Here is a 55679-nt window from a genome sequence, read left to right as displayed (position 1 = left end):
ACCTCGCCTTCAGAATATGATAGCCCGCGGCACCCCGAGAAGGGATTCTGCGCTCTCAAACCAGCATCGACTGCTGGGCGGAGATCCCAGCCGTCGCGCCGTGCGATATTGCCAGGGTGACCGATGGCGGCGTGAGGGGGTTGGCGAGGTCGCCCGCGGCGTAGATGCCGGGCATGCTGGTTTCGCGGCGCTCGTCGACCTTGAGGATTACGCCGAGGGGCGTATCGACCGTGGCGAGGCCCAGTGATTCGTGCAGGCTTGCGGACGGCTTGTTGCGCGGATGCGCGAACAGGATGTCGACCGCGACATTGGGGCCGGTATCGAGCTTGACGGTGGCGTTGTGCCCCCCGTGATGGGCGATCTCGCTGATCCGGCCGTCGACGACAGGTATGTTGCGGCGCGCCAGACCGGCCCGGATATCGGGCGGAATGTCGTGACCATCAGCGAAGACCGTCAACCTGTCGGTCCAATCGTGGAACAGCCTGACCTGATTCATCGACTGTGGGCCGGACCAGACGAGGCCCCAATGCTGGCCGGCGACTTCAAAGCCGTCGCAATAGGGGCAGGGCACGATGGACGTGCCCCAACCTTCGGCAAAGCCCGGAACATCAGGCATCTGGTCGGCGACGCCATAGCTCAGGATCAGGCGGCGCGCGCCGAGGCTTCCGCCATCGCCAGTGAGGACGGAGAAATCGTCGATGGCCCCGGAGAGACTGTCGGCCCGGGCATTGACCAGCTTGATCGTGGGATAGCGCGCCAGCTGCCGCCGCGCCTCGGCCAGGATGTCCAGCGGTGGCTTGTGATCGTGGCCGAGCAGGCCATGCGAGTGGCCGGCGAAGCGGTTGCGCGGCAGGCCGGTATCGAGAACGGTGACCTTACGGCGGGCACGGCCGAGTTGCAGGGCACCGGCGAGACCGGCAAAGCTGCCGCCGATGATGATGACGTCATCCATGATGGGCTCCGTGTTGTGGATGAGGGGCTGGTTGGACCAAACCTACCCATCGGCTTGCGCATTTCAGAAACTACATGGTATCGTAATCCAAGAATTAGGATACTGTCAAGGACTGGAATTGTCGTGACCGAAAATAGCCAGGGCCGGCGCGGCCGACCCGCCAACGAGGCGCTTGGGCAAACGATACTCGACGCTGCGGCCGAACTCTTTGTGGAATCGGGTTTTCAAGCGACCACATTGGACAAGGTCGCCCAGCGGGCGAAGATATCCAAACTCAGCATCTATCGGCACTTCGAGAACAAGGAGGCGCTGTTCAGCGCGGCCATCGCGTCCGGCTGCCATCAGTTGTTTGCACCACAGGCCCTTCTTGAAGGCGTCGGCGGTTCGGTCGAGGATCAGCTCATGGCGGTGGGATCATCCCTGCTTCGCACGCTGTTGAGATCAGATGTCCGCAGTGTCGAAGCCATGGTCATGGCCGACCAGACGAATCCAAAGTCCTTAAGCAAGCTCCATTACGAAGCCGGCCCCGCCAATGTCATCGCCCAAATCGAGGCCCTGTTGCGTCAGTTGCACGCGAAGGCGGTTCTGAACGTGCCCGATCCTCTCCGGTCCGCCCGCTTGTTTGCCGCGCTTTTCAAAGGATCCGATCTCCTGATTATCGCACGCTTCGATGAGGCGAGAGCAGCGGACGACAACGAAATCGAATCCTATTGCCGGTCGGCCGTCGCCATGTTCATGGCTGCCCACGGCTAGCAGTCTGCCCTGCCCGCTAATCATTGTATTTCTGCGAAATACTCCGCTAGAGCCGCCGTCGCGATGGCGCCCATCCACCTCGTGTCGATCGCGTCGGGGTCGGACTGCGCGCCCGCCGGTGAGCGGCATCTCCTACCTGCTCCGGTCACAGCGCTGCTTCTGCCGACCCTGTGCGGGCGAGGAAGAGAATGCCGGTTATGGCCGCAAGAATCGAGCAGATGGGGTATCAGCCGCCGCGAAGGACACCTGCGGACCGAACGTATTTTGGTACACTTGAGTACGTCCATTCGTGGGTCGGGCTCCAGCGGCTCGTGCCCGACGCGCCCCGGGGAAGGCCGCTGGTGCCCGCGACAGATCCTTCCAAGGTGCGGGTCTGGCATGGCCCAAAAATTCTCTCGAGCTCCCGGAACATCGGTCCGCCCCTGTGGTTCGACAAGCAGCGGCACAGTCGATCCAACCAGGCATCGGCCCGCTTAGGACAGGCGCGAGGTCCCTACTCACAGATCTTGCGAAAATAGGAGCAAGCTATGCGAGCGTTGGTCTGGCACGGCAAGGAAGACATACGCTGCGATCAGGTTTCGGACCCGGAAATTGAGGATGAACGTGACGCGATCATCAAGGTGACGAGTTGTGCCATATGCGGCTCCGACCTTCACCTCTACCACAACTATGTGCCAGCCATGCTGCCCGGCGACATCATGGGCCACGAGATGATGGGAGAGGTCGTCGAGGTCGGCAAGGGCGTCAACGGCGCTCTGAAGGAGGGAGACCGCATCGTCGTGCCGTTCACCATAATCTGCGGTGAGTGCGACCAGTGCAAGCGACAGAACTTTTCGGTTTGCGAACGCACAAACCGCAAGAAGAATCTCGGTGACAAGGTGTTCGGGCACACCACCGCGGGTCTGTTCGGCTACACTCATTTGACCGGCGGCTATCCCGGGGGACAGGCGGAATACATGCGTGTGCCGTTCGCCGATGCCACGCACGTAAAGGTGCCTGACAGCCTTACCGACGAGCAGGTTCTCTTCCTCGGCGATATTTTTCCTACCGGCTGGCAGGCGGCGGCACAGTGCGACATTGAGCCCACCGATACGGTTGCGGTGTGGGGCTGCGGCCCAGTCGGGCAGATGGCCATACGCAGCGCCCTGCTGCTCGGCGCGAAACAGGTGGTGGCGATCGATTGCCTGCCGGAACGGCTTTCCATGGCCACGGCCGGCGGCGCCATCGCCATCAATTTCGCCGAGGAAAGTGTCGTCGAACGACTGCGGGAACTCACCGGCGGAAAGGGCCCGGAGAAGTGCATCGATTGCGTCGGCATGGAAAGCCACGTCTCGCTGGCCCAGCCCGATACCGTCTACGATCGCGCAAAGCAGTTGATGCTGATGGAAAATGATCGACCGCACGTTTTGCGTGAGATGATCTATGTCTGCCGGCCGGCCGGCGTGATCTCGATCCCCGGCGTCTACAGCGGGCTGGTCGACAAGATTCCGATGGGACAGGCAATGAACAAGGGGCTCACCTTCCGAATGGGGCAGACCCATGTCAACCGTTGGACCGAGGATCTGTTGCGCCGCATCGAAGATGGCCAGATCGACCCATCCTTCGTCATCACCCATACCGTGGGGCTCGAGCAGGGACCGGAGATGTACAAGGTGTTTCGCGACAAGCAGGACAGCTGCATCAAGGTTGTACTGAAACCGTAGGGAAATCGTCATGAACGTGATTGCCAAACTTACCAACATCACCCGATCGCCTGGCGATCCCAAAGTGCTGAAGACTGGGCAGAGTGCGGTCGGGGCCTCCGATGGCCTTGCCCGCAAGCTCGGCTGGTTCAGCATCGCGCTTGGCGTCGCCGAGCTGGTTGGCGCCGAGCGGATTGCCGGCGCGCTCGGCATGCGCGGCAAGGAAGACCTGATCCGCGCTTATGGGGCGCGGGAAATAAGCAGCGGCATACTCTCGCTTTCAGTGGACAAGCAGGCCGGGCTGTGGAGCCGGGTGGCCGGCGACGGCCTGGATATCGCGACGTTGCTGACAGCGTATCGGCATGGCAACCCAAAGCGCGATAATGTGGGCCTTGCGCTTGCCATGGTCGCCGGCATCACATTGCTCGACATCCTCGGTGCGAAAAGCGTGACCGCGCGCCACTCTCGGAGCGGGACCAAGCCACGCGACTACAGCGATCGAAGCGGCTTTCCCGGAGGCACTGCCGCAGCCCGCGACCGTGCCCGCTCGCAGCGCAGCCAGAAGGCCGGCGCAGCCTGATAGAGATTGCGGAACCCTGGCGGCATGCGACCTGGACAGGTGGCATCTCGTCAGGCCCTAACGCCAGAGGTGGTAGCTCTCGGCGAGCCGAGTTTGCTGGAACAGAGTAGACCGTCGCGCGGCCGTTCTCGCCGTCTCCTGGGTCACCGCCGCGCATGGGTTGTGTGGCCGGTGCGTTAAAGGCACGAAGCAAGCAGCGATCCGACCGGCGTCGAGCCTTCCATGTCTCTTGCCTTGGCAAGGTTCCGGCGATCCTCAGGCCGAGCCGCGTTCGGGAAGCTCGGTCTCTTCCGCCACCCCTTTCCGCAGGTCTCGGCGCAAGCGTTCCGCTTCGTCGGAATTATTATCGTCGTCTGTCCGCTCGAGTTCGCGATCGATTGTCTCGCGCGACCCCTCTGCCGGATCCTGTTGCGGAGATGTGTTCGGGCCGGTTTCGATCTTGCCGTCGCCGGGAACGGTGCGGTCGCCAGACTTCGTCATCTTCAGCTTCCCTTTCATCTGTCATCTGCCTCGGCATCTCCGATGGCATGAATTTTGGCCGCTTCCCTGCCGAACCGGATCGTCGACGCTTTGTTCCGGGAAAGCCCCCGCAGGTTCGTGCTGGTCGGCCCCGGGGCATTGGTCGATGCCCTTGCCGGGAAGCATCCTATGCCAACGAGGTCGGCGGCAGCCTCATCGATGTCGTTATCAACATGTGGGCTGTGAAGGCGTTTTCGGCCCGGACACGCGAGCACGCCAGGCTCGCGGCGAGTTTTCGAACCGAAGCAGATGCGCAGCGTAACAGCTGGATGTATACGGAAAAGGCTGCCTCATCCACGACATCGCGCTTCGGGAGGGCCGGCGGCATGCTCGCCTGGGCGGTCCGGCAGCTGGTAGCGAACTGGTCATAGGCCTTTGCAAAGCCGCGTCGATGAAGCGGGTGCGGTAGCGCTGGTCGGTGTAGCGTCGAGGCATCTGTCAATCGGAGACAAGCGCGACCACTTTTGGGACCTCACTGTTTTTTCCACCGGGACTCGACATCTCACTATCATAGTTGATTGTGGCTGCCGGTGACCCTGCGTAATGGATAGCCATTCAAACTCTCCAACAGGAAAACGGTATGTTGTATCCGGGTCGGTTTTTGGGGCCAAGCGAGATTGAGATGCTCGCCCAGGTTTGTCACACGGTCTGCAAAGAGCGCGCCCTACCTCTTGCTTCGCAGAACGGAGAGCGCATAGCTGCGCATATACTCAGGCTGTTTATGAATGGCTTGATTGAGCAGAATGAACTGCTCGATGCTGAGAGGAACTGGGCTCTTCGGCTTGACCGTTCGGTCCAGCAGACGATGTCAACTACGCGCACATGAGAGGCCGCGGGACCCAGTTTGGTTCTTACAGCCGAACACCCGCCGCTATCTGAGATATGTTGCGGGGTTTTCTTCGCCGCGGAGTGATCCGATACAGTGCGCGGAAATCATGGCAATCCTGTTCGCAGTGATTCTATTGAGCGTAATCGCAGTCGCATTCTTGGTCGTCGGAAAGCCGCCAAGGCCAGTTGGGAACAAACCTGACGTTTAAGCGTTTGTAGAGCCCTTCCACCGGGCAACTCACCGAAATGCTTCTTGCCGTGCATGATGCGATGTCGACGGCCGTTTTGGCGGGCAGGAGCGCCAATGCGGAAATAGTAGGCGTGGTCGACCTCACCAACAAAGCTGAGGTCGACATCGGCATCACCAGCTTGGGAAGAGCCATCCAGTTCGTGGCCAACGCCTCGGTGCTTGGATACGACATTCGCGGCGCCATGGTCTTCTATGGCGCGCCCGGTACGCCGAGCCTAAGGGCGAGAGAGTGCGAGCGCTTGTGGGCGCAGTTTGGCGGCGCGCTTCTACAGCCGTAGCTCTATCAGGACGTTCGCCCCGCCCGTTCTTGGTATGAACGCGTACGGAACTGAGGCGCTACCCAGCCGCAGCGGGAATGGCTCAGTGGTAGTTCTATCTGGCGACCGCACTAAGCGGCTTTTCGGTGATGGGCTTTGAGCGGCTGAGCCAGCGTGAGAACGTTCGGCCGCATATCTGCCGGTGCCTGCTTTCATGTGACTGGGCGGGGCTATTGGGGAGCCGGGTTGACCACTGGGCCCTTAGCCGAGGGAAGCACAGTACGGCAACCTCGCTCTTTGCTGGCTAACATCCTTCCGCTCTCAGGGACCGGACCATGCGCACAACAACAGGGTCATACGGTTTCTTTTCGGATTTCCGATAATTCATTGTGAAAAGCGCGGCACGCTGGTTGCAGACCATAATTGCACGGACGTAGCGAATCTCGCCATTCTTGACCCCGGAGTAGCTGGCCCATTTCGGGGCTAGGCGCCGATAGGTCAGTCGCCAACCGGCCTTTTCGTCCTCGATCATGCGATGTTCAATCTCGGCGCGAAAACTTGCTTTGCCCAGTCGCGCGCCCCAAACGACCAGAAACGCGTCTCTTGGGCCCTGAAAAGCCGCGCCCTGCTCCGAATTCTGGGTCAGGACGAAATTCGGAGGAATATCGAAACTAAAGCCAAGCTGTCGGACGCCGAAGGGCTGCCACGCCTCGGCCTGAAGCAACGTGGTCCAAAAGAGAAAAACTGTAAGTCCCAGCAGTAGGCGTCGCATTGCTCTGATTTAGCGCTGGCTAACATCGTGTCCAGACGGACAGAGGTCCGTGACATAAAAATATGCATCATGGCCGCGCAGCATATTGACCTGGGATTCGCGATTAACGGCGTGCGGTCGAAACGGCTTCCGTCCCGCGAAAGCAGAGGACGCAGAGGGAATTGGTGCGTCGGTATGATCGATTGGCAGAAAATTGGCGAGGCCGAATGTCCAACGTTCATTGCCCGCAAAAATGGGCGCCGGCTTCCTCTTGTGCCTAGGGAAGAAGAGCCGAATTATTCCCTGGCGAAGACCCTGATCTACCTCAGACGGGGCATGCCTCAGTAACTTCGCCGTGACCTGATCCCTTCGGGGAACAATCACATCGAGCTCCAGTTTGGCCTTCAAGCGAAAGCACTGATGGAGCATGCCATGAGATTTCCACACAGCAAGACGGCCGCGGCCGCCGTTTTCATTGCCCTGACCTCCCCCGCACTCGCCCAGACAAGCGGAACACCATCACCCTCGACACCTGCACCCGCTCCGGCAACCGAACCGCCGACCGCCGGACAGTTGCCGGATGCGACCGGACAAGCGGATGCACCAACACGCGAAATGATCCGCCAGATGGTTGAGCAAGCTGTCCGGGAGAGAATGCAGCAGGATCGCGGTTCCGAAGAAGGTTTCCGCGAGGAAGATAGTCGCAGCTATCAAGGCGATCGCAACGAGGATGCTGACCGCCACGATGAAGATGGCGACCGTTGGCAGAACCACGGTGGCCGCGATCGTGGACACAGAATGGCTGGACGCTGGCATCATCAGATGATGCGCGGTGCCGGCATGCGACTGATGTTCGGGCTGTTGGACACCGATGGCGACGGATCGGTGTCCGAGGACGAGGTTCAACGCGCGGTGGGCAGGATGTTCAGTAGCATTGACGAGAATGGTGATGGCAAGATCGATGTGAACGAGATCCAGTCCTTCATGCATGGCTCCAGCATGCATGGCACTGATAGCGAGGACACGCCGTAGCTGTCTTAAAAGGGAATGCCCTCCCTCGGACAAAGCGGGCGCGTGGCGGCCGATCCCGAAGCGGTGTCTCTTGGCTGTTAGCCGCCCGGCCAGCACCCTTTAGGCTTGAGCTATTCCCGCAGTCCCGCGAGACGCCAGCCGTGACAAAAAAGGCTTCGCATTGCTGATCGAGGAACGATCGAAGCCGACCAACGCAAGGTCACTCGGGCGCTCGGTCTTCCAGCAGAACGAAGGATGCGGCGATCAAGTCGTCGCCATTGATACGTCCTTGGCTGTCCTCCAACATAGTTGCAACCTTGTGGAAGGCCATCATTTCACCCGCGTCAATCTGCGCTTCACGCATCTTGGCTGTGAGATCAGCCACGCGATTTCCTAACGAATGTGATTTTGCAGTCTCGCAATTCGACATGATTAGTCATCCTTTGCCTTGGGGTTTCACGCTGCCGAACGCAATGCTTCAGCGGATGTTCCGAATTTGGCATCAGTCTTATGGGATAGGACTTACGTCTGATTGCGGTTGGAAGAAGCCCGAACGGCGGAACACGCAGCCGGACGCCGAATTGGAAACCCACCGTCGATCGAAGTCCCTTGTCGCCGGTTGAGATCCCGCCATCTTCACTGTCGAGAGGGTGGCGGGATCGCCTGCCGAGGAGCGAGCACATATGAGGGTAATAGTATTCGCAGATGTACTCACGGCCATCCTGCTCGCTTCTTTTGTCTGCGCATGTTCATTCTTTTCGGGAAACCCCATCTCTCCAACAACACGCAACACCGCGGCTACCCATGATGATGCGATGACAACTGCATCAACAAGCAAGGCGTCTTCGCCTAAGGTGCGATTGCCGGGGGCTTTCGACTTGAAGGTCGTCCAACGGGTCCCGGTGGTCAGGCGGTGGCGTTCAGCAGGAGCTAGGTAGACTCATCGCGAAAATCCCGCAGCGAGGCATGTCGCAAGTCCTCCTCGTCGCGTGCGGAGACCGAGCGCGGAAACCGCCTGGTTCGTTGTAACAGGCATGCGAAGATGAGTGTCGGCGCATGGACGCGGAAAAACCCGCCAGCGTGAGCCAGCGGGCCTTGTGATGGGATGGCCCGCGCGTGCGGTCAAGGCTGCGCGGGCCGACCATGATGAATGAGGGGACATCTTGGTCACCGGCACGACCGATGAAGAACGAGCCGGGTGTGACAAAACACCCTTGGAGCGAGGATGTTCCCGTCCGCACAAAAAAGCCCGCCGGCGTGAGCCGGCGGGCAATCGCTACTTTGCCGTCAAGCGGACAGACCGCTTGCGGCCCACCCACTGCAGCATTTTTCCACTTTGAGCCGAAATCATTCTCAACTATGGTTCGCCAGGCTTAAGGCATGGGGGATTGCCGATGGTTTTATCACGCAGGGGTGTCGTGCTCGGCGGTCTGGCGCTGGTCGCGGTCGGTGGAACCAGCAATATTGTTCAAGCCGCGGGGGCAAAATCCTTTTTCGCCGGTACCGCCAGCGATAACGATTTCGTCTATCGCAAGACCAACTTCGCCAAGATCGACAAGAGATGGCATCGCCAGATCGTCAAGTATTTCAGCAGCGAGCCGGTCGGCACCGTCGTGGTCGATACCCGCCACCACTTCCTCTACCTCATCATGGAAAACAAGACTGCCATCCGCTACGGCGTCGGCGTCGGTAAGGAAGGCTTCAAATGGTACGGCCGCGCGACGATCGATCGCCGCGCGCTGTGGCCGCAATGGGTCCCACCGCCAGAAATGCGCAAGCGCAAGCCGGACCTGCCGCCCATGGTCGCAGGCGGCGCGTCCAACAATCCGCTCGGGCCGCGCGCGCTCTATCTGTACCGCGACGGCGCCGACATCGGCTACCGCCTGCATGGCACGCTCGAGCCGTGGAGCATCGGCACCGACGCTTCCAGCGGCTGCATCCGCATGTTCCCCGAAGACATCATCGACCTCTACCAGCGGTGCCCGATCGGCACCGCGGTGGAGGTCCTGCCGCACATCGCCGACCAGGCGCCCGCTTCCACCACTGTCGAATGATTGGCGCATCATGAACCGCATGATTGAAAACACGCGCCGGCTGCTCGCCGCCGGCCTGCTGGTTCTGACCGCATCCTGCTCGACCAGCAACACGCTGGCCCCGTCGACGCCTGACGTCACCAACGCCGAGATTGCCGGCTTCCAGAACGTGCAGCCGGGCAGCGAGGAGGATTTTATCCTCAATGTCGGCCGCCGCACCTACTTCACGAAAGGTTCGGCCGCGCTCGATTCTGTCGCCAAGGCCACCCTCGACACCCAGATCGCCTGGTTGACAAAGCATCCGCGCTGGCTGCTCAAGCTGCAGGGTTTCGCCGACGATCCCGGCGCAAGCGAAACGGCGCTGTCACAGCAGCGCGCCGATGCGGTGATGGACTACCTCGCCGCCGGCGGCATAGACCGGAACCGCATGTGGGCCAAGGGCTACGGCAAGGACAGGCTCGTCCGCGACTGCCCCGACTCCGCCTGCAGGTCGCAGAACCGCCGCGTTGTGTCTAATTTGCGCGATGAGAGGGACGAGTCGTAGAGGCTGCTGTTTTGCTGGTCGCCAAATCAGTCTCACAACGCGACGGCGGCATGGCTGCAATGCGCCTATCGGGGACATTCACCCAGCGTTTGCCCCTCCCCGAAAGCTGACGCTCCGGTGAACCCGGAATGAAGTCAGCCTCGCGTCTACCAACCTCCGGTTCAGGGTCTGGTGGGTGGCTTCGGCATGCGCCTCGACCAGTTTGCGGACGTGGCGGTTGTCCGCGATCCTGATCGCGCATGAGCCTCGCCAGATGTCAGTGTGCTACCGGGAGTGGGCGCCGTGGAGCTGGCAGGTACGCTCGCTCAAAGCATCGGCCGTCCACCGGTGACCTCGTAGAGTGCGCCGGTGGTGTAGCTCGACCCTTCCGAGGCAAGCAGCACATAGGTCGCTGCAAGCTCTGCTGGTTGCCCGGGACGCTTGAGCGGTGTGTTCTTCCCGAACTCCTTGACCTTCTCAGAGGGCATTGTCGACGGGATCAGCGGCGTCCAAATCGGCCCGGGAGCGACCGCGTTTACCCGAATGCCGCGTTCAGCTACCAGTCCTGCAAGTCCGGCGGTGAAGTTGGCGATCGCTCCTTTGGTAGTGGCGTAGGCAAGCAGTGCCGGCGAGGGACTGGTCGCGTTGATTGAGGATGTGTTGATGATGGTCGAGCCGGGTTCCATGTGCTTCACTGCTTCCTGAGACAGATAGAACATCGCATAGACATTGGTGCGAAAGGTGAGATCCCATTCCTCCGCGCTGATGTCCTCCAGCTTCTCGAACGACGCCTGGTGGGCTGCATTGTTGACGAGGATGTCCAGGCGCCCGCATTCATCGATAGCTCGCTGCACAAGCGACCGCGCGAAGATTTCGTCCGAGATGTCGCCGGGTGCGAGCACCGCCTTGCGCCCCGCTTCCTCGACCAAGCGCGCCGTCTCCTGCGCATCTTCGTCCTCTTCAAGATAGGAGATCATGACGTCGGCGCCTTCGCGTGCAAACGCGATAGCCACCGCCCGGCCGATGCCCGAGTCCGCGCCGGTGATCAGCGCGACGCGGTCCGTCAGCTTACCGCTGCCGCGATAGCTCTCCTCTCCGTGGTCGGGCCGTGGATCCATTTCGTCGGTGTAGCCGGGCATGTCCTGCTGCTGTTCGGGAAGCGGCGGCCGAGGATATTTCTGCTGGGCATCCTGCATGTCAGCTCCTTTTTTGGCTGGAGTTGCGGTTGTGTCGATCCGGTTCCGTGATCGGTCCCTTGGCGGCTTTCGAGCCACCGCCCCATTCCTCGGACTCGCACGCTTGGTCGCCGCCCATGAGGTCCGGCGAACCGCGATTTGCGGTGCCGCTGTCCGTCTTCTTCAACTCGTGCTCCTTCTTGCGTGGCTCGTCATTCTTTCTCGCCAGCGGTAATCATCGACCTCAGCGGCTCTTGCGCCACATTCGCCTCGATTTCCGCGCGTCCGGGGGTATCCGGTAGCGCCTTGCGGAAATTTTTCGCATAATCCGGCGGCATCTTCGGTGGCATCATCGGTTCGTACGGGTCGACCACGGCCTCGATGACCACCGGACCCTCAGCAGCCAGGGCAGCGTCGAGAACGCCTTCCACCTCCTCGGCGCGAGAGACGCTGTAGCCAATGCCGCCCATGGCTTCGGCGGCCATGGCGAAGTCGATGGGCTGGAGTTCGCAGGCGAATTGCGGGTTACCGAGGAACATCATCTGCTCCCAGGCGATCTGATTGAGCATGCCGTTCTTGAGCACGAGCACCTTGAGTGGGACCCGGTACCGAACTGCCGTCGAGAACTCGCCGAGTTGCATCGCGAGACCGCCGTCGCCGACGACCGCGAAGACCGGCCGGCCGGGAAAGGCCAGGCCTGCGGCGATCGCATAGGGCAGTCCGCATGCCATCGAGGCCAGCGCGCCCGAGACGCCGAAGGCCTGCCCGTCACGCAGCTCGATATGGCGGGCCGCCATCTCGGTGTTCTGGCCGGAATCGGCAACCAGGATCGCATCATCGGGCAATCGTTTCCCAAATGCGCGTGTAACCACCTGGGGCTTGAGCGAAGTGGCGGCCTTTTGCTCCGACTGCGCCATCATCTCGCGCCAGCGTCGCATGCCCGCCTGCGCCTTCTCGAGGAAGCTGCGATCATCCTTGCGCTTCAGGCGCTTGTTCAGCAATCGCAGCGTCACGGCGGCATCGCCGGCAAGGCCGGCCTCAATGGGATAGCGCAGGCCGATGCGCTGCGGGTCGCGCTCGATCTGCACCCCGCGCGCCTGTCCCGGCTTCGGGTAGTATTCGATGTAGGGAAAGGTCGAGCCGACGACGAGCAGCGCGTCACATTCCTCCATGATTTCCTGCGACGGCAGCGTGCCGAGAATCCCGATGCCGCCAGTCGTCAGCGGGTGATCGTCGGGCAAGGCAGCCTTACCGAGCAAGGCCTTTGCGACGGGGGCGCCAAGCAGCTCCGCCGTCTCTTCCAACTCGGGCCTGGCACCAAGCGCGCCCCGACCGGCGAGGATCGCGACCTTCGTCGCCCCGTTCAGGATCTCGGCGGCTTTCGCAAGTTGTTCTTCGTCGGGAAGCCTGCTTCCTTCGAACCAACGATCCGGCGTATGCGACGGTTTGTTGCGCTTCGAGCGCTTGGCTTGGTCGAGCGTGTGCTCCTGCACATCGCTGGCGATCGACAGATGCGCAACGCCGCGACGTGCCAGCGCCGACCTGCAGGCGAGACCGGCCAGGCTTTCCATATGCGCCGCGTCGGAGACCTGCGCGTTGAAGACGGCGACATCGCTGAAGACGCGCGTCAAGTCGACATCCTGCTGGGTGAAGGTCTCGATGAGGTCGTGGAACTGCATGCCGGTAATGGCGAGCACCGGCGCTTGGTCGAGCTTGGCATCGTAGAGTCCCGTCAGGAGGTGTGTGCCGCCAGGGCCGGAAGTTGCGAGGCAGACACCGAGCTTGCCTGTCCATTTTGAGTAGGCGCACGCCATGAACGCCGCGGATTCCTCGTGCCGCACCTGAATGAAGCGGATACGGTCCTGCCGCCTGCGCAGCGCCTCCATGATGCCATTGATGCCGTCGCCCGGCAGGCCAAAGATGATATCGACGTTCCAGTCGATCAGCGTCTCGATGAGGATGTCCGCGGCGGTCGGCATGTCTCAGTCCTACCGCGATGCGGATCCCGCCGCCTGGCTGCTCTTGTTCGCGGTCTTGTCAGTCTTACGCTGGTCCTTGTCGCCGCCGCGATTGCCGCCAAGCAAGTCGTCGGTAGACTGAGCGGTCTTGCCGTCTTCCAAATTAGTGGCCATGCGCAAAGCTCCCTTCATCCGGCCTGCCTAACCACAAAGTCGGTGAGATGTTCCGTGCCCGAAGGCAATGCCGCCTACTCAGGTGCCCAAGGGAAACGTGTCAGGTATTACCACTCGATGAGGCGTGTTCGGCAGTCAGCGGCTGAACAGGCGAGGTGCGATCGAACCAGACGAAGGCATCGAACTGTTGCGAGGCCGAGGATTGCACGTAGTGGCCGAGGCTGCCTGATCGCCAAAAGCGCTCGCGGCAGAGCTGGCCGATGTTCAGGTCGCGTCTTCGCAGGTCCCTATAGCCAGAGCGCAACGCCGCCCGGACCGTCCCCATAGGCGAACTCCTCGCACCCCTCGTCGACGATTTCTCGCGCGGGATTCCGCCTCAGTGGCGAAAGGACTCGTTCGTCGCGCACACCGCGGCGGGCGATGTGCGCCTCGACCATGCGGTGCCTGGCGTGCCGGTAGTCTGGCATGGCTCCTCGATAGCCTTAAAGACGACAGGCTTAGTCGTCCTGCCTGCGCTTGTGGTGCTCGCTCTCCTGGTTTTCGCCGCGGATCATCTGGCGATCATCCTTGTCGGTCAATTCCACGCCCTCGTCGCGCAGATTGGCGCCGCCTTGCCGCGCCTCGCGCTCCTGCTTGGTTCTCTTCAGCTCATCCTCGGCATTGAAATCGTCGCCGGCATTGCTGGTGTTCTCGCGCTTTTCGATGATGCGCAGCTGCTGCTCGTGGGTCTTCCGGCCGGCCATGGCAAGGTGCCTCCTACTTGTTCGTGCGTCCGGTCTGGTCAGGGTTGATGCCGCCCTGAGGCGTGACATCGTTCTCGACATCGCCTTCGAACGTATTGTCCCCATCGAGAGCATCGTTCTCGTCGAGCATATCGCCGCCCTTGACCGCGCCCTTCGAGGTGCCGATTCCCGGGTTGTCTCGCAGATCCTTGTCCGTGGGCTGTTTAGTCTTGGGGTGTTGGTTGGTCATGGAATTTCTCAGCGCTGGTTGAGCTTGGACGAACGACGGTCCTGGCGCTGTCCAACTTCAACGTGGAGAAAATGTTCCGGAACATATTCGCTTGTCAGGTGCGCGTAAGCGGCCAGGCGGCCGCCGTCTCGGCTAGCGAAACTCCAGGCATGCCACATTACATCCCATTCCGAGGCGAATTGGCGGGCTAAAGTGAAAATCGAGACGGTCGAAAGCTTGCAAGGAGTGGGTGCTCTGTTCCGGTGGCGATCTCGGTTGCAAGCAGTTCGCCGGCAATCAAGCCAAGTGTTGCGCCGCTGTGGCTGAAGGCGACGTAATACCCCTCGATCTCCCGCAACTGGCCGAAGACCGGCTCGCCGTCTCCGGGGATCGGCTTGGGCCCGACACCGTAGCTCTCCAATTCCAATTTCGGATGACCGTCGAGAACATTCGACGCTTCGTCGAGAAGCCCCTGGATGGTCGATGCTTTTACGCGATAAGTCCCGTCCGGATTGACTACCACCTCTTCTTCCGACCAGGCAGAATCGAGCGCGAGGGCGCCATCAGGCGTCGGCCGGATGGCGACGCGCGGCGTGTTGAGCACGGCGCGTAGAGGCAAGTCGACTGGCTTGGTCCTGACCAGCAGCGCGATTGGTGTCCCATCGGCAATACGCTGACCGGCCACGGCGACCATTCGCGGCACATCCGCACCGGTCGCCAGAAGCACCGCGTTGGCGGCGAAGCTGATCCCGCTGGTGGTGGTGACGCCGGTGGCGCGGCCGTTGGCGACGGTGACGGTAGCGCTTCCGGCCTCGGTGACCACCTGGCCGCCCCGCTCCACGAATTCCGCGATCAATATTTCGATCAGCGACGGCAGGTCGACCCAGCCCTCGCCCGCGTTGAAGATCGCGCCTTGAGGCGTGACAGCGCTTGCGCAGACACCCGGCGTGACCAACCTTATGGCGTCCGCGGACAGATGCTGCGCATCATAGCCGAGACGTTTTTCGTGAGCGAAGACATCGGCGATCTCGTTTGAGGCATCGTCCGCATCCCACGTCAGGCCACCGTCGAAACGCAGCCAGGCGGCATCCGGGTATCGCGCCGACAAACTACGGTAGCGGTCGATACCGATCATGCGCAGGCGATGATATTCAGCCGAGCGCCTGCGCGCCGAATTGATCCAGGCGAGCGAGCGGCCGGAAGCTCCCTTGGCGAGCGGTCCATCATTGACCAGCACGGTCTTGATGCCGAGCCTTGCAAGATGAACGGCCGAGGAGACGCCAAAAATGCCGCCGCCGACGACAACGACCTTGGAAACCTGATGTGATGTAGCCATGAGATATCTTTCACTGGTGGAGGTTGGTTTGGGCGGCCGTCTTGAAGGGCTCATGCGTGATCAAAGCACTTCGGCAAGGAAGTGCTTTAGACGCGGGCTATTCGGCGTGTCGAAAATCGCTGCAGGCGTGCCGGCCTCGATGATGCGGCCTTCATCCATGAAGACGACCTGATCGGCGACCTTGCGGGCGAAGCCCATTTCATGCGTCACCACGACCATTGTCATGCCGCGCCGGCCGAGATCCGCCATGAGGTTGAGCACGCCTTTCACCAGTTCGGGATCGAGTGCGCTTGTTACCTCATCGAACAAGATGACCTCCGGGTCCATCGCCAATGCACGAGCGATTGCCACACGCTGCTGCTGGCCACCGGAAAGGCTCCCTGGACGATGGTGTTTGCGGGTCGCAAGCCCGACGTCGGCAAGGCGCGCCTCGGCGATGCGCTCAGCTTCCTGTACAGGGAGCCCCTTTACCTTGGTCAGCGACAGCATGACGTTTTCGAGCGCGGTGTGGTCGGGAAACAGATTGAACTGCTGGAAAACCATGCCGACACGCCGGCGCAGTTTTTCAGGCTTCATCGCCAGGATGCTCGCACCATCGAGCAACACCTCACCGCCCTTGGGCTCGACCAGGCGGTTGAGGCAGCGCAGCAGGGTCGACTTGCCCGAACCTGATGGGCCGATCACGCATGTGACCGTGCCAGGCTTGACTGCCAGGCTGACGCCTTTGAGAACATCGAGGTCGCCATAGGCCATGTCGAGATCGGTGATGGCGAGACTGCCGCCCTTGAAGCGGGGCAGCGCTGAGCGGGCATCAGAGCCGGCCTCCGAAGGTGCACTGCCGGTGGCGCCCTCCAGTTCGCTCACTTCGGCCAGGCCGCTGATGACGAGGCCGGCCTTTTGCTTTCCGACCCGCAGCGAGTTGTCGATATAGTTGACCACATGGGTCAACGGCACGGTGATGATGAGATAGAACACGCCGGCCAGAAGCAATGGCGAGAGGTTTCCGGTGACCACTGCCTGGTCCTGACCGACACGGAAAATCTCGCGCTCCGAGGCGAGCAGACCGAGGAAGTAGACAAGGCTTGAATCCTTGACGTTGCCGATGAACTGGTTGACGAGGGCCGGCAAGACGCGGCGGATGCCTTGCGGTATCACGATCAGGCGCATGCCTTGGCCGTAGCTCATGCTGAGCGCCCTGCAGGCCTCCATCTGCCCGCGCTCGACGCTCTGGATGCCCGAGCGGAATATTTCGCCGATATAGGCGCCGGCGATCAGGCTCAGCGCAAGAATGCCGAGCGGAAAGGGCGAAGGGCCGAAGATTTCACGGCCGATGCGGGCAAAGCCCTGGCCTATCAGCAGGATGGTGACGATCGCCGGCAGCCCACGGAATATATCCGTGTAGACCCGCGCCGGAATGCGCAGCCAGCGCGATTGCGAGATGCCCATGACCGCCAGGATCATGCCGAGGATGACACCCAGTACCGTCGACGCGGCGGCGAGGATCAAGGTGTTCTTCAATCCGATGGTGATCATGCTGGGCAGCACGTCCGCCATTGCGTGCCAGTCGAGGAAACTGCGCCGCAGGTTTTCGAGCCAGTTCATTCGCCCCCCTTTTGGTTGCGCTATTTACATCGTCCGCATCAAGGACGGAGGCGTAATCCGGCCGCCGGCATGAAAGCCAGCGGCCGGGTACGGTCTACTTCTTGGGAAGATACTGGTCGGGCATCGGCGAGCCGGGGAACCACTTTTCATAAAGCGTCTTCCAGGTGCCGTCCTGCATGGCCGCGTGAAGGGCGGTGTTCAGCGCATTGCGGAGCTTGTCGTTGCCCTTGCGCAGGACAAAGCCGGCCGGCGCGTCAAAGGAAGGAATATTGACCGCGATCTTCAGGTTCGGGTAGCGAAGGCCATAGTCCTTGGCGGCCTCGTAATCGAGGAAGTGGGCATCCACGGTTCCGTTGTTAAGCGCCGAAACGGCGGAGTTGTTGTCGGGGAATTTGACGAGATCGGTTCCGACAAAATTCTTCGCCGCGTAGATTTCCTGGAGCGTGCCTTGTACGACGCCGAGACGTTTGCCCTTGAGCCCGTCCGCCGCCGTGATCGCCTTGTCGGCGGTAAGCACGGAGAGATAGCCTGCGATATACCCGTCGGAAAAGTCGACGGTCTTCTTGCGTGCTTCCGTCGTGCCGATTGCCGCGACCGCGACATCGAAGCGCTCGTTTGCAACCGAAGGCATCAGCGCCGAGAATTCCTGGCCGGTGAAGATCACCTGGTCGGGCTTGAAGCCAAGGCGGCTCGCGACGTTGCGGAACAATTCGATGTCGAAGCCGGTGAACGACCCATCGGCCTGGGTGAAAGCGTAGGGTTTGGCATCGCCCATGGTTCCGACGCTAATGACCTTCGCATCAATAAGGCCATAGGGATTGTCATCCGCGGCGGCCGCTCCTGAAACCAGCCCGGCGCCGAGGCACATCGCCATAAGAGCCATTGCGCCGGTTCTGACCGGGCACATCAACGACTTGAGAATTTCTTTGCTGCTCATGTCTTTCTCCACTCTGAAGGTCTGTTCTTCTTGGTATTTCCGTCGAGCCGCCATCTGGCGCCCCGACATGCCCTTGCCGAAATCACGGTCCGTCACGCCTCTCGGCTCCACTCCTTCTAAAGAGACCGGTCTCATGTTGCATGAGACCGGTCTCTTTGTTAATCGTTATCGCCACGTTGACCTCCCGTCAACAACTCTTGTAGTCGTCATCCGATGAAAAGAACCGCCCCCAAGACCCCGTCGATAACGGTCAGCGACGTCGCCCGTGCGGCCAATGTTTCGAAAGCGACAGCCGCGCGCGTGCTCGGCGGATACGGCGTCGTCAGCGACATGATCCGCGCGGAAGTCATGGCCGCGGCCAAGGCCTTGGACTATCGTGCGAACGAGCTCGCCCGCAGCATGACGACCGGCCGCTCCGGCATCATCGGCGTGGTTGTCGGCGACATCGAGAACCCGTTCTTCAGCCTCGCGGTACGCGGCATCAGCGACGCGGCAAAGGCAGCCGGGTTCAACGTCATCCTGGCCAATTCCGGCGAGAAGATCGAGGCGGAAAAGGCGGCCGTGAAACTGCTCATCGGCAAGCGCGTCGACGGGCTGATCGTCACGCCGTCGGAATCGCGCGACATCGCGCACCTGCGCGATATCCACCGCTCGGGCCGACCGCTTGCCCTGCTGGATAGGGCGCTGGCAGATCTGGATGTCGATACGGTCACGACCGACGATCGCGGCATCGCCATGCTGGCGACCCGCTTTCTAGCCGATGCCGGCCACCGCAACATCGCCTATGTGACCGCGGTCGACGCCGAAGGGCACGAGTACCGCGATCTCGGGCAGATCTACACCTCGTCGGTCCGTGAGCGCATCGACGGTTTCCTCACCGTGTGCCGAGAGGCCGGACTTGATCGGCCAGAACGCTTTGTTCGCCTTGGCGCGACAAGCCCCACCGAAACGCGCAGGGTTGCCGGCGAGATGCTGTCGGCGCCGGATCGGCCGACGGCGATCCTCGCCTCCGACAGCGTCATTGCGCTGGAGATCTTCAAGGTGACCCGCGAGCGCGGCCTGCGGGTTCCCGACGACATTTCGCTCATCACTTTCCATGATGCGGACTGGACGAGCGTCACCACGCCGCCCATCACCGTTATCGACCAGCCCGTCTACGCGCTTGGCAAGAGCGTCGCGGAATTGCTCATCCGGCGATTGAAGGGAGATTCCCGCCCGGCGGAAAAGCTCGTTTTGCCGACCGCCATCATTGCACGCGGATCCGTTGGCCCGCCCTCGAATGGAAAGCCGCAAGTGCGCCAAGCATAGGTGTGATGGCGATACGGCCCACATGAATACGTTAGAACAAGGTCGACGCACTCCGCTTTAAGAATGTACGTCGATCAACCCAGCAAGCACCCTGATCGCAATGCCGCGTCCACCGTCATCGGGACGGCACGTGCCGGCTCATGGTTTGAAGAGCGTGACGATGAGCCAGATGCCCGGCTACTTCTTGCGCCTGCCTGGCTTCAGTGCCGCCAAAAGATTGGTGATCCTGCCCGCCTTGCGGTTGCGGATCTCGGCCTCGTTCTTGCGGCGCACCGCGGCGCGGACAAGTCTGGCGCCGAGATATCGCAACGGCTCTGGCGGCAGCGACATGCGCCGCTCGATGCCGACCAGACCGCTTTCGCTCCAGCGATCCTTTCGCTCGAGCACCAGGCTCGCCAGAATGCGTCCGGCTATCGGCGTCTGCGCGATGCCGGTGCCGTTAAATCCCATGCCGTAGAAGATATTGGGATGATCGCGCAGGTGGTCGAAGACAGGAACGTGTTCAGGCACGCAGTCGATCGGCCCCGACCAGTCATATTCGATCGCCACACCGCGCAGCGAGGGGTAGACCCGATGCAGCTCTCGCATATTGTCGCGGCCGTGCTCCGGGCTGCGGTTGAAGCTGGCGCCCAAATTTCCACTGAAGGCGACGTTGCCGCTGCCACGACCGAAGACCACCCTGCCCCCGATGGTGCGCTGGTAGTAGAGCACCTGGGCCTGGGAATCGCATATCGAGGCACCGTCGCGCCAGCCGATGCTGTCGAGCAGTTCGGGGACGGCGGCAGTGGCAATCACCTCGCTGCCGACGACATAAAGATGCCGTCGCAGTTCCGGCAGCGCCGAAAGCCAGCCGTTGGCGGCAAGCACGATTTTGTCAGCCCGTACCGCGCCATGCGCCGTGCGCACCGTGCATGTCATGCCCGGTTCGATGGCGAGGACCGGGCTGCGCTCGTGGATGATGACGCCGCGTGTCAGTGCCAGCTTGCGCAGTCCGATGGCAAGTTTGGCGGGATGGACCGTGCCGGCAGCGGTCTCGACGACGCCGACATAGGAGGCCGATGAACCGGTGCGGCGTTGAATGTCCTCGGCCGTCAGCGGCCTGAAACGGTTTTCTCCAACAGCTGCCGTCAAGGCCACGGCGGTCTCCCAGGCGCCTTCCTGCGCAATGGAGCTTGCGGTCCACAGCCATCCATCCAGCCTCAGGTCCATGTCTATGGTGCCGTTTTGCTGCAGCGTCTTCAGCTCCGCGATCGATGCCACCGTGTCGGCGCACAGCAGGCGCGCTTCCTCGAGACCGACGACCGCACTGATCTGGTCGATTTCGGCGAACCATGAATGGACCTGACCGCCGTTGCGCCCCGAGGCCCCCGATCCGCACAGATCGGCTTCAAGGATCACCACCCGCGTTTGCGGCGCCAGTTCAAGGATCCGCAGCGCCGTCCACAGACCGGTATAGCCGCCACCGACGATCACCACGTCGGCGCGCTCGTCGCCTCGCAATGGCTCGGTCGCAGGGGCGGCGGCAATGTCCTGCAGCCAAAACGACCGGTCAGATGCAAGCGCGACCGCAGGCTGCCGCAAACGAATTGTAGTCACGCTTGGGCTCCCTGCGCATCGACAATGAAGCTGGCATATTTGGCTGGCAGCCAATCGGGTATCGGACGCGGTCTCTGGGGAAACCCGCCAAGATGGGTGCAGGTCTGCGCCGCCGCGATCGACGCCCTGTGCAATGCCTCCAGGGCGCCGAGGCCGCCGAAATGGAAGCCGGCGAGGAAAGTGGCAATGAAACTGTCGCCGGCGCCACACGTATCCACGACATCGACAAGCGTCGCCGGCGCATGCACGACATTCGTGCCATCGTCGAAGTAGGAGCCGCGTCGACCACAGGTCAAAACCACCTGCCTTGCGCCGGCCGCCCTGAGCGCGCCCAGCGATGGCTCGATGGGAACATCGACATCGTCCGGTCCGGACGCAAACAAAAGCGGGACACCGTCGAGCGGCAGCGCCATATGGGCGGTCGATAGATCGATGCTGAACGGCACATGGTCCGCCACCAATCGTTGAACAAGGTGCTTGTTGGCGTTGGTGCCGAGATGCACCCAGTCGGCCGCGGCGATGACCGCATAATGCGCGGGCGCCGGCATGTAGTTTTCGCCCACACCGAAGGATTCGTGCAGGAACTTCCGGTCGCCGGATTCATCGCGCAGCAAGGTGACGGCCGTATCGCCGGGACGCCGTTCGACGTCGTCCGGAGATAGGCCGGCACCTTGCAGTTCGGCAAGCACCACGTCGCCTTCGGGATCGTTCCCGACGGCGCCGAAATAGCGCGCGGACCAGCCGTTGCGCCGCCATTGCGCCGCGACATTCAAGGCATTGCCGCCCACCGTCATCAAGTTGTTGGTCAAATAGGCATCAAGGCAATTGTCCCCGACCGCGATAAGCTTCTTCGACCTCATGCCGGCACCGTTGCGCGATCGATATACGGCGCGATGGCGCCAAGGCAGCGTGTCCAGGCTTTTACCGGATCGAGCGCGTAGGAGCCGTTGCCGAACGGCTCGAAGGTGAACTTACCGGCATAGCCGAGGCGCGCGAGTTCGCTGACATAGTGGTCGAGCGGCAGCGTGCCCTCCCCCCACACCAGATGCCCGCCTGGCGTGCCGTCGACCAGATGAACATGCGCCAGCCGCGAGCCGAACAGGTCGACATAGCCGGCCACGGTGTCGCCGGCCGTGGCCATGGCGACAGTGTCGAGCACGACATCGACGTTGCCGGCGCCCACCTCATCCAGCATTTGGCGCAGGCCTGCCGCATTATTGACGAGGTTGCTCTCGAACCGCTGCAACGGCTCGAGCAGGCAGCGCACCCCGTTTGCGGCGGCGCGCCGGGCGATCTCGCCGATCGAACCGACCGCGCGGTCCCATGCCGGTTGCCGGGGTTCGCTCTCGTAGCCCCGGCCGGGCGTCAGGAAGAGATAGCGGGCGCCAAGCGCCGCGCAGATGTCGGCTGCACGCCAAAACCGCTCGATGCTGTCCTGGCGCAGTGCGGCGTCGCCGGAGGCAATGTTGATTGGATACAACACCTGCTCAGGCGTAAAGCACCAGGCCGACAGCTCGTTGTCGGCGAGTACCCGGCGAACGGATTCGACACGTGCGTCCGTGGCGTGGAACAGGTCCAGATGCTGGGCAATCCCCCACAGCTCGATCTCGCGCAGGCCAAAGCCTCGGATCGTCCTGGCGACCTCATCGAAGGGGAAGTGCTGGAAGCTGAAATTGGCTCCGATCAGCTGATGAGCAGCGAGCTGCGGCATGAAGGCTCCTTTCGGGAATTGTTATTTGCCGATGCCTTCGGCCAAGCCACGGATGAAATAGCGTTGCGCGCCAAAGAACACGATCACGATAGGCAGCGCCGAGATCGTCATGGCCGCGAACACCACGGCATAGTTGGTCCCGTGGGTTGCCATGATCGACGTCAGTCCGACCGGCAGCGTCTGCACATCCGAGCCGCTCGTGAAGATCATGGCGAAGAGATATTCGTTCCAGGCGAACAGGACGTGCAGGATGACGCAGGAAATGATGATCGGCCGGCACAGCGGCAAGGTGATGCGCCAGAAGATCTGACCCTCGCTGGCGCCATCCATCGTCGCCGCCTCGTCGATGTCTTCAGGCAGATCCAGCATGTAGGCGCGGATGAGGAAGGTGGTGAACGGCACACGGAACGCCGTGTAGAGAATGATCAGCGCCCAGTAGGTGTTGTAGAGACCGAGCGCCTGCAACATCTTCACAAGTGGAATGATCGCCACGGTGGGGCTCAGCATCAAGCCGCCCAGAACGATGACAATAACCAGCGGCTTTGCCGACATCTTGGTGCGGGTCAGGCCGAAGGCCGTCCAGGCGCTGATCAGGACGGTGCATATGGCCGAAGCGACGGTCACCAGCACCGAGACTGTCACGTAGCCACGCACGCCCTGGTTCCATGCCTGCATGTAATTGTTCCACGACCAATGGGTGGGCAGGGCGAAGGGATCGCCGAAGATCTGCGCATTGTCCTTGAAGCCGCTCAGCGCCATCCAGATCAGCGGATAGATGACGACGACACCAAGGCAGACCAGGAACGAATAGAGCAATGTCCTGGCGATGACCGACCACACATTCACGTTCCGGCTGCGACCGGCTGCGACCATCGCACTCATAGCTGCACCCGGCGGCGCTTGGTGTACCAGAGCTGTGCCGCACCTGTGAGCATGGTCAACATGAAGATGACGGCGGCGATCGCCGCGCCATAGCCGAAATTGTCCTCGATGAAGGCCTTCTGGTAGAGCCACGTGCCCAGCACCTGGCTGCTGTTGTTGGGCCCGCCTGCGGTCATCACCATGACCTCGTTGAACACCTGGAACGCGCCCGTGATGGTGACGATGATCATCAACCCCGTCATTTCCCGGGTCAGCGGAAAGGTGATGCTCCACAGGCGGCGAAGAGGACCCGCGCCGTCGATCGTTGCGGCATCGTAGAGGTCGCGCGGGATCTTCTGGATGGCGATGGCGAACAGCAGCGTCGAATAGCCAAAACCCTGCCATTGGCTCATGGCGATGATGGCATAGATGGCGGTGTGCTCATTGCCGAGCCAAGGCATGACGAGCTGGCTCAGTCCAACACGGCTGAGCGCGGCATCCAGCAAGCCGATCTGCGGCTGGTAGATGAAATAAAACAGCAGGCCGGTCACCGTGATCGAGATTGCCGACGGCACGAAATAGACGGCGCGCCACAGCCGGCGCCAGCTTTCGCTTTTCAGGTCCTCGATAATGGCCGCCAGCAGGAACGCGCCGAAGACCTGGAAGATGACGGAGATGAGAGCGTAGAGGCAGTTGTTCCACAGCGCCAGCAGCACGACCGGGTCATGCAGCAGCCGGTCGTAGTTGGCGAGGCCGACATTGGTGACCTCGCCGGTGTAGATGTCCTGGTCGGTGGTGCTGACGATGAAATTGTCGACGATCGGATAATAGACGAACCAGCCGATGAGGATGAGCGCGATCGCCGCCCATCGCAACGACAACAGGTTGGCGAAGCAGGCCCGCCGGCTCTTTGGCCGTTGCGGCCTGGCGACGCCGATGTCGGCGCCGCTGTCCACTGTGTCCGAGGCCCTTGCCATGCTCGCCTGCTTTATTTGGCCGCGGATGCGGCTTTGCGCACCTCGTCCATCACTTGCTCGGGCGTCATCGAGCCGCCCGCCAGCGCCTGCAGGCTGGACAGCCAGACGGCGGCGACGCGCGGTGGGTTGGCCGTATCCAGCCAGGGCATGAGGTATGAGGCGGCGTTGATATCCTTGAGGCCATCGACCACAGCCGCGCTCATGTTCGATTCCGAGGCGCCGCCGATGGTGGCGCTCGGCTGGCCATAGGGTGGCGCAGACAAGACCTGCGCATTTTCCTTCGAGGTCACGAACTTCATGAAATCGATCGCCAGCGGGATGTTCTTCGATGCCGCATTGATCATGTAGCCCTCCGGCGCGCCCTCGATCGACTTGGCGTCACCCTTGGCGCCGGCGGGCACCGGCAGCCGGAAGAATCCGAAATCGGCGGGCTTTAACGCCGACTCCGGCGTGGCGGCCTGATCGAACTCGATGATTTCCTGGTAGTACATGGCCGACTGGGCGTTGGTGAAGGCCTGGAGAGCCGAGGCATAGGATGTGCCGTTGACGCCGGCGCCATCGGTGCAGCGCTCGACAAGCTGGCTGAACTGCTTGAGTGCTGCGACATAGCCTGGATCGCTGTATTGGGCGGTGGCCGGATCGAAGTCGCGTTCCAGCGTTGCCTGCGGCACGTTGTAGGCGAGCAGCTGGCCTGCAAAGTGGATCGCCGGCCAAGCCTCCTTGTTGCCGAAGGAGATCGGTGTCACGCCGGATTTGCGGATGGCGTCGCAGCTGGTCAGCAAGTCCTCGAAAGTGGCGGGTGCATTGAGGCTGAGCTTGGCGAAGATCTGCTTGTTGTAGCCCATGAACTTGGCATCCTGGTAAAGCGGAATGCCATAGAACTTGCCGTTGTACTGGAACGCCTTGACGGCGGCTGGAGACAGCGACTTGCCCCACTCGGTATCGGCAGCAATGACGGGCGTGAGATCAACGGCGCGATTGCCGCGCACGAAATTGCCACCCCAGCTGCCTGTCCAGGAGAAATAGATATCGGGCAGCGAGTTGGAAGCGACCAGCGTCTTGGTCTTGCCCTTCACGCTGTCGTCGCTCTCCTGGATAAGTTCGACCTTCACATCCGGATGGAGCTTCTCATAGGCCTGTGCCAGGTTGACGAAATAGGGCGACAGCTGTTGCAGCCCGAACTTGGTCAGGACCGAAAGCGTGCCGGTGTATTCCACCTTGGCGTTTGGGTCGGCCGTGACAGCCGGCGAAGCGGCGGAACTGCCGCTTATCGACAACCCCAATGATGATACCGCGGCCACCGTGACCGCCACGACTTGCAGCGAACGTTTCATGGATAGCTCCTTCAGAGGTAAGAGGGGATCAATATTCCACGCGTTTGTAGTAGCGACGGGTGGTCAGCGGGTGGTTGCGCAGCACCTCGAGATGGGCGCTCAGCCGCTCGAGCAAGGTGGCGAGCAGAACCGGCGAGATCATGCCGCGGACCTTTGCGGAGATGCCCGGCAACTTGACCGAGGCCGCGTCCAGCGTGCGAACGCGGTCCGTGTAGCGCCTGGCGAAGTTCTCGACCCGGTCGGCCAGGGGCCGAAGGGCATCTTCGCCCTTGAACACGAAAACGCTGACGCCCGGCTCGACCAACTCGAGCGTACCGTGGAAGAAGTCGGCGGCGTGCACCGGGCGGGTGCGAATCCACTGCATCTCTTCGAGGATGCACATGCCGTAATAGTGTGCCTCCGGCCACACCGAGCCGGCGCCGGTGAAGATGTGATAGGTATCGTCCTTGATTGTCTGGGCCAGTTCGGCCGCCCTGTCCTCAAAGGCAGCCTTGGCGTCGGCAAGCAGATCCGGCAGCAGTTTGAGTTCGGCGACAGTGCCATCAAAATCATCATATTCGCCGCGCTCTTCCAGCAGGGCCAGGACGATCAGCAGCGTCTGCAGGTAGAAGGATTCCGACGAGGTGTCGTCTTCGGCGAAGTTCGTGAAATTGTGGTCAGCCTCCCGTGCGATTGGCGTATCCGAATGGCCGGTGAGCGAAATCGTGCGCACACCACGTTTTTTCAGAAAGGCCATGAGCTCGACGCCTTCCTTGGTCGTGCCCGACAAGGACGGGATGACCACCACGGCCTTGCTGTCGAGACCGGCGGGCGGATCGATCACGACCTGCGCCGGATAGGCACCGCTCACCGGGAAGGTAGAACAGCGCTGCGCCAACTCGATCGCGGGCAAGGTTAGAAGCTGCACGCCGCCGGTGCCCATGAAAAACAGCCGCTCGACGCCATCTGCCAGCAGTGTGCGCATGAGTGAGCGAACCTCACCTGCGACGGCGACGGCCCCGCTTTGGATCTTCACGAAGCGGTCCCTATCGAAGTTCAGCATGACGTTTTCCTTGTATTTCGCATGTGACAGGCCTCTAGCCCGCCTTAGGCGTCGGTGGGCCGTCTAGCTCGTTTTTCCGATGTGAGATCGATCTCACAAGCAATAATGGGCACGCAATTTCGCCAATGGCAAGTCCTTTAGACGAAATTCTCCGAAATCGAGGGGTTTGCTCTTTAGCGCACAGCGCGCCGGGCAACCGATCCGCGTACGATCAAGCGGGTCTGAAATCGGGTACGGCGCGGTGCAACCTTTTTGCCGGCAAGCCGCTCCAGCAGATATCTGGCGGCGAGCGGTCCGATCTCGGAGATGGGTTGCGCCACGACCGTTATCTGCGGATCGGTGAACGTGGCGAGGTTGAAGTCATCGAAGCCAACCACCGACACATCATGCGGAATCGAGAGCCCCATTGAACGCAGGCCAAGAAGCGCGCCTTGCGTCATGAGGCTGTCCACCGTGAACAGTGCGGTCGGGCGATTGCGCCGGCTGAACAGGCGGATCGTGGCTTCGATGGCGTGCTCGACGGTCGAGCGCGATACGCCGATGAGCGCTTCATCGATTGCGATCCCATGCGAGTGGAGCGAGTTTTGGTAGCCAGCCAAGCGTTCCTGTGCCGTAAAGATGCGTGACTCGTCGCGCAAAAGACCGATCCGGTGGTGACCGTTGCCAACTAGATAGTCCACTGCCTCGCGTGCCCCGCCCTCGTTGTCGACGACGACGCTGTCGCATTGCAGGTCCTTTACCACGCGGTCGATGAGCACGATCGGTGCGCCTTCGCGGGCCAGTTGCACAATATGCTGGCTGTCGGTTGCAGACGTTGGGGCAAGGATGAAGCCGCGAATGCTGAGCGAGCGAAGGCTCTCAAGCAGTTCTTTCTCCTGTTCTACATTCTCCTCGCTGCTGGCAATCAGAAGATTGTGGCGGTGCTTGCGCAGTTCCACCTCTATGTCGTGCGCGATTCGGGCGAAGAACGGATTCTGGATATCGCCGGGCACGAAGCCTATGATCGGCAATTGTCCGCTGCGCAGCGCCTGCGCGACGAGGTTGGCCCGATAGCCCAGCCTTTCGGCTGCCTCAACCACGCGGAGCGCCGTCTCGTCGCCAACGTAACCATAGCTGTTGAGCGCCCGGGCGGCCGTGGCGCGCGACACCTTAGCCGCTGCGGCAACGTCCTTTAGTGTGATTCCTTTCTGGGCCACAGGTAACCGTCCTTCTTGGATCTGAACATTGCGTCAGATCATTCTCGGCTCGTCTTGCCGGCATCGTTGTGCGGCATATCGGACGATTCTCAAACTGCGAACATAGCTTTCGCAACTCCTTGCCACCTAATCGAGATACGCGCGCTGTTTGGCTATCTGGAAATTTGATCCACGAATGCACCTACATGTTGTGCAGTCAGTTCATTGCCTTGCACTGCCAGCATACGGCAATGAGTTCACGCCATGGTCCAGGCGGCCTCCCTGGCATCGATCATAACACCGATGGAGACGACTAGCCTTGCCGCCAAACTCGTCCAGCGATTGGAGGCGAGCTTTCAAAAAGGCCGAGCCAGACGCTCAAGGCCCGCTGCACGGAGAGCCACAGGCCGGGGGACTCTGAGCAAATCGGGAATCTGAGTCGCTTGCTCTGAACCGTCGGCATCATGCTGCTAACCGGTTTTGATCCTCCGGGGCTCCGCATTGGCAATAGCGACGAAAATGCTGTCGAGCAGACCCTTGTCGCGGAAGGAACTTGCCAAGCAAGGGCACCTCGGCCAAGTACGCAAACAACGCCCGGAGACGAAGGCGCATCCGGCAGCACCCTTTTGGGGCCAGATAGAGACTCAGAAACCCAAAACTTTCATCTTCCCGCTATTGAAACGGAGGACTCGATCGTGACGCGTGCGCCCGACCATCGCCAACCGTGGGCTCCAAACTGATCGAAACTTCTCGTCGACCTTTGCAAGGTGATTGATCATCGGGGAGACCAAAGCCGAAACACTGGGGTTGGTGTCTCCAGTGACGCTGAACGAAGCTTCACGGAAAATCCCAAATCTGCCGATTTCCCTGGCGCTGTCATTGCAACGATCGAGACAATCAGGGAGACCGGACCGGAGGCACGAGAGGCCGCGTCCTTCCGTGGGGTCGCTCCTCCAAACCGTTTGACGCAATTTAGAGATGTTGCCTTGACCCCGCACTAGCATCTACTGCATCTGCTAGTAGGAGCGTCACGAATGGCGAGAAAGTCTGTCCGACGCAAGTCAACGATTTATGACATCGCGGTGGCGGCAAAGTTGTCCCCGACAGCGGTTAGTCTCGTCCTCAATGGCTCGTGGCAACAGCACCGGATCAAGGCGGAAACCGCAGCGACCATCCTCGATTGGGCTGAGCGGCTTGGCTATGCTGTCAACCTCAAGGCACGAGGATTGCGGCTTTCCCGATCCGGGCTCGCTGGAATGATCTTGCCACATTACCGCAATCGCTTCTTCGCCGGATTGGCCGAAGCCTTTGAAGCGGAATCCCGCGTCCACCGCTTGTGCCCGATCGTCGTCAGCACCCATCGCAATCCTGATAACGAGTTGAGTGTGACGGAAACCCTGCTGGCCCAGCAGGTGGAATTTCTCTTCCTTGCGGGCGTTCGTGACCCCGATCCGCTGAATGATCTGTGCCGGGCAGCGGGCGTCCGGTGCATCAACATCGATCTGCCAGGCCGCCGGGCTCCCTCAGTTGTTTCTGACAACTACGGGGGCGCCAAGGCGCTCACAGAGATCATTGTTCAGAAATTGAAAGAACGAGGGGGCTCCACCGAAGATCTCTTCTTCTTTGGCGGGGTCAGCGATGATGACGCAACACGTAGCCGTTTGCTGGGTTTTCACGATGCGCTGGCAGCGCATGGGATTGTTACGGGCCCGGGCACGATTGACTGCTGCGGATACGCACCGACCAACGCTGCTCGGTCTCTCGCTGCACGATACGCTCAGCTTGGGCATCTGCCCTCAGGTATGTTCGTCAACGGCGTGACCGCTCTTGAAGGAACGTTGCGGTTCACTTCGACGCTAGCCTCAAGTGAGCTTGGACGGGTTGTTGTCGGAAGCTTCGACTGGGATCCATTCGCGGCGCATTTGCCCTTCGATGTGACCATGGTCCGACAGAATGTCGAGGTGATGATTGCTGAAGGATTTTCGCTTCTGGAGAATTATTCGATAGACCACTTTCCGCTGGTGACCGTACCGACCAGCTTTGGGCGAACCGGAGAGCATGACGGCGCCCAAGAAGATTGGGATTCGGCATCCAAATCGAGCATCGACCACTAGCAATTCTTTGTCGCAAGACATCGTTGCAGAAGTTCAACTCCGTTCATCAGCACTCGGATCTGGGTAGCACCGCCTCCACCCAAGGCTGGCGGGGGATCGCATGTCGTTTCCACGGGTGCAGCCTGAGTGCGAAAGGGCGGATCGTTTACATCAATCGACAAATGTTTTTAGACGCCGGTGGCGTGACCGCCTTGCTAAATCTATTTAGCACCTTGACCGGCCGGCATTCAAAGTCTTTTATGGCGCGTTCTGGGAGGAATGCGGCGCCGAGTGCGTCAATGCCGTCGGGCACAAAGGGGTGGGCCAAACAAAGCCGACATGGGCAATAGGCAACCCAAAAACTCGTCAATCAGGGAGGAATTAAATGTTAGCAAAAACTATACTCGCGGCAGCGTTCGGCGCAGCCCTTTCGGTCGCCACAATGAATGCTGCGCTGGCGAAGGACGTCAAGGTTGGAGTCGTCGTGAAGATCGGCGGCATTCCCTGGTTCAATGCCATGGAAACGGGAATAAAGGAAAAGTCGAAAGAGCTTGGCGACGACGGCTTCATGGTCGGGCCGACCAGCGCCGACCCGGCACTTCAGGTCCGCGCGATCGAAGACCTGATAGCTCAGGGCGTCAGCGTAATTGGCGTCGTGCCGAATGATGCAAACGTTCTCGAGCCGGTTCTAAAAAAGGCGCGCGACACGGGCATCAAGGTCATAACCCATGAATCGCCGGACCAGGTGAACGCTGATTGGGACTTCGAAATGGTCTCGGCCGTTGGTTTCGGTGAGGCCCATGCCAAACTATTTGCCGAGAAAATGGGCGGCAAAGGCAAGTACGTCGTGTACGTGGGCTCTCTTACCGTGCCCGCACACAATGCCTGGGCCGATGCTGCAATCGCCTACCTGAAGAAGAACTTTCCCGACATGCAGATGGTTGGCGACAGATATGGCGTCGCCGAGAGCGCCGATGACAGCCGAAAGACGGCTCTGGATGTGCTTGCCGCCAATCCTGACCTCGGCGGCTTCCTGACGTTCGGCAGTCAGGGACCGATCGGCGCCGGACGCGCGATCGAGGAGCAGAAGCTTGGTGACAAGGTGGTTCTTGTCGGTTCATTCTCGCCTAGCCAAGGCAGCGCAATGCTCAAGTCCGGCATTATTGACGGCGGCTACATGTGGAATCCTCTGGAAGCGGGCAAAGTATTCGTAACAATGGCTGATTTTCTGGCGGGCGGCGGTGAAATCACCGACGGCATGACGATCGAAGGTCTGGGTGTCGTTCATCCTGACTTCAAAACCGGCACCATCATCGTGGACGCTGTGCAGCCTATCACGGTCGAAACGGTCGATGGTCTTGCAGCCCTAGGGCTTTAGATGGCGGACCATGGCTGGCGTGCCGGGGTGGCAGATCAATCCCGGCACGCCCCATCCTTGTCATTTCAGAAGGGCCCGCCGTGAACCTCGTCGCGTCTACGACGCAGGACCTCCCATCGGTTCTGTCGTTTAGCAACATAAGCGTCACATTTGGTGGCGTTAGAGCCCTCCAGGATGTCGCCTTCGAGGTTCTCCCGGGTGAAGTGCAATGCATCGCCGGTGAGAACGGCAGCGGCAAGAGCACCCTGATCAAGGTAATCACCGGCGTTTGTCAGCCGCTAGCCGGCGCAAACATGTCGATCGCCGGAAAGTCTGTCGACATCATGTCGCCGGCTGCGGCGCGCAGCGCCGGGGTGGAAGTCATCTGGCAGGACCTCGCACTGTTTCCTGAAATGACAGTCGCGGAAAATATCGGGATCAGAACTGTCCTCGGCAAAATGCCTCGGCTCGTCGATCATTCGCGCATTCGCGAGGTGGCGCGAGGGCTGTTGGCGCGGCTTGGCGCCGACCTCGATGTCGACGCGCCTCTGCGTAGCTTTGCAATCGCCCAACGTCAGATCGTCGCCATCGCCCGGGCGCTCGCCGGCGATGCGAAGGTTATTTTCATGGACGAGCCCACATCGTCGCTTACTCAATCGGAAACAGACCGGTTGCTCGCGATCGTTCGAACACTCTCGAATGAAGGCATGGCCATCGTCTTCGTCAGCCATCGCCTTGCAGAAGTTCTGGAGATCTCAAGTCGCGTCACCGTTCTGCGCGACGGTAAGGTCGTTGGGGTGTTCCCGACCGCCGGAATGACCCAATCACGCCTCACCGAACTGATGACCGGCAAGACGTTCGACCAAACCGTGAGCACGAGAAACCTTAGTGGATCACCCGTCGTGTTGAAGATCGATCGATTGACCCGCGCAGGCGACTATGACGACGTTTCGCTGACAATACGGCGCGGTGAAACGCTTGGCCTGACCGGGCTACTCGGCGCCGGTCGCACAGAACTCGCGCTTTCTATTTTCGGCATGCTGCGCCCAGACCACGGCAGCATCGCACTCAACGGGACGGTTCTTCATCTGAACTCCAACCGCGACGCAATCCGCGCGGGTATTGGATATCTCTCCGAAGACCGCTTGTCCCTTGGTCTCATACAAGCTCAGTCCATCGCCGACAACGCCGTTATCCCGGTGCTCGACAAGATCCTTGATCGAGGGCTGATCTCCTCGGAGAAGAAGGACGCGCTCGTCAATCATTGGATCGAGGAATTGGCGATAAAAGTCGGGCGGCAGACCGATGCGATTTCCACGCTCTCGGGCGGCAACCAGCAAAGGGTGGCCATCGCCAAATGGCTGGCGGTCGGCCTGAAACTGATCATTCTTGATTCGCCAACCGTGGGGGTGGACGTTGGCGCGCGGGCCGGCATCTTCGAGATTGTCGCCAAGCTCGCTGCCGAAGGCCTGGCGATCCTGCTGATATCCGATGAAGTGCCGGAGGTCTATTTCAACGCCGATCGTATCCTTCATATGGCTGCGGGCAAGATAGTCGCCGAATACGATCCGCACGCCATCCCGCTCGGCGACCTGGAAGCTGCCGTCTATGCGTAACCGCGGCAAGCTCTTCCGGGCTCATCCCACCGAGACATGGCTCGTTGTGGTTCTTCTCATCATGAGCGCAGGTCTCTCCGTTGCGAGCGACAAATTCTTCACCATTGCCAATCTCTTCAATCTGCTCAACACAAGCTCGACAAATCTGATCTTCGCGGTTGGGCTGCTGGTGGTGTTGATCGCTGGGGGCATCGACATCTCCTTCGCTGTGGCCGCGTCAGTGGTTCAATACGTTGTGGCGCTGGCTCTAGCCCAAATGGGAGGTGGTGATTGGTTCATCGGCCTCACCTTGGCGGCAATTGTCGGGATCGCCCTGGGTGCGGTGAACGCCGGCCTCATCTACTATTTCCAGATCATTTCAATCGTTGTCACCATCGCCACCTTCAATATTTTTTTCGGCCTTCTGATGTTCTTCACGCACGGTGTATCGATCTACAATCTGCCTGCATGGTGGACGCATCGCACTGTGCTTTTCGAGTTCCAACAGGCGAATGGCAATTGGGCCGAGCTAACACTGCCGGTTGCGATCATGGCGGTCTGCGTCGCCGCCACCTGGGGGCTTATCCGGTATACCACCACGGGACGGCAGCTATACGCTTTTGGCGATAACCCGGAGGGCGCCCGTCGCCTCGGTATCAACATCGCGGCGATGCACTTCATTGCCTTCGGCTGGCTTGGTTTGATGGCCGGGATCGCGGGACTTGTGCAGGTGCACTATTCCCAGGAAGTCGTGCCCAACGCATTGGTGGGGCGCGAGCTGGACGTGCTGGCAGCTGTTGTCCTTGGCGGTGCCAGGCTGGGTGGCGGGCGCGGCACCGTGCTCGGTTGCATCCTTGGCGTGTTTCTTGTGTCGGTGACGCAAAACGGGCTGAACCTCCTCGGCATCTCTCCCTATGCTTTCAAGATGATCGTCGGGGCGATCATCTTGATTGCCATCACGCTGTCCAACGCGCCGCTCGGGCATATCCTCGCGGGCTTGCGGCAGAGGATGGGTACATGACGCAGCGCGTGCTCGAAACTGGAGCGCTACGGCACGGATTCTTGCGCCGTCTTGCCGGCACGTTGGGCGCCGAGAATATCGGACTTTTGCTGGCATTGATTTTGGTGATTGCATTCTTCGGATCTCTCTCGCCGCGATTCCTGTCCAAAGCTACCTTTGAATCGGTGGCCTTCCAGTTGCCTGAACTTGGACTGCTTACGCTCGCGATGTTGATGCCGATCATCTCGGGCGGCATCAATCTCGCCGTGACGTTCACGGCCAATCTCTGTGGCCTCACGCTCGCCTGGGTTCTTCAGGCCAACGGAGGACCGGACGCAAGCATCTATGCCTTTCTACTCGGTTCCGTTCTTGCGGTCGGCGTTGGCACGGCAAGCGGCTTGGTCATGGGCCCGGTGATAGCCTATACCGGCGCGCACCCCATCCTCGTTTCGCTCTCGGTGATGATTTTCCTGCGCGGCCTTGGCGAGTTTCTGACCCGCGGCGCCGATATTTCGGGCTTTCCCGAATTCATCCAGCCCCTGGGCCACGGCAGCATCGTCGGCATTCCTGTCCCGCTGCTGATACTGCTCGGCGCAGTCATCGTCTGGCATGTCTTGATGACCCGAACCAGGCTTGGCTTTTCAAACTATATGGTCGGCTCCAACATCGAGGCGACGCGCTATTCCGGCATCTCGACGCGACGCGTGATCATTCTGATCTACGCGCTGTCTGGCGCCATGTGTGCGTTGGCCGGCATTATCATGATGGCACGATTCAATTCCGTCCGTGTCGGCCATGGCGAGTCCTATGTGCTGATTACGGTGCTTGCCTGCTTTTTGGGCGGGGTGAATCCGTTTGGCGGCTTCGGCAAGGTCGTTTCGGTCTTCCTAGCCCTCATCGTTTTGCAGTTGCTTTCTTCGGGACTGAATCTCTTGGGCGCCAGCCAGCACCTGGCCACAGCCATTTGGGGCATCATGCTGATCGGCGTCATGATCTTGCGGTGGGCTGCCGGGCAGCTCAATTTCATGAGGATAACACGATGAAGGGTTTTGGCGTTCATACGAGCATGTGGACGAGTGGTTGGTCCGTAGAGGGCGCCGAGCACACTGTAGCGGCGGTGAAAAAATACGATCTCGATTTCATTGAAATTTCGCTGGCCGATCCATTTTCTTGCGATGCCGATCACACCCGCAAGCTGCTGGCGGCAAATGGCATGCAGGCGGTGTGCTCGCTAGGGTTGCCCGAATATGCGTGGGCATCGCGCCACCCACAGGAGGCGATTGACTTTCTCAAGGTGGCTATCGGCAAGACGGCCGACATCGGAGCCCAGGCGCTATGCGGCGTAATTTATGGCGGCATCGGCGAGCGTACTGGCGTGCCACCTACGCAGGACGAACTTGATAACATTGCGAAAGTGATGACGTCCGCCGCCGCGCAAGCCAAGTCTCGCGGCATCGAACTCGGTGTTGAAGCCGTGAACCGCTACGAGAACCACATCATCAACACCGCGGCTCAGGCGGTGGCACTAATCGAGAGAGTCGGCGCCGACAATATGTTCGTGCACCTTGATACCTATCACATGAACATAGAGGAGAAAGGTATGGGCAACGGTATTATCGTCGCCCGCGATTACCTCAAATATATCCACCTCTCCGAGTCTGATCGCGGCACCCCAGGCGAGGGCAATTGCAATTGGGATGAGACGTTCGCAACGCTGGCCGCGATCGGCTTCAAGGGCGGGCTCGCGATGGAGAGCTTCATCAACATGGATCCGCGTCTGGCGTTTGGCCTCAGCGTGTGGCGTCCGGTGGCCGAGAGTGAAGCGGTTGTAATGGGCAACGGTCTGCCGTTCTTGCGCAACAAGGCACGGCAGTACGGGCTGATCGCATAAGTTACATCGCCATGCGAGATCGAAACTCGGCACATCATGAGCCGACTGCAGCGACATTGCGGCGACTGCCTTCGAAGCAGGAGCCGCTTGAGAGGCAATATTGCGGCGTTTTAGATCCCGGCCTTCGGCTGCCCCCCGGGCGCAAGCAGCCAACCGGTCGGCGATCGCAACTGCCGTGAACAATCTATTTCACCGGCTCGGGCATCACAGCCTACCTTCGGCGGTTGCGAGCCGGCCCCGCATCAATTCGCGGCGCTTTCGAAACTCTGTGTATTCCTGGTCGGCCAGTACCCCGATCAGGATCACCGATCCACTCACGGCAAAGTTGAGTGAGGAGGGAATGCCTAGAAGATTGACAAGGTTCTGAAGCACCTGCAGCAAGATCGTTCCAAGCACCACACCAATGATTGAGCCTTCCCCGCCCCGCAACGAGAACCCTCCAAGGACGGCGGCGGCGATCGCGTAGAGCTCGTAGAAATTGCCGTGCGAGCTTGGCAGGATCGAGCGTGTGTACATTGCGAGAAAGATGGATGACAGCGCCGTCAGCCCGGCGCAGATCACATAGGCGCAGATGATAACCCGGCCGGTACGGATTCCCGAAAACCGCGCGGCCTCTTCATTTTTGCCGACGGCGTAGAGGTATAGTCCGAAGGCGGTACGGTGCAGAACGACCAACATCACCGCCGCCAGGACAAGCAGGAAGACAAAAGAATGAGGAATGGGAATGGAGGTAGGCATTGTTGGTAAGAACCGAAACCAGATCGGTGCGACCGGTGGTGAGATATTCCAGATCCTCGAAGCGGGTTTCGTAGGGAAAGCCTGCCGTCGCATCTTGGTGTTGCCCTGCTGCTCGCCGGCATGAAGATCGCCCGCACCATCCTGCGTCAGCCGGCCCTGCAGGCGGTGATCGCCGAGGAGCTGTCGCTGGGCGGGGCCGCCGACTTTTCCGATCAGTCCATAACAGACCACATCCTCGAACACGCCAAAACGGTCTATCACCCCTGCGGCACCTGCCGGATGGGCAGCGATGACCAGGCGGTGGTCGACCCGCAATTGCGCGTGCGCGGCGTGCCGCGCCTACGCATCTGCGACGCCTCGATCATGCCGCGTCTCATCAGCGGCAAAACCAACGCGCCGGTGATCATGATCGCCGACCGCTGCGCCGATTTCATCCTCGGCAGCGCTTAGCGAAAAACGGGCAGCCGAGAGAAATCCAGGCTGTTTTGAGACGGTGTATCTGTCCAGCGCATGCAGCGACTTGTCGCGACCGAAACCGGACAGCTTGACTCCGCCGGGCGGCACGGTGATGTCGGCGCCGCCATACATTGCATAGGTCCTATCAAATCGAGACTGGGACAGCGATGCCAACGCGCTGCTGTTGGCCGCCAGAAAGCTGGTGCGGATACGCCTGGAGAAATTCAGGCGATGCAGGCAGCTTCACCAGACGCAGCAGTTCCAGCAGCATCCATGACGGCGCCGAAGTCGCGCCCGGCTTCCAGATCATCGCTGCGCCGGCCACACGCCCGGCCACTCGGTCTACCTCGCAAACTACGGCAAGGAACAGCGCATGATTTCGGCCGACACGATATATGTGCCAGCGCTGCTGGCGCCGCATCCGGAGTGGCAAGGCAGCTACGACCAGGACGGGCCGATGGCGATCACCACGCGGCACAAGCTGATCGATCGCGTGATTGCCGACAACATCCGGATCTCGGGCGGGGGCTCTCAGAGAGGTTCCTGCTATTGCTGCTGCAGGCCGGTGATCATGGCAATGATCTCGTTCTTATCGGTCTTCGCGGTCTCGCGAATTCCAATCTGCTTGCCACGCCTGAGAACACAGATGCGGTCGGAGAGCTTGAAGACCTGGTCGAGGCTGTGGCTGATGATCAGGATGCCGACATTGCGCTGCTTCAGCGACTGGACGATAGCCTCCACCCGGGCGGTTTCGGCAACGCCCAGCGCCGCCGTCGGCTCATCCAGCAGGATCAGCTTGCTTGCCCAATGCGTGGCGCGCGCGATCGCAACGCCCTGGCGCTGGCCGCCGGAGAGATCGCGGATAGTGGCGTGGGCGGAGGGGATGCGCACGTCCAGTTCCTTCACCAGTTTCTCGGTCTCGTCGATCATGCGGCGGCGGTCGAGCAAACCGAGGCGGTTCAGCGGCTCGCGGCCGAGGAACATGTTCATGTAGACCGTCTGCTGGTCGGCCAGCGCCAGGTCCTGGTAGACGACCTCGATGCCGTGCGCGCGCCCCATGGTGGCATTCGACATCGTCACCGGTTTTCCTTCGATGACGATGGTGCCGGACGAGGGCGGGTGGACCCCCGAGACGATCTTGACCAGCGTCGACTTTCCGGCGCCGTTGTCGCCGACGAGTGCAACGATCTCGCCCGGGAAAACCTCGAGCGAAAAACTCTCGATCGCGGTGATGCCGCCGAAATTCTTGCGAATGTCGTGCAGCTGAAGGATGGGCGCGCTCACCGTCATGTGTTTCTCCTAGACTGGCCAGGCATAGGGTTCACCGAAGCCGTTCTCGATGGTTTCCACTTTCGGATTGTCCGTCGAAATGCCCGACACGCCGACAATATGGGCGCGGGTGACGAAGGCCTGGCCACGGAAGCCGAACACGGCGCTGTCGCCAGGCTTCGGCGCGTTCGCGCCGGCGGCATCGATCATGGCGTAATAGTCGATCGCCGAGGGCGGCGGCACCTCGACGCTGCGCAGTGCCGAGCCTGCCGTTGTCGGTTCAGCCGAGACGATCGCCTTGACGTCGTAGTCGGGGAAGATCGGATCGATGTAGAAGCCGCCGCCAAGGCAATAGGCCTTGCCGCCGGAGAGATGCGAGACCTCGGCGAGATAGAGCACCGCCGGCAGCTCCGGCAAATCTTCCATGACATGCAGCGCGGTGGTGCCATGTAGTCCATTGCCGGGCTCGCACTGCGTCGCGCCGGCCTCGGCGAGTGCCGCCAGCATAACGCTCGACGTGGTGCCCGGCGCGTTGATCTCAATGTCCTTGCGGCCTGCCTTAGCCAGCGCTTCCGCAGCTTTCGCGAGCGTCGCCAGATTGGGGGTCGGCAGCACTTTTCGCGAAGCATGGTCGAACAGCAGAGCAGGGAAAGTGGTGATGCCGGCGAAACGGCCGCCTTCGACGGCATCCAGCCGGTCGGCGACATCGATAATGTCGGCGGCATTGAAACCGCCTTCATGGCCGCGATAGAAGATATCGCCTTCGGCGGCGATGCGGGCCAGCAGATGCTGCACATAGCCGGCCGCCTTGGCGCCTGTTGCCGCTTCCCCAGCCTTGGTATCATTGAACACGGTCCAGTAGTCCGGCTTGAAGGTTTTCGCCGCAGCCGCCGCTTCGAATTTTGCGACCTGCTGGAGATGGCCGAGATGGCCAAGCTTCATGCCTGCCTTGTGGGTGGCGCGGGCGCAAGCCATGTCGACGGCGACCGCGCGGTCAATGCCGCCGCGCATCACAGCCCGGCAGAACGACGAGGAGCGGCCGACCTGCTTGGTCATGGCGAAGATCTTCAGGCCGTTGCGGTTGGCCTCGCTCTTGAGAACCCGCGCATTGGCCTCAACCGTGTCGAGATCGAGCACATAAGCATTGGCCGGCAGCTTACCTTGCTGGTGCAACCGGATAGCTGATTCGATGAAGGCGGGGTTGCGGCGGCGCAAAATGTCGAGAAACATGGATGGCTTCCTTCAGCGGTTCTTTTCGCGCAGCGACACGGCGACTGCGGTCAGGATGATGAGGCCGCGCACGATCATCTGGTCGGAGACCGACAGGCCCATCAGGATCAGGCCGTTGTTGAGCATGCCCATCATCAACGAGCCGACCAGCGCGCCGACCACGGAGCCCTTGCCGCCATTGAGCAGCGTGCCGCCGACGATGACGGCGGCGATGACCGTCATCAGGTCGGTTTCGCCGAGAGTATATTTCGCCGCCTGCAGGCGACCGGCATAGAGCAAGCCGGCAAGACCGGCGAGCCCGCCGCTGATGGTCAGCACGGCGAGCCTGATCCTGGGCACGCTGATGCCCGATACGCTTGCGGCGCGGGCATTGTCGCCGGTCGCCAGCACATGCGCGCCGAAACGGGTTTCGCGGAACACCAGGTGGCCGATGGCCACGGCAATCACCGACCACCAGACGAGTGAGGGGACACCGAGCAGCGAGCCGGAACCGAAGAAGCCGGTGAACGCTTCGTTGGTCACCGAGATCGAGCGAAGGTCTGTCATCGAACGCGAAACGCCGGCGAACAGGCCGAGCGTCGCCAGCGTCACCAGGAAGGAGGGCAGCCTGACATACGCCACCAGCACGCCGTTGATGACGCCGATCAGCAGGCCGGCGCCGAGGCCGGCGACTATCCCTGCCGGCATGCCGTACGCGTTGATGGTGACGGCGGCTGCAAGGGCCGCCACCGCCACGATCGAGCCGATCGACAAATCTATTTCGCCGGCCGACATGACGAAGACCAGGCCGATGGCCATGATCGTCACCGGCGTCGTCTGCAACACGATGTTCGATAAGTTTCGGACGGTGAGGAAGCCGCTGTCCCTCAGCACAATGGCGAAGAACAGGAAGATCGCCAGGAAACCGAGGTAGACGACATATTGCTGCAGATTGAAGCGGCTGGCGAAGCTGCTACCGGCGCTGGTGTTGGCACTGGACATTTTATTCCTCCGGTGGTGAGCGCTTCGCCTCGAGCCTATTTCACCGCGTCCGCGATGGCCGCCGGTACGTCCCTGTTGAGGGACTTCTTCCAACCGTCCTTCACCGTGTCCTTGGTGACTGCGATGGAATCTACGGCATAGAATGGTTCGGCCTTCTTGCCGACCAGCGAACCTGCCGAGGCGCGCGCCAGCGTCACGCCGATGCTGTAGGCCTCGTCGGCGACGAGGGCCGCGATGTTGCCGCCCTTGACCATGTCGAGCGCGGCAGGCTCGTTGAGGTCGAGCGTGACAATCTTGGTGTGCGTGTTGCCGGCGCCGCGCAAGGCCGAAAGCACGCTCAGCGCCGGTTCGGCCCAGGTGACATAGATGCCGTCCAGGTCCGGATGCTGGGTGATCATCGCCTGGGCGATGTCTTCGCTGCGCGCCGGGTCGGCCATGCCGGCCTCGGCCTCGATCTTCATATCGGGATAGTCCTGCTCGATGGTCTTCTTGAAGGCCTGGTCGCGCTGGTTGGTGACGTAGAAGTCGGCATCGTGGAAGATGTAGCCGACCTTGCCTTTCTTGCCGAGCGCCTCGGCCATGGCGATGCCGGCCTTGTTGCCCATCTGGAAGAGATCGTCGGAGACGATGGTGACATAGTCCCTGCCCTGCTTGTAGCCGGCCGGGGAATTGTCGACGAAGCCGAGCTTGACGCCGGCCTGGCGTGCCGGATTGTAGACCGAAGCTGCGGTCGCCGGATCGACGGGAAGCGACAGGATGATCGACGGCTTTTTGGCCATCACCGTCTCGATATCGGCTTTCTGTCGCGCGGCGTCGAAACCGGCATCGGTCTGCGCCACCACCTCGATGCCGAGGCGCTTGAATTCGTCATGGGCGCCGGCGTTGACGGCGTTGGTGTATTCGCTCATCTCGTGCCAGACGAGGGCGGCGGTGAACTTGCCGTCCTTGATCTGCTGCTCTTCGGCTGGCGTCAGCGTAAGACTGCTCGCCGGCACCGGCTTTTCACCATTCGGTCCTGTGGTGACGCCTTCAGCGGCGAAGGCGTGCATGGCTAGCAGGCTCGCCACTGTCGTTATGATTACAGATCCTTTGCGCATGTCCCGGTTCCCTTTTTGTTGTGTCGAGAAAAGCTCCGGTGCGGCGTGCCGCGCCGGAGCGAGAGCCTACTTGGCCGCGTCGAGCACCGGCTGCGGCGCGTCGCGGTTGAGCGAGTCCTTCCAGCCCTGCGCGACATTCTCCTTGGTGACGGTCAGAGCCGGGGCGACGACGAAGGCCGGTGTCGGCTGACCAAGCAGCGACTTCATGCCGGAAGCAGCCATGGCGCGGCCGAGTTCATAGGCCTTGTCGGCGACGAGGGCTGCGACATTGCCGCCCTTGACCATGTCGAGCGCGACCGGCTCGGCGAGGTCGAGCGTGACGATCTTGGTCCTGGCGTTGCCGGCGCCGCGTAGCGCCGACAGCACGCCGTCGGCCGGCTCGGCCCAGGTCACGTAGATGCCGTCGAGATCGGGATGCTGCAAAAGCATCGCGTTGGCCAGTTCCTCGGCGCGGGCCGGGTCGGATATGCCCTGTTCGGCGACGATCTTGATGTCGGGATACACCTTCTCGATGGTGGTCTTGAAGGCTTGGTCGCGCTGGTTGGTGACGTAGTAGGCAGCGTCGTGGAAAATGTAGCCGACCTTGCCCTTGCCGCCGATCGCCTTGGCCATCGCGTCCGCAGCCTGCTTGCCCATCTGGAATAGATCGTCAGTCACGATCGAAGCGTAATCGGTGCCCTGCTTGTAGCCCTTGGGCAAGTTGGACAGGAACACCAACTTGGTGCCGTCCTTGACCGCCTGGCGGAAGGCTTCTGCCGAGGTGACCGGGTCGAGCGGCAGCGCCAAGATGACGTTGGGCTTGGCGGCCAACGCCGTCTCGATGTCGCTGCGCTGGCGGGCGGAGTCGAACTGGGCATCCGTTTTGACCGCAATGGTGATGCCGGCGCGGGCGAATTCGTCGGTGGCGCCGGCGGTTACCGCATTGGTGAAATCGGACGAGGTGTGCCAGAGCAAGGCAGCCTTGTAGCCCTTGTCCTTGAGCGCGGCGATGTCGGCATCGCTTAGGATCACGTCGGCGCTCGGCGTGGCGCTCTCGCCCTGCGGGCCGACCGTCTGTGCGAAAGCTGGGTTGGCGGCAAGCATCAATCCGCCGGCAAAGGCGGCGGCGATCAGTGTCTTCATCGGCATGTCAGTTCTCCCATTTTGCTTCGTTGGTGGTTCAGTCGGCCACGCCGCAGTAGCGGGCCATGAAGGCGGCGAAGCCGACTATGCCGGCGAAATATTCCTCGACATCCACGTGCTCCTCGAATGTGTGGCAATTCCTGATGTCGCCGGGCGCGCAATAGACGGCAGGAATACCGAGCTGATTGATGATGAAGGGGGACTCCGACCAGAACGGTGCGCCCTCGATGACGCCGCGTCCGCTCATTGCGCCAGCCATCGCGTCGGACAGCATGGCGACTTCCGCCCGCGTTTCGCCGATCTCGGCAGCGGTGCCGCCCAGCCTGTGGTCGCGGCCGGCGGGGTAGGCGAACTCTACCGAAATATCCGGATCGGCGATCGCGCCGCGCACGGCAGCCTCGATCTCGGCGGCGGCGGTGTCGAGGTCCTCGCCAGGCAACAGCTTGCGGATCAGCGAGAGCGTGCAGCGCTCGGGAACGGCAATGTAGCCGCCGCCGGCAAGCCCAGTGATAAGCAGGAAGCCGCGCCCGACCAGTTTGTGCTCGGCGCGCGCGGCGACCTCATCCGAATGCTTCCAAAGCGCCGTCATCGCGGCATGGCTTGCACGGAGCGCATCCTTGCCGAGTTCTGGCACACCGAAATAGGCGGATTTGCCGGTAATCGAGATATCGGTGATGAAGAAGCCGATCTGCGCCGCATAGACGGCCAGGCGGGTCGGCTCGACATAGACGGTGAAATCGGGTGCTGTGATCTCGCCGGCCTCGATGCGTCCGACGAAGTGCTTGATCCCGGCGGAAATGCCGGTGCCGGGCTGGCCGCTCTCCTCGTCGCCGACGAAAGCGAAGGCGACGTCCCCCTTGAGGCGAATGCCGGCCTTTTCGAGCAGCGCGAGTGCAGCAAGCGAAGCAGTGATGCCGGCCTTGAGGTCGCCTGAGCCGCGGCCCCAGACAGCACCATCAATGATCGGGGCGGCGAACGGATCCTCACGCTCGGTGCCTGCCCAATGCTCGCGCCAGCCGTCGACATGGACGGTGTCGGTATGGCCGATGAACAGCAGGCGCTTTCCCTGGTCGGCCCCCTTGCGCTCGCCCCAGATGTTGGGCCGCCCAGGAAGGAATTCCGTCCTGGTCAGGCCGCTGAGGTCAAGGTCGCGCATCCTGGCTTCGAGGAAGTCGACGAAGTTGGCTTCGTTGCCGGTGATGCTCTCTCGGCCGATGGCGCCGCGAAACAGCGTTAGTGCGTCGTCACGGTCGAGCGCTGCCTGCAGGCGGGCGGTAATATTGCGAGTCATATCGCGGCTTCCTTCAGCGCGGCGGCCTGGGCAGGCGGCAGCGAAATCCGGCCATCAGGCGCGTCGACGCCGAACAGCGTGTTGTGCAATTGGCCAAGGCCGATTGCCGCCGCGCCGATGAGGGCTGCGCGTGCGCCGAGTTCGCTCGCCTCGACCCTGACCGGATAGGGGAAGCATAGCGGCAGAAGCGCCTGCACCCTGGACAGGATTTCGGGCCGCAACCCAATCGAGCCGCCGAGGATAAACTTTTCTGGATTGGCGATCGCCGCGATTGCCGCAACGCCTTGCGCCAGATGGCGGGCAGTTTCGTCGAGCACGGTGAGCGCGTCCTTGTCGCCAAGCGCGGCATTCTCGAATATTGCCGGCACCGAGACCTGCCTGCCGGTGAGGGCGTGGTAGCGATCGGTCATGGCGTGGGTGGCCACCGCGCGTTCGAATGCGCCGGTGCGCAGTGATTGCTCGGCGAAGGGATCGGCGCCGATCGGCATAAAACCGATCTCGCCGGCGGCGTGCCCAGCACCCCGCACCAGATGGCCGCCCAGCATCAGCCCGCTGCCGATACCGGTGCCGAGCGCGATGTAGGCGAGATTGTCGATGCCCTGGCCTTGGCCGAGCCAGTTCTCGCCAAGCACCGCGAGATTGACGTCGTTCTCGATCATCACCGCGACGCCGAGCGCTTCTTCGAAGGCATCCAGCACATTCATTGTGTCGAAGCCGGCAATGTTCGGCGCCATTAGAATGCGGCCGGTGGCCGGGTCAGGAGCGCCAGGCGCGCCGATGACGGCCAGGCGTATCTTCTTGCGCGCGACGTGCTGTCTGGCCGCGGCATCGAAGGCCAGCGCTGCAATCTGATCGACGACGAACTGGCCGCCGCGCGGATCCGTCGGTGTGGCGGCTTCGGCAAAGATCTGGCAGGCAAGGTCGGTCAGCGCGACCCGCACCTTGGTACCGCCAAGGTCGACGGCGATGATATAGGCTGCGTCGTGGACCAGTTCGTAGGTGACAGCGGTGCGCCCGACATGGCCGCTGGTGCGGCCGGTTTCCTGGACCCAGCCCTCCTGCTCGAGCCCGCGCATGATTTCGGAGATGGTCTGCTTGGACAGGCCCGTCAGCTTGGCGATCGAGGCGCGGGAGATCGGCCCGCCCTGGACGATCGCTTCCATCACGGAGCGCTGTGAGAACTGACGGGATATGCGCGGCAGGTCAGTCACATTGAACTCCGGTTAATTCGTTCTATGACCGAACTTATTATTCGGAACTGGACTTGTCAATGTATGTTCGCGAGCGGCCGTTTTTGCGTACGCGAACATTGATCCGGAGGCAGGATTCAGGCGCGTTGCTGCCGTTCGGCAGAAGATAAAATGCGGTCAGCGAGTGGCTGGATCAGCTTCTTGAATCAATTGGGCGAACAGCTTCGTAACGCATGACAAATAACGATCATGCTAGTCTCTGAGGGTCACTGTTTTCTACAGGAGATCAATACAGCGGATGGTCGCCGGTCCATATCTCTCGTATCTCTCGTATGGGTCTGTCGAACCAAAGGACGATGAACGAGACTAACTATTGGCTTCGAGAATATCGGTGATGTACCCCGGGTCTGCCTCCCAGTGAATGGCTCAAATGGGCCGGCAGCGGAACGTCCGTTTGCAGTTTGCAAACGTGGATAACTACCATACCGCCTTGACTCGCAAAGACCCGTTTGACGCCAACTGGGCTGGCCCGAAGCCGACCTCTCCGTCCAGCATAGTCCGATCATATTCGGCGCAAGCTGCTCGCTTGAACCGTGGGATAGAATTCCGCCAATCTCGACCCGCCTATGCCTGGGTGGCCCCTGCTCACGATCACGAGCGTAGCGCCATCTTTCCGAATGGCCGGGTGAGGCTGGAGAAATCGCCGCCGAACCTTCTCGACCAGCCATTCTCCGGCTTTGGCAAAAAGCCGGTTCGAAGGCTTTTCCGCCATGTGCCGTTGCCTTTCGCAACGAACGGTCAACCGACTGTGAATAGCACTTGCAGGCACGTGGTTGTCAGGCGCCCACCGAACTTGACAAGCAGTCTTGCAGGAACTGCGTCGAGCACTGAACGTTTGACCAAGCGCGGGCATCTCCGCCTTGGCTAAGGACCATCAATGTTCACGTTCATGTTTGCCACCGGCATCGAGAACAGCACCCCCACCATTCGACAAGGCCGGGAGCGCGTCGACGAAATGGAAAAATGCCGCTTCTACGAACGATGGCGCACCGACTTCGAACTGGTCCAGGATCTCGGGGTGCATTTCCTCCGCTACGGACCTCCCATCCACAAAACGTGGCTGGGTGATGGACGTTATGATTGGGCATTCGCCGATGAGACCTTCGCGGACCTGAAGGCGAAAGACATTCTTCCGATCGTCGACCTTTGCCATTTTGGCGTGCCGGACTGGGTTGGCAACTTCCAGAACCCGGACTTTCCGACACTATTCGAGCACTACGCCAGGGATTTCGCGATGCGCTATCCGTGGATCCAGCTCTTCACCCCAATAAATGAGATGTTCATCTGCGCCACCTTTTCGGCTCGCTGGGGATGGTGGAACGAACAACTGAGCAGCGACACTGCTTTCGTCACCGCCCTCAAGCACATCGTGAAGGCGAACGTGCTTGCCATGCGGGCGATCCTCGAGGTGCGGCCGGACGCCATCTTCATACAGAGCGAATCCTCGGAATACTTCCACGCCGATTCTCCCGAGGCGGTCGGCAGAGCGGAACGGTTCAACAGCGAGCGTTTCCTGTCGCTTGATCTCAACTACGGTCATGACGTCGACGCGCACACCTATCGCTATCTTCTCGAAAACGGGATGACGGCCGAAGAATACAGTTTCTTCCTGGAGAGCCATCTGCGCAGGCATTGCGTGATGGGCACCGACTATTACCAGACCAACGAACATCGGGTTTGGGCAGACGGAACGACGTCCGGGTCCGGCGAGGTGTTTGGCTATGACGAGATCACGCGGCAGTACTTCAACCGCTACCGGCTTCCCGTAATGCATACGGAGACCAACATCAGCGAAGGCCCCAATGGAGACGAGGCCGTCTATTGGCTGTGGAAAGAGTGGGCCAACGTGCTGCGGATCCGCAACGATGGCATCCCCATCGTAGGCTTCACCTGGTACTCGCTGACGGATCAGGTGGACTGGGACAGTGCGCTTCGGGAGAACAACGGACGGATCAATCCGCTCGGCCTCTATGACCTCGACCGAAATCCGAGGGCGGTGGGGCGCGCTTTCAAGGCGCTGATCGCGAACTGGAACAAGCTGTTGGCGACACAAAGTGTCTGCCTTGCTTTGCCGGTCTTTCTTCCCTCACAGCAAGACGATGCCATTGTTCGCGCGCAACAGGATTATGCGCGCAGCCTGCTGAGCGTGGATCGGGTCGCTGAAGGCTGGACTGAACCACTTGCTGCTCCCCAGAAAGAGGTCGAACCCGATGCGCCTGGATAACAAGACTGCATTGTAACCGGTGCTGCAAGCGGCATTGGACTGGCCATCGCCATGCGGTTGGGCACCGAAGGTGCACGGGTGAGCCGACGTGGGTGGAGGCAAGGTCGAGAAGGCGCGCATCGGTTCGACAAGGGGCGCGCCGGGGAGGCCGCTATCACGGTGCTGTCGACTTGCGCTCACGCGTTCGGCAGGTTGGTAATAATCGTCAACAACGCGCCGGCCTGATAATCTTTAACCATTGAGGCATTCACTAGAGCGGGCTGGCTGAAGGTGCTGAGCGTCGACCTGCTGGGAGCAATTTATTTCGCCGGAAAGGCATTCGCTCATATGACATCTGGCGGCGTCATCGTAAAACATATTGAGTGTGCGCGGTCGAGACGAGCTCCGCATGTCGAGCTATACGCCGCGGCAAAGGCCACCCTCCTGTCTCTAACCGAGACCCGACGCAGTTCGCACCTTGGCCGACTGGGCATGAATCCGGACGATTACCGAACCAAATGGAACCTGCCTCGCAATTACCCGATGGTGGCACCCAACTATTCGGGAAGCGTTCCGCATATCGCCTCTAACACCCAGTAGCGGACAGCTCTCGCCTGAGGCGTCAGTCGTCGTTGAAGCGCTCCGGCATCGCATTCGAGACCAAGGCTGGTGCACAAGGATCATGACATCGAATTCCACTCTATACAGGAACAAGTGCCTTTCCTCGAGATTAGGGTTCGACGCCGCAACGGCGTCGAACCCCAAAGGAGACTCACATGAAACGTAAGATTTTGACAGCTACAGCGATCTCTCTCTGTCTCGCCACCGCGGCCTTGGCGCAGTCGTCGGGAACATCCAGCGGCACGAACGGAACGTCCGGCTCATCGGCCGGGTCGGGTATGAGTTCTACGTCCGGCTCAGGCCAAAGCGGTATCCCGAGCGGCTGGGACAGCAAGCTCTCGGGCTCATTCTTCAGCGACGCCAATTCGGGAAGACTTCTGTCGCAGGATGAGATCCGCAAGAACTGGTCGTCCCTGAGCTCTGAACAGCAGGCACAGGTTCGCTCCGACTGCTCGAGAATGACTGCCAGTAACGGCACTGGCTCTGGCACAATGACCGGCACGTCAGGTAGCTCGGCTTCGACCGGCAGTGATACAACGGCGAGTGTCGGCACCGGCTCTGGCACAGCCACCGGCACTTCAGGCAGCTCTGGTTCGACCGGCAGTAACACCACGGCCAGCAACAGCACTGGTTCGGGTACAACCACCGGCACGTCGGGATCCTCGAATACAGCTGGCGATACGACCGCCAGCACCAGCACGGGTTCGGGCGCGAACTCGGCTGCTCAAATGGCTTCGATGCAGCAGCTCTGCACCCAGGTTCAAGGGATGTGACTGAATGCGGGCTCCGGGCCGGCTTGGCCGAGATAGAAGAGGCCTTGACGGCCCGGACATCGCTTTGGTTTGGTAGCCATTTCGGCGCTGAAGTCGGCCGGTGATCGGTGTCACAACTCGGCGCTTGTATCGCCGGCGACCGTCCCTCGCCAATAGCGCGCTTCGCGTCGAGACACTTCTCTCGGGCAAGGGCAAGTGAGATTCCGTCCCGTCCATACCTGCCAAGACAGACCGTCTCGCGGCGTCCGTTGAGCCTGTAATCCAGCCGAAAGGAGATCGCGCCACTAGGCATGACGCGAACATACATGCCGTCGCGGTCCGCAATCTTGTAGATTTTCACTTTTGGTTCAGGGCTTTAAGGGCGACGTCCGTCAGCATTCCCCGCTACCTCCTGAAAAGTACCGTCAGTACAATTTCGAGGCTCTTTGGCAGAACATTCGTTTTATCTTCAGTGCCTTAAGGCATCAAAAAACACCGTCAGAGCCTCATTGGATCTGACGGTACTTCGAAAAATCTGAGCTAGCAATTTGCGGAAGGTCCGTCAGCCGGTCCGTCAAATCCAATCTCCGCACCGATTGTCGCTAATTGTCTCCGAATGGATTTATACGTGTTATCAAATGGTTGTGGCGTACAATGGCGTGTTTCCGGCGGCGTTTGGGTAGGTCTGAATCATTCCCACTCGATGGTGCCTGGCGGCTTTGACGTCACGTCGTAGACGACGCGGTTGATGCCGCGGACTTCGTTGATGATGCGGGTGGCCGCTGCGCCGAGGAAAGCCATGTCGTAGTGGTAGAAGTCGGCGGTCATGCCGTCGACGGACGTCACGGCGCGCAGGGCGCAGACGAATTCGTAGGTGCGGCCGTCGCCCATGACGCCGACCGTCTGCACCGGCAAGAGCACGGCAAAGGCCTGCCAGATGGCGTCGTAGAGGCCGGCCTTGCGGATCTCGTCGAGATAGATGGCGTCGGCCTCGCGCAGGATTTCGAGCTTCTCGCGGGTGATACCGCCGGGGCAGCGGATGGCAAGGCCTGGTCCAGGGAACGGATGGCGGCCGATAAAACTTTCGGGCAGGCCGAGCTCCTTGCCCAGTGCCCTCACCTCGTCCTTGAACAGTTCGCGCAGCGGCTCGACCAGTTGCATGTTCATGCGCGCCGGCAAGCCGCCGACATTGTGGTGCGACTTGATGGTCACCGACGGGCCGCCGGTGAAGGAGACGCTTTCGATGACGTCGGGATAGAGCGTACCCTGGGCCAGGAAATCGGCGCCGCCGAGTTTCTTGGCCTCTTCCTCGAACACCTCGATGAACAGCCGGCCGATGGTCTTGCGCTTCGTCTCGGGGTCGGACTCGCCTTCCAGCGCGGAGATGAATTTTTCCGACGCGTCGACAAGGATCAGCGGCAGATTATAGTGCTGGCGGAACATCGCCACCACGCCGGCGGCCTCGTCCTTGCGCATAAGGCCATGGTCAACAAGAATGCAGGTCAGCTGGTCGCCTACCGCTTCGTGGATCAGCAAGGCAGCGACCGATGAATCCACGCCGCCCGACAGCGCGCAGATCACCTTGCCCTTGCCGACCTGTTTGCGAATTGTCTCGACCGCATGCTCGCGATAGGCGCGCATCGTCCAGTCGCCTTCGATGCCGGCGATGTTGTGCACGAAGTTTGTCAGCAGCCTGGCGCCATCCGGCGTATGCACAACTTCCGGGTGGAACATGATGCCGTACATCTTGCGCGCGACGTTGCCGAAGATGGCGAAAGGCGAGCCTTCCGACTTGCCGAATACTTCGAACCCCTTGGGCAGCGAGATGACGCGGTCGCCATGGCTCATCCACACCTGGTGGCGCTGGCCTGGCGCCCACAGGCCCTCGAACAGCGGGCTGTCCTTCTCGATCTCGACGAAGGCGCGGCCGAATTCGCGATGGTTAGAGCTTTCGGCGACGCCGCCCATCTGCACGCACATGGCCATCTGACCGTAGCAGATACCGAGCACCGGCACGCCGGCATCGAAGACGATCTGCGGCGCGCGCGGGCTGCCGATGACCGATGTCGAGGCGGGACCGCCCGACAGGATCACGGCTTTCGGATTGATGCGCTTGAAGGCAGCTTCGGCCGATTGGAACGGCACGATCTCGGAAAACACGCCAGCCTCGCGGATGCGGCGGGCGATGAGCTGCGTAAACTGGCTGCCGAAATCGACAATCAGGACTGTATCGGGATGATTGGCTGTCGTCATGGCGAGCCTTTAGAGAAAGAAACGAGTCGGCGCAATGGGGTGCGTAGCCCGACTTTCAGAGCGCTGCCGGCTCTTGCCCAGGCTGCTCCTTGTGTAGCGTGCCGGAGCCGATGGCCTGTTCGAGCCGAGCGACTGCATCCGCCAGCTTCTCGTCGATGACATGCAGATATTCGGTCCAGTCGCCAACGTGGCGCAGATCGGCTGCACCGTCTGAAATGCCGCGCAGGCCGATAAGCGGGATATCGAACAACTGGCAGGCGCGCAGGCAGGCGAAGGTTTCCATGTCGACCATGTCGGCGGCGATGGCGTCATAGGCGGCACCGGTGATGATGGCGCCGCCGGTCGACAGGCTGGCTTCTTTAATGCCCGGTATCCTGAATGATAGCGGGACGGTCACCGGCAGGTCGAGGAACGGCGTCGCGCCTTTTTCGAAGCCTAGCGGCGAAGCGTCGATGTCGCGATAGCTGACCGAGACCGCCTGGTAGATTTCCGTCTGCTCCAGTGTGCGGCTGCCGGCGGAGCCGAGCGAGACGACGAGATCGGGCAGCGTCTTCTCAGACTTCAGCCATGACAGTTCGGCGCCGAGCCGCACACCTGCCTCGACCGGGCCGACGCCCGTCATCAGCGGCGTGAACAGTTTCTGCAGATGCGGACCGTATTCCGCTTGCGCCGCCATGACGAAAAGAACGTCCTTGCCGCCAATTCGCGTAACGGTGGCCATCATCCCGCTATCCCGTCACGGCCAACCACCGTCATCATCGTGCCGGTCATGGTCGCGATCAGCTTGGCCTCGCCATCGGCGGCAAAGGCGTACGCTTGGCCATCGGCGACAATGATGGTGCGGCCGGGTTTGGTCACCGAGCCGCGGAACAGGAAGCGTTCGCCCCGGCCGGGCGCCAGGAGGTTGACCTTGAACTCAATGGTCAGCACACCGGAATTTTCCGGCATCAGCGAAAATGCGGCATAGCCGCAGGCCGAATCCAGCGCCGTCGAAATCACCCCGGCATGCAGGAAACCGTGCTGCTGGGTCAGTGCCTGGGAATAGGGCATTTCGATCTCGATGATGCCCGGCGTCACAAGCGTCAGCTCGGCGCCGATGGTCGCCATCGCCTGCTGGCGCGCGAACGACGCCCTGACGCGGTCCTCATAGTCGGGTGCGGGTACGATCTTTGCTGCCATGGCCATCGCCCTGATTATCTGCGAAAGTTTATCGCAGACGCCGCAAGATCAGGCAAATGCTTTTGCTGCACTGCAACAAAAGCGCCTCAGTTCAGCATCAGAAGCGACGCGTTGAGCAAGGTGGCGAAGGCTACCCACGCGGCATAGGGCGCAAACAGCCAGCCGGAAACCCGGTCGCGGTTCCACACCGTGGCGATGAACAGCGCAATGCTGGCGAGAAGAGCCAGGATCACGACCAATGCCGGCCCCATCAGTTTTGCGCCGAAGAAAGTCGGCGACCACGCGAAGTTCAGAACAAGCTGGACGGCCCAGATCTTCATCGCGGCGCCTGCTCGTTCCCGCTCCCATGTCCGCCAGCCGGCTACGGCGATCAGCACATAGAGGAGCGTCCAGGCCGGCGCGAAGACCCAGTTGGGCGGATTGAAGGGCGGCTTGGCGAGCGAGGCATACCATTCACCCGGCAGCGTCGCATAGCCGATCAGCAGGCCTCCGCCGAGCACCAGAAGGAGGAAAAGCAGAAGCGACACATATCTTTGCAAGAATTCTACCCCGTCTGGCGGCCGACGCCGCGCATCTGCAACTGGCGCTATGTCAGCCTGTCAATCGCAGCGTCAATTCGCCCGACGCAGCGCACAGAAATAGAACCCGTCGGTGCCGCTCAGAGCCGGCGACAGCCAGATATCGCTTGTCTTGCCGATCCGGGCGGCCGCTGCGTGACCGGGGAAGCTGACATCCCAGAGCGCGCGATGATCGACCGGGACAAAGCCCTTGTGCCGCTCGCGGAAGGCAGCGATCTGCTCGCCATTCTCCTCGTCGAACACCGAACAGGTGATGTAGACCAGCAGGCCGCCGGGTTTGACATAGGCCTTGGCCGCGTCGAGGATCGCCGACTGCTCGCCCTTGCGGGCATCGAGCTGTCTCTGCGTCAGCCGCCATTTGGCGTCGGGACGGCGCCGCCAGGTGCCGCTGCCAGTGCAGGGCGCATCCACCAGCACGATGTCCATGTGGCCTGCGAGGGGGCTGAGCTCGGCCGGCTTGGTGACGACCTGGACGTTGCGGTTTTCCGAACGGCGGATGCGGTCGAAGATCGGTGCCAGCCGCGCCTTTTCGGCATCATGGGCGAAGACCTGGCCTTTGTTGGCCATCGCCGCCGACAGCGCCAGCGTCTTGCCGCCGGCGCCGGCGCAGAAATCGAGCACCTGCATCCCGGCTTGCGCGCCGGCAAGGGCGGCAACGATCTGCGAGCCTTCGTCCTGGACCTCGAACCAGCCTTTCTGGAAGGCCGGCTCGGCCTGTACGTTCGGGTGCCTGCCGTCGCCGTCGATGGGCGGGATGCGAATGCCTTGTGGCGCGATAGCGGCTGCCTTGGCGCCGGTTTCGGCGAGTTCCGCCAGCACTTTGGCGCGGTCGGACTGCAGCGTATTGACCCTGATGTCGAGCGGCGGGCGGGTCGCCAAAGCCGCCCCTTCCGCAACCCAGTCTGCGCCAAAGGATCGTTCGAAGAGCGGCGCGCACCAGTCGGGTATGTCCGCCCGCACCGCCTCCGGCGCGTCTTCAGGCCGGCGCTCGGCCAGCGCCTGCAACTCGGCGGCGCTGAGCAGCGGCGGCGCGAACTTGTCACCCTGGAGCGCATCGTTAAGCGATTGCGGCGTCTGGCCCCATTCGATGAGCAGCGCGCCGAAGCCGATGGCGCGGGGCGTGTCTTCACCCAAAAGCCAGCCGGCGGAACGTTTGTGGCGCAGCGCGTCGTAGACGATGTTGCCGATCGCCGCGCGGTCGCCGCCGCCCGCAAAGCGATGCGACAGGCCCCAATCTTTCAGCGCATCGGCCACCGGCCGGTGGCGCCGGCCAATGTCGTCCAGCACTTCAATGGCTGCCGCCAGCCGTCCGCCCAGTCGCATTCGTCATTCCATCTATCGAGCACAGTATCTTTCGGCCTGCTCTTAGAGCGTTTCGCGTCGAGATTGAACCCCGCTTGAATTTCGCGGCGACGAGGCCTTCCGCTCGCGGCCGACGATTTTCCCCGCCGGCAAATGTCCGCCCGCCGGCGATAACAAATCTCAAATATATGCAAGGTCTCTAATGTTGGTAACTGGCCGCCGTAAGCACGATGTGTGGCGCAATTGCTCTGCTTTCCAAGCTTTTGCGTTGGGAATACTCTTTGCGCCATGATTCGCGGCGCGGAAAAGCGGACCGACGGATCGATACGAGGAGAGGGCAATGAAAACGTATCTTGCGGAAGTTCTAGGGACATTTCTATTGGTGTTTATCGGCACGGCGTCGGTGGCGACGGGTGGCTTTCTCGCCGACTTGCCGCTGGGCCAGGAAGCCATCGGCCTGGCGTTCGGCATCGGCCTGATTGCGGCGGCTTACGCGGTGGGTCCCATCTCAGGCGCACATCTCAACCCGGCCGTCACGCTCGGCGTCTTCCTTGCCGGCCGGCTGCCGGCCAAGGATGTCATTCCTTACTGGATCGCGCAGATCATCGGCGCCATTCTGGCCTCGCTGGCGCTGTGGATCATCGTCTCCGGCCAGACCGGCGGGCACACCACCGGTTTCGGCGCCAATGGCTGGGACGTGGCGAAATGGGGGACGAGTTCGGCCTTCCTGTGGGAGCTGATCGGCACCTTCACCTTCGTCACCGTCATCCTCGGCGTCACAGCCGAGAAGCACTCGACGACGTTCGCCGGCCTGGTCATCGGCCTGACGCTGGCCGGACTGCACTTCGCAATGATCCCAGTGACCGGCACCTCGCTCAATCCGGCGCGTTCGATCGGCCCGGCGCTGTTTACCGGCGGCGCAGCCCTCAGCCAGCTCTGGCTGTTCATTGTTGCGCCGCTGATCGGCGGCGCAATCGCTGGCGTCGTCGCCAAGGCACGCATCTTCGAAAAGGACTGATTTCGAAGCCTGCGAAAACGAAGGGGGGGGGGCCCCCCCCGCGCCCCCCCCGCTGGGGGGGTGTTTGTTGGACCGGGCGGCGACTCCCGCGCGTGCTCGGAAGCCGGAGCTCCCCACGCGCCGCATA

At 61.4% G+C, this 55679-nt stretch carries 55 protein-coding genes and 2 pseudogenes; 19 read left to right on the top strand and 38 right to left on the bottom strand.

What is annotated here, in order from left to right; translation table 11 throughout:
• Positions 1 to 55: 55 nt before the first annotated feature.
• Positions 56 to 952, bottom strand: coding sequence for an NAD(P)/FAD-dependent oxidoreductase (locus tag NKI88_RS10375; protein ID WP_023740534.1), 897 nt, complete (start codon positions 950 to 952; stop codon positions 56 to 58).
• Positions 953 to 1075: 123 nt separating this feature from the next.
• Between NKI88_RS10375 and NKI88_RS10370 the strand changes: the two genes are divergently transcribed.
• The 3 genes from NKI88_RS10370 to NKI88_RS10360 all read left to right on the top strand — a co-directional run bounded on the left by NKI88_RS10370 (position 1076) and on the right by NKI88_RS10360 (position 3967).
• Positions 1076 to 1705 (top strand): TetR/AcrR family transcriptional regulator, encoded by a 630-nt coding sequence (locus NKI88_RS10370; RefSeq protein ID WP_352654968.1) that lies wholly within the window; start codon positions 1076 to 1078, stop codon positions 1703 to 1705.
• Between the two features lie 527 nt (positions 1706 to 2232).
• Complete coding sequence (locus NKI88_RS10365; protein ID WP_352654966.1) at positions 2233 to 3408, top strand: zinc-dependent alcohol dehydrogenase; 1176 nt, start codon at positions 2233 to 2235, stop codon at positions 3406 to 3408.
• A gap of 10 nt (positions 3409 to 3418) precedes the next feature.
• On the top strand, positions 3419 to 3967 hold the full coding sequence (locus NKI88_RS10360) for a hypothetical protein (protein ID WP_352654964.1): 549 nt from the start codon (positions 3419 to 3421) through the stop codon (positions 3965 to 3967).
• A gap of 255 nt (positions 3968 to 4222) precedes the next feature.
• Here NKI88_RS10360 and NKI88_RS10355 read toward each other — a convergent pair whose 3' ends face one another.
• A complete protein-coding gene (locus NKI88_RS10355) occupies positions 4223 to 4447 on the bottom strand; it encodes a hypothetical protein (protein ID WP_156931519.1) in 225 nt (74 codons plus the stop codon).
• Between the two features lie 1137 nt (positions 4448 to 5584).
• Here NKI88_RS10355 and NKI88_RS10350 point away from each other — a divergent pair.
• Entirely contained in the window at positions 5585 to 5842 is a 258-nt protein-coding gene (locus NKI88_RS10350) for a hypothetical protein (protein ID WP_245260390.1), read from the top strand.
• A gap of 283 nt (positions 5843 to 6125) precedes the next feature.
• Here NKI88_RS10350 and NKI88_RS10345 read toward each other — a convergent pair whose 3' ends face one another.
• A complete protein-coding gene (locus NKI88_RS10345) occupies positions 6126 to 6545 on the bottom strand; it encodes a hypothetical protein (protein WP_245270154.1) in 420 nt (139 codons plus the stop codon).
• A gap of 459 nt (positions 6546 to 7004) precedes the next feature.
• On the opposite strand from NKI88_RS10345, the gene NKI88_RS10340 reads away from it, so the two are divergent.
• On the top strand, positions 7005 to 7604 hold the full coding sequence (locus NKI88_RS10340; protein ID WP_352654961.1) for an EF-hand domain-containing protein: 600 nt from the start codon (positions 7005 to 7007) through the stop codon (positions 7602 to 7604).
• 199 nt (positions 7605 to 7803) lie between these two features.
• On the opposite strand, the gene NKI88_RS10335 is transcribed toward NKI88_RS10340, so the two are convergent.
• Positions 7804 to 7968 (bottom strand): hypothetical protein, encoded by a 165-nt coding sequence (locus NKI88_RS10335; RefSeq protein ID WP_023667766.1) that lies wholly within the window; start codon positions 7966 to 7968, stop codon positions 7804 to 7806.
• Positions 7969 to 8977: 1009 nt separating this feature from the next.
• Between NKI88_RS10335 and NKI88_RS10330 the strand changes: the two genes are divergently transcribed.
• A complete protein-coding gene (locus NKI88_RS10330) occupies positions 8978 to 9637 on the top strand; it encodes a L,D-transpeptidase (protein ID WP_352446590.1) in 660 nt (219 codons plus the stop codon).
• Positions 9638 to 9647: 10 nt separating this feature from the next.
• Positions 9648 to 10160: an OmpA family protein gene (locus tag NKI88_RS10325; protein WP_352446588.1), complete on the top strand. Its 513-nt coding sequence runs from the start codon at positions 9648 to 9650 to the stop codon at positions 10158 to 10160.
• A gap of 305 nt (positions 10161 to 10465) precedes the next feature.
• On the opposite strand, the gene NKI88_RS10320 is transcribed toward NKI88_RS10325, so the two are convergent.
• The 10 genes from NKI88_RS10320 to NKI88_RS10275 form a co-directional block, all read right to left on the bottom strand.
• A complete protein-coding gene (locus tag NKI88_RS10320; RefSeq protein WP_023667763.1) occupies positions 10466 to 11335 on the bottom strand; it encodes an SDR family oxidoreductase in 870 nt (289 codons plus the stop codon).
• A 1-nt stretch (position 11336) separates the two neighbouring features.
• Positions 11337 to 11501 (bottom strand): hypothetical protein, encoded by a 165-nt coding sequence (locus tag NKI88_RS10315; protein ID WP_023686884.1) that lies wholly within the window; start codon positions 11499 to 11501, stop codon positions 11337 to 11339.
• A 25-nt stretch (positions 11502 to 11526) separates the two neighbouring features.
• Complete coding sequence (locus NKI88_RS10310) at positions 11527 to 13293, bottom strand: thiamine pyrophosphate-dependent enzyme (RefSeq protein ID WP_352654958.1); 1767 nt, start codon at positions 13291 to 13293, stop codon at positions 11527 to 11529.
• Positions 13294 to 13302: 9 nt separating this feature from the next.
• Positions 13303 to 13446 (bottom strand): hypothetical protein, encoded by a 144-nt coding sequence (locus NKI88_RS10305; RefSeq protein WP_352654956.1) that lies wholly within the window; start codon positions 13444 to 13446, stop codon positions 13303 to 13305.
• 287 nt (positions 13447 to 13733) lie between these two features.
• Positions 13734 to 13913: a hypothetical protein gene (locus NKI88_RS10300; protein WP_352538450.1), complete on the bottom strand. Its 180-nt coding sequence runs from the start codon at positions 13911 to 13913 to the stop codon at positions 13734 to 13736.
• Positions 13914 to 13943: 30 nt separating this feature from the next.
• Positions 13944 to 14189, bottom strand: a complete 246-nt coding sequence (locus NKI88_RS10295) for a hypothetical protein (protein WP_023699894.1) — start codon at positions 14187 to 14189, stop codon at positions 13944 to 13946.
• 13 nt (positions 14190 to 14202) lie between these two features.
• Entirely contained in the window at positions 14203 to 14418 is a 216-nt protein-coding gene (locus NKI88_RS10290) for a hypothetical protein (protein ID WP_023667757.1), read from the bottom strand.
• A gap of 187 nt (positions 14419 to 14605) precedes the next feature.
• Positions 14606 to 15733, bottom strand: a complete 1128-nt coding sequence (locus NKI88_RS10285; RefSeq protein ID WP_352654955.1) for an NAD(P)/FAD-dependent oxidoreductase — start codon at positions 15731 to 15733, stop codon at positions 14606 to 14608.
• A 60-nt stretch (positions 15734 to 15793) separates the two neighbouring features.
• Positions 15794 to 17335: an amino acid ABC transporter permease/ATP-binding protein gene (locus NKI88_RS10280; RefSeq protein WP_352654954.1), complete on the bottom strand. Its 1542-nt coding sequence runs from the start codon at positions 17333 to 17335 to the stop codon at positions 15794 to 15796.
• A gap of 94 nt (positions 17336 to 17429) precedes the next feature.
• Positions 17430 to 18272 carry an ABC transporter substrate-binding protein gene (locus NKI88_RS10275; protein ID WP_023732310.1) on the bottom strand — a complete coding sequence of 281 codons (843 nt, stop codon included), beginning with the start codon at positions 18270 to 18272 and terminating at the stop codon, positions 17430 to 17432.
• A 213-nt stretch (positions 18273 to 18485) separates the two neighbouring features.
• On the opposite strand from NKI88_RS10275, the gene NKI88_RS10270 reads away from it, so the two are divergent.
• Complete coding sequence (locus tag NKI88_RS10270; protein ID WP_352654952.1) at positions 18486 to 19580, top strand: LacI family DNA-binding transcriptional regulator; 1095 nt, start codon at positions 18486 to 18488, stop codon at positions 19578 to 19580.
• Between the two features lie 177 nt (positions 19581 to 19757).
• Here NKI88_RS10270 and NKI88_RS10265 read toward each other — a convergent pair whose 3' ends face one another.
• The 8 genes from NKI88_RS10265 to NKI88_RS10230 form a co-directional block, all read right to left on the bottom strand.
• Complete coding sequence (locus tag NKI88_RS10265) at positions 19758 to 21176, bottom strand: NAD(P)/FAD-dependent oxidoreductase (RefSeq protein ID WP_352654950.1); 1419 nt, start codon at positions 21174 to 21176, stop codon at positions 19758 to 19760.
• Positions 21173 to 22036, bottom strand: a complete 864-nt coding sequence (locus NKI88_RS10260; protein WP_023695150.1) for a PfkB family carbohydrate kinase — start codon at positions 22034 to 22036, stop codon at positions 21173 to 21175. Before NKI88_RS10260 ends, NKI88_RS10265 begins: the two co-directional genes overlap by 4 nt.
• On the bottom strand, positions 22033 to 22887 hold the full coding sequence (locus tag NKI88_RS10255) for a sugar phosphate isomerase/epimerase family protein (protein ID WP_023745691.1): 855 nt from the start codon (positions 22885 to 22887) through the stop codon (positions 22033 to 22035). The genes NKI88_RS10260 and NKI88_RS10255 overlap by 4 nt, the downstream gene beginning before the upstream one ends.
• A 21-nt stretch (positions 22888 to 22908) precedes the next feature.
• Positions 22909 to 23769, bottom strand: coding sequence for a carbohydrate ABC transporter permease (locus tag NKI88_RS10250; RefSeq protein ID WP_352654948.1), 861 nt, complete (start codon positions 23767 to 23769; stop codon positions 22909 to 22911).
• Positions 23766 to 24725, bottom strand: a complete 960-nt coding sequence (locus NKI88_RS10245) for a carbohydrate ABC transporter permease (RefSeq protein WP_023682778.1) — start codon at positions 24723 to 24725, stop codon at positions 23766 to 23768. Before NKI88_RS10245 ends, NKI88_RS10250 begins: the two co-directional genes overlap by 4 nt.
• An 11-nt stretch (positions 24726 to 24736) precedes the next feature.
• Positions 24737 to 26059, bottom strand: a complete 1323-nt coding sequence (locus NKI88_RS10240) for an ABC transporter substrate-binding protein (protein ID WP_352654946.1) — start codon at positions 26057 to 26059, stop codon at positions 24737 to 24739.
• 28 nt (positions 26060 to 26087) lie between these two features.
• Positions 26088 to 27101, bottom strand: coding sequence for an SIS domain-containing protein (locus NKI88_RS10235; RefSeq protein ID WP_023686869.1), 1014 nt, complete (start codon positions 27099 to 27101; stop codon positions 26088 to 26090).
• Between the two features lie 173 nt (positions 27102 to 27274).
• The gene (locus NKI88_RS10230) at positions 27275 to 28297 is read right to left on the bottom strand and encodes a LacI family DNA-binding transcriptional regulator (protein WP_023686868.1); all 1023 of its coding nucleotides are present in this window, start codon (positions 28295 to 28297) and stop codon (positions 27275 to 27277) included.
• 1013 nt (positions 28298 to 29310) lie between these two features.
• On the opposite strand from NKI88_RS10230, the gene NKI88_RS10225 reads away from it, so the two are divergent.
• From NKI88_RS10225 to NKI88_RS10200, 6 genes are all read left to right on the top strand, one after another.
• On the top strand, positions 29311 to 30390 hold the full coding sequence (locus NKI88_RS10225) for a LacI family DNA-binding transcriptional regulator (protein WP_023667744.1): 1080 nt from the start codon (positions 29311 to 29313) through the stop codon (positions 30388 to 30390).
• 364 nt (positions 30391 to 30754) lie between these two features.
• Positions 30755 to 31747 carry a substrate-binding domain-containing protein gene (locus NKI88_RS10220; RefSeq protein WP_023704355.1) on the top strand — a complete coding sequence of 331 codons (993 nt, stop codon included), beginning with the start codon at positions 30755 to 30757 and terminating at the stop codon, positions 31745 to 31747.
• Positions 31748 to 31827: 80 nt separating this feature from the next.
• A complete protein-coding gene (locus NKI88_RS10215; RefSeq protein WP_352654944.1) occupies positions 31828 to 33342 on the top strand; it encodes a sugar ABC transporter ATP-binding protein in 1515 nt (504 codons plus the stop codon).
• Positions 33335 to 34342 carry an ABC transporter permease gene (locus NKI88_RS10210; protein WP_023667741.1) on the top strand — a complete coding sequence of 336 codons (1008 nt, stop codon included), beginning with the start codon at positions 33335 to 33337 and terminating at the stop codon, positions 34340 to 34342. Before NKI88_RS10215 ends, NKI88_RS10210 begins: the two co-directional genes overlap by 8 nt.
• Positions 34339 to 35364: an ABC transporter permease gene (locus NKI88_RS10205; RefSeq protein ID WP_023667740.1), complete on the top strand. Its 1026-nt coding sequence runs from the start codon at positions 34339 to 34341 to the stop codon at positions 35362 to 35364. The genes NKI88_RS10210 and NKI88_RS10205 overlap by 4 nt, the downstream gene beginning before the upstream one ends.
• Complete coding sequence (locus tag NKI88_RS10200) at positions 35361 to 36212, top strand: sugar phosphate isomerase/epimerase family protein (protein WP_352654942.1); 852 nt, start codon at positions 35361 to 35363, stop codon at positions 36210 to 36212. Before NKI88_RS10205 ends, NKI88_RS10200 begins: the two co-directional genes overlap by 4 nt.
• A gap of 204 nt (positions 36213 to 36416) precedes the next feature.
• Here NKI88_RS10200 and NKI88_RS10195 read toward each other — a convergent pair whose 3' ends face one another.
• Positions 36417 to 36950 carry an ABC transporter permease gene (locus NKI88_RS10195; protein WP_502882089.1) on the bottom strand — a complete coding sequence of 178 codons (534 nt, stop codon included), beginning with the start codon at positions 36948 to 36950 and terminating at the stop codon, positions 36417 to 36419.
• A 120-nt stretch (positions 36951 to 37070) separates the two neighbouring features.
• On the opposite strand from NKI88_RS10195, the gene NKI88_RS10190 reads away from it, so the two are divergent.
• Positions 37071 to 37400, top strand: coding sequence for a GMC oxidoreductase (locus NKI88_RS10190; protein WP_352654940.1), 330 nt, complete (start codon positions 37071 to 37073; stop codon positions 37398 to 37400).
• A gap of 151 nt (positions 37401 to 37551) precedes the next feature.
• Here the strand turns inward: NKI88_RS10190 and NKI88_RS10185 are convergent, their stop codons facing one another.
• Entirely contained in the window at positions 37552 to 37716 is a 165-nt protein-coding gene (locus NKI88_RS10185) for a hypothetical protein (RefSeq protein WP_155922419.1), read from the bottom strand.
• Between NKI88_RS10185 and NKI88_RS10180 the strand changes: the two are divergent.
• Positions 37676 to 37929 (top strand): annotated as a pseudogene (locus NKI88_RS10180) (MBL fold metallo-hydrolase); the annotation flags it as partial. The gene NKI88_RS10185 and the pseudogene NKI88_RS10180 sit on opposite strands and share 41 nt — an antisense overlap.
• A 23-nt stretch (positions 37930 to 37952) precedes the next feature.
• On the opposite strand, the gene NKI88_RS10175 reads toward NKI88_RS10180, so the two are convergent.
• The 7 genes from NKI88_RS10175 to NKI88_RS10145 form a co-directional block, all read right to left on the bottom strand.
• Positions 37953 to 38696 (bottom strand): ATP-binding cassette domain-containing protein, encoded by a 744-nt coding sequence (locus NKI88_RS10175; RefSeq protein WP_023686849.1) that lies wholly within the window; start codon positions 38694 to 38696, stop codon positions 37953 to 37955.
• 9 nt (positions 38697 to 38705) lie between these two features.
• On the bottom strand, positions 38706 to 39905 hold the full coding sequence (locus NKI88_RS10170; RefSeq protein ID WP_023818638.1) for an alanine racemase: 1200 nt from the start codon (positions 39903 to 39905) through the stop codon (positions 38706 to 38708).
• 12 nt (positions 39906 to 39917) lie between these two features.
• Positions 39918 to 40886, bottom strand: coding sequence for an ABC transporter permease (locus NKI88_RS10165; RefSeq protein ID WP_023686847.1), 969 nt, complete (start codon positions 40884 to 40886; stop codon positions 39918 to 39920).
• Positions 40887 to 40921: 35 nt separating this feature from the next.
• The gene (locus tag NKI88_RS10160) at positions 40922 to 41983 is read right to left on the bottom strand and encodes a substrate-binding domain-containing protein (RefSeq protein WP_352654937.1); all 1062 of its coding nucleotides are present in this window, start codon (positions 41981 to 41983) and stop codon (positions 40922 to 40924) included.
• 66 nt (positions 41984 to 42049) lie between these two features.
• Complete coding sequence (locus tag NKI88_RS10155) at positions 42050 to 43111, bottom strand: substrate-binding domain-containing protein (RefSeq protein ID WP_023667731.1); 1062 nt, start codon at positions 43109 to 43111, stop codon at positions 42050 to 42052.
• A 31-nt stretch (positions 43112 to 43142) separates the two neighbouring features.
• Entirely contained in the window at positions 43143 to 44396 is a 1254-nt protein-coding gene (locus NKI88_RS10150; protein ID WP_352654935.1) for a M20 family metallopeptidase, read from the bottom strand.
• Positions 44393 to 45607: an ROK family transcriptional regulator gene (locus NKI88_RS10145; RefSeq protein WP_352654933.1), complete on the bottom strand. Its 1215-nt coding sequence runs from the start codon at positions 45605 to 45607 to the stop codon at positions 44393 to 44395. The genes NKI88_RS10150 and NKI88_RS10145 overlap by 4 nt, the downstream gene beginning before the upstream one ends.
• Before the next feature lie 916 nt (positions 45608 to 46523).
• Between NKI88_RS10145 and NKI88_RS10140 the strand changes: the two genes are divergently transcribed.
• Positions 46524 to 47870 carry a family 1 glycosylhydrolase gene (locus NKI88_RS10140; RefSeq protein WP_023738285.1) on the top strand — a complete coding sequence of 449 codons (1347 nt, stop codon included), beginning with the start codon at positions 46524 to 46526 and terminating at the stop codon, positions 47868 to 47870.
• A 237-nt stretch (positions 47871 to 48107) separates the two neighbouring features.
• Complete coding sequence (locus tag NKI88_RS31825; RefSeq protein ID WP_460221634.1) at positions 48108 to 48449, top strand: SDR family oxidoreductase; 342 nt, start codon at positions 48108 to 48110, stop codon at positions 48447 to 48449.
• Positions 48450 to 48621: 172 nt separating this feature from the next.
• Here NKI88_RS31825 and NKI88_RS10125 read toward each other — a convergent pair whose 3' ends face one another.
• The 7 genes and pseudogenes from NKI88_RS10125 to NKI88_RS10095 form a co-directional block, all read right to left on the bottom strand.
• Positions 48622 to 49170 carry a hypothetical protein gene (locus tag NKI88_RS10125; RefSeq protein WP_023738284.1) on the bottom strand — a complete coding sequence of 183 codons (549 nt, stop codon included), beginning with the start codon at positions 49168 to 49170 and terminating at the stop codon, positions 48622 to 48624.
• A gap of 197 nt (positions 49171 to 49367) precedes the next feature.
• Positions 49368 to 49621 (bottom strand): annotated as a pseudogene (locus NKI88_RS10120) (Arm DNA-binding domain-containing protein); the annotation flags it as partial.
• Positions 49622 to 49912: 291 nt separating this feature from the next.
• The gene (gene guaA / locus NKI88_RS10115; RefSeq protein ID WP_352654931.1) at positions 49913 to 51475 is read right to left on the bottom strand and encodes a glutamine-hydrolyzing GMP synthase; all 1563 of its coding nucleotides are present in this window, start codon (positions 51473 to 51475) and stop codon (positions 49913 to 49915) included.
• A 55-nt stretch (positions 51476 to 51530) separates the two neighbouring features.
• Complete coding sequence (locus NKI88_RS10110; protein ID WP_352654929.1) at positions 51531 to 52199, bottom strand: 5'-methylthioadenosine/S-adenosylhomocysteine nucleosidase; 669 nt, start codon at positions 52197 to 52199, stop codon at positions 51531 to 51533.
• Positions 52196 to 52654 carry a PaaI family thioesterase gene (locus tag NKI88_RS10105; RefSeq protein WP_023701303.1) on the bottom strand — a complete coding sequence of 153 codons (459 nt, stop codon included), beginning with the start codon at positions 52652 to 52654 and terminating at the stop codon, positions 52196 to 52198. Before NKI88_RS10105 ends, NKI88_RS10110 begins: the two co-directional genes overlap by 4 nt.
• An 86-nt stretch (positions 52655 to 52740) precedes the next feature.
• Complete coding sequence (locus NKI88_RS10100; protein WP_352654927.1) at positions 52741 to 53193, bottom strand: TspO/MBR family protein; 453 nt, start codon at positions 53191 to 53193, stop codon at positions 52741 to 52743.
• A gap of 72 nt (positions 53194 to 53265) precedes the next feature.
• Positions 53266 to 54555: an RsmB/NOP family class I SAM-dependent RNA methyltransferase gene (locus NKI88_RS10095; RefSeq protein ID WP_352654926.1), complete on the bottom strand. Its 1290-nt coding sequence runs from the start codon at positions 54553 to 54555 to the stop codon at positions 53266 to 53268.
• A 319-nt stretch (positions 54556 to 54874) separates the two neighbouring features.
• Here NKI88_RS10095 and NKI88_RS10090 point away from each other — a divergent pair, with 319 nt between their 5' ends.
• Positions 54875 to 55552 carry an MIP family channel protein gene (locus tag NKI88_RS10090; protein WP_031247209.1) on the top strand — a complete coding sequence of 226 codons (678 nt, stop codon included), beginning with the start codon at positions 54875 to 54877 and terminating at the stop codon, positions 55550 to 55552.
• The last annotated feature ends 127 nt before the right edge of the window (positions 55553 to 55679 follow it).

The sequence above is a fragment of the Mesorhizobium sp. M0317 genome, assembly GCF_040321555.1.
GTDB lineage: Bacteria > Pseudomonadota > Alphaproteobacteria > Rhizobiales > Rhizobiaceae > Mesorhizobium.
Note: the sequence above shows the minus strand (reverse complement) of the source record. Positions and strands in the feature narration are given on the sequence as shown.

What these genes read in the sequence shown, in the direction of transcription:
- NKI88_RS10375 (WP_023740534.1), bottom strand. Translation starts at nt 952, where the DNA reads ATGGATGACGTCATCATCATCGGCGGCAGCTTTGCCGGTCTCGCCGGT.
- NKI88_RS10365 (WP_352654966.1), top strand. Translation starts at nt 2,233, where the DNA reads ATGCGAGCGTTGGTCTGGCACGGCAAGGAAGACATACGCTGCGATCAG.
- NKI88_RS10360 (WP_352654964.1), top strand. Translation starts at nt 3,419, where the DNA reads ATGAACGTGATTGCCAAACTTACCAACATCACCCGATCGCCTGGCGAT.
- NKI88_RS10355 (WP_156931519.1), bottom strand. Translation starts at nt 4,447, where the DNA reads ATGACGAAGTCTGGCGACCGCACCGTTCCCGGCGACGGCAAGATCGAA.
- NKI88_RS10350 (WP_245260390.1), top strand. Translation starts at nt 5,585, where the DNA reads ATGTCGACGGCCGTTTTGGCGGGCAGGAGCGCCAATGCGGAAATAGTA.
- NKI88_RS10340 (WP_352654961.1), top strand. Translation starts at nt 7,005, where the DNA reads ATGAGATTTCCACACAGCAAGACGGCCGCGGCCGCCGTTTTCATTGCC.
- NKI88_RS10330 (WP_352446590.1), top strand. Translation starts at nt 8,978, where the DNA reads ATGGTTTTATCACGCAGGGGTGTCGTGCTCGGCGGTCTGGCGCTGGTC.
- NKI88_RS10325 (WP_352446588.1), top strand. Translation starts at nt 9,648, where the DNA reads ATGAACCGCATGATTGAAAACACGCGCCGGCTGCTCGCCGCCGGCCTG.
- NKI88_RS10320 (WP_023667763.1), bottom strand. Translation starts at nt 11,335, where the DNA reads ATGCAGGATGCCCAGCAGAAATATCCTCGGCCGCCGCTTCCCGAACAG.
- NKI88_RS10310 (WP_352654958.1), bottom strand. Translation starts at nt 13,293, where the DNA reads ATGCCGACCGCCGCGGACATCCTCATCGAGACGCTGATCGACTGGAAC.
- NKI88_RS10305 (WP_352654956.1), bottom strand. Translation starts at nt 13,446, where the DNA reads ATGGCCACTAATTTGGAAGACGGCAAGACCGCTCAGTCTACCGACGAC.
- NKI88_RS10300 (WP_352538450.1), bottom strand. Translation starts at nt 13,913, where the DNA reads ATGCCAGACTACCGGCACGCCAGGCACCGCATGGTCGAGGCGCACATC.
- NKI88_RS10295 (WP_023699894.1), bottom strand. Translation starts at nt 14,189, where the DNA reads ATGGCCGGCCGGAAGACCCACGAGCAGCAGCTGCGCATCATCGAAAAG.
- NKI88_RS10290 (WP_023667757.1), bottom strand. Translation starts at nt 14,418, where the DNA reads ATGACCAACCAACACCCCAAGACTAAACAGCCCACGGACAAGGATCTG.
- NKI88_RS10285 (WP_352654955.1), bottom strand. Translation starts at nt 15,733, where the DNA reads ATGGCTACATCACATCAGGTTTCCAAGGTCGTTGTCGTCGGCGGCGGC.
- NKI88_RS10280 (WP_352654954.1), bottom strand. Translation starts at nt 17,335, where the DNA reads ATGAACTGGCTCGAAAACCTGCGGCGCAGTTTCCTCGACTGGCACGCA.
- NKI88_RS10275 (WP_023732310.1), bottom strand. Translation starts at nt 18,272, where the DNA reads ATGAGCAGCAAAGAAATTCTCAAGTCGTTGATGTGCCCGGTCAGAACC.
- NKI88_RS10270 (WP_352654952.1), top strand. Translation starts at nt 18,486, where the DNA reads ATGAAAAGAACCGCCCCCAAGACCCCGTCGATAACGGTCAGCGACGTC.
- NKI88_RS10260 (WP_023695150.1), bottom strand. Translation starts at nt 22,036, where the DNA reads ATGAGGTCGAAGAAGCTTATCGCGGTCGGGGACAATTGCCTTGATGCC.
- NKI88_RS10255 (WP_023745691.1), bottom strand. Translation starts at nt 22,887, where the DNA reads ATGCCGCAGCTCGCTGCTCATCAGCTGATCGGAGCCAATTTCAGCTTC.
- NKI88_RS10250 (WP_352654948.1), bottom strand. Translation starts at nt 23,769, where the DNA reads ATGAGTGCGATGGTCGCAGCCGGTCGCAGCCGGAACGTGAATGTGTGG.
- NKI88_RS10245 (WP_023682778.1), bottom strand. Translation starts at nt 24,725, where the DNA reads ATGGCAAGGGCCTCGGACACAGTGGACAGCGGCGCCGACATCGGCGTC.
- NKI88_RS10240 (WP_352654946.1), bottom strand. Translation starts at nt 26,059, where the DNA reads ATGAAACGTTCGCTGCAAGTCGTGGCGGTCACGGTGGCCGCGGTATCA.
- NKI88_RS10235 (WP_023686869.1), bottom strand. Translation starts at nt 27,101, where the DNA reads ATGCTGAACTTCGATAGGGACCGCTTCGTGAAGATCCAAAGCGGGGCC.
- NKI88_RS10225 (WP_023667744.1), top strand. Translation starts at nt 29,311, where the DNA reads ATGGCGAGAAAGTCTGTCCGACGCAAGTCAACGATTTATGACATCGCG.
- NKI88_RS10220 (WP_023704355.1), top strand. Translation starts at nt 30,755, where the DNA reads ATGTTAGCAAAAACTATACTCGCGGCAGCGTTCGGCGCAGCCCTTTCG.
- NKI88_RS10210 (WP_023667741.1), top strand. Translation starts at nt 33,335, where the DNA reads ATGCGTAACCGCGGCAAGCTCTTCCGGGCTCATCCCACCGAGACATGG.
- NKI88_RS10205 (WP_023667740.1), top strand. Translation starts at nt 34,339, where the DNA reads ATGACGCAGCGCGTGCTCGAAACTGGAGCGCTACGGCACGGATTCTTG.
- NKI88_RS10200 (WP_352654942.1), top strand. Translation starts at nt 35,361, where the DNA reads ATGAAGGGTTTTGGCGTTCATACGAGCATGTGGACGAGTGGTTGGTCC.
- NKI88_RS10195 (WP_502882089.1), bottom strand. Translation starts at nt 36,950, where the DNA reads ATGCCTACCTCCATTCCCATTCCTCATTCTTTTGTCTTCCTGCTTGTC.
- NKI88_RS10190 (WP_352654940.1), top strand. Translation starts at nt 37,071, where the DNA reads ATGAAGATCGCCCGCACCATCCTGCGTCAGCCGGCCCTGCAGGCGGTG.
- NKI88_RS10185 (WP_155922419.1), bottom strand. Translation starts at nt 37,716, where the DNA reads ATGATCTGGAAGCCGGGCGCGACTTCGGCGCCGTCATGGATGCTGCTG.
- NKI88_RS10175 (WP_023686849.1), bottom strand. Translation starts at nt 38,696, where the DNA reads ATGACGGTGAGCGCGCCCATCCTTCAGCTGCACGACATTCGCAAGAAT.
- NKI88_RS10170 (WP_023818638.1), bottom strand. Translation starts at nt 39,905, where the DNA reads ATGTTTCTCGACATTTTGCGCCGCCGCAACCCCGCCTTCATCGAATCA.
- NKI88_RS10165 (WP_023686847.1), bottom strand. Translation starts at nt 40,886, where the DNA reads ATGTCCAGTGCCAACACCAGCGCCGGTAGCAGCTTCGCCAGCCGCTTC.
- NKI88_RS10160 (WP_352654937.1), bottom strand. Translation starts at nt 41,983, where the DNA reads ATGCGCAAAGGATCTGTAATCATAACGACAGTGGCGAGCCTGCTAGCC.
- NKI88_RS10155 (WP_023667731.1), bottom strand. Translation starts at nt 43,111, where the DNA reads ATGCCGATGAAGACACTGATCGCCGCCGCCTTTGCCGGCGGATTGATG.
- NKI88_RS10150 (WP_352654935.1), bottom strand. Translation starts at nt 44,396, where the DNA reads ATGACTCGCAATATTACCGCCCGCCTGCAGGCAGCGCTCGACCGTGAC.
- NKI88_RS10140 (WP_023738285.1), top strand. Translation starts at nt 46,524, where the DNA reads ATGTTCACGTTCATGTTTGCCACCGGCATCGAGAACAGCACCCCCACC.
- guaA (WP_352654931.1), bottom strand. Translation starts at nt 51,475, where the DNA reads ATGACGACAGCCAATCATCCCGATACAGTCCTGATTGTCGATTTCGGC.
- NKI88_RS10110 (WP_352654929.1), bottom strand. Translation starts at nt 52,199, where the DNA reads ATGATGGCCACCGTTACGCGAATTGGCGGCAAGGACGTTCTTTTCGTC.
- NKI88_RS10105 (WP_023701303.1), bottom strand. Translation starts at nt 52,654, where the DNA reads ATGGCAGCAAAGATCGTACCCGCACCCGACTATGAGGACCGCGTCAGG.
- NKI88_RS10095 (WP_352654926.1), bottom strand. Translation starts at nt 54,555, where the DNA reads ATGCGACTGGGCGGACGGCTGGCGGCAGCCATTGAAGTGCTGGACGAC.
- NKI88_RS10090 (WP_031247209.1), top strand. Translation starts at nt 54,875, where the DNA reads ATGAAAACGTATCTTGCGGAAGTTCTAGGGACATTTCTATTGGTGTTT.